The organism is Bifidobacterium sp. POST2/T3 (B1), assembly GCF_058197115.1.
Genome location: NZ_JBVPQK010000002.1, coordinates 1 through 49423, shown reverse-complemented (window position 1 = coordinate 49423; position 49423 = coordinate 1). Strand labels below are relative to the sequence as shown.

General features: G+C 51.6%; 37 protein-coding genes, 1 tRNA gene and 3 pseudogenes. 19 read left to right on the top strand and 22 right to left on the bottom strand.

What is annotated here, in order from left to right; genetic code table 11:
• From AC0AP0_RS00395 to AC0AP0_RS00380, 4 genes and pseudogenes are all read left to right on the top strand, one after another.
• The coding region (locus AC0AP0_RS00395) for an FAD-binding protein (RefSeq protein WP_490428811.1) at positions 1 to 831 on the top strand (831 nt) is incomplete at its 5' end.
• 27 nt (positions 832 to 858) lie between these two features.
• Positions 859 to 1332: pseudogene (locus AC0AP0_RS00390) on the top strand (2Fe-2S iron-sulfur cluster-binding protein); the annotation flags it as partial.
• Between the two features lie 300 nt (positions 1333 to 1632).
• Positions 1633 to 2172: pseudogene (locus tag AC0AP0_RS00385) on the top strand (4Fe-4S dicluster domain-containing protein); the annotation flags it as partial.
• Between the two features lie 73 nt (positions 2173 to 2245).
• Positions 2246 to 2923 carry an O-methyltransferase gene (locus AC0AP0_RS00380; RefSeq protein WP_181414928.1) on the top strand — a complete coding sequence of 226 codons (678 nt, stop codon included), beginning with the start codon at positions 2246 to 2248 and terminating at the stop codon, positions 2921 to 2923.
• 19 nt (positions 2924 to 2942) lie between these two features.
• Here the strand turns inward: AC0AP0_RS00380 and AC0AP0_RS00375 are convergent, their stop codons facing one another.
• Positions 2943 to 3710 (bottom strand): LOG family protein, encoded by a 768-nt coding sequence (locus AC0AP0_RS00375; protein WP_490428810.1) that lies wholly within the window; start codon positions 3708 to 3710, stop codon positions 2943 to 2945.
• 235 nt (positions 3711 to 3945) lie between these two features.
• Positions 3946 to 5298, bottom strand: coding sequence for a 3'-5' exonuclease (locus tag AC0AP0_RS00370; protein ID WP_490428809.1), 1353 nt, complete (start codon positions 5296 to 5298; stop codon positions 3946 to 3948).
• A gap of 936 nt (positions 5299 to 6234) precedes the next feature.
• On the opposite strand from AC0AP0_RS00370, the gene AC0AP0_RS00365 reads away from it, so the two are divergent.
• Positions 6235 to 6705, top strand: a complete 471-nt coding sequence (locus tag AC0AP0_RS00365; protein ID WP_490428808.1) for a hypothetical protein — start codon at positions 6235 to 6237, stop codon at positions 6703 to 6705.
• A 97-nt stretch (positions 6706 to 6802) separates the two neighbouring features.
• Here AC0AP0_RS00365 and AC0AP0_RS00360 read toward each other — a convergent pair whose 3' ends face one another.
• The gene (locus AC0AP0_RS00360) at positions 6803 to 7468 is read right to left on the bottom strand and encodes a helix-turn-helix transcriptional regulator (protein ID WP_490428807.1); all 666 of its coding nucleotides are present in this window, start codon (positions 7466 to 7468) and stop codon (positions 6803 to 6805) included.
• A 613-nt stretch (positions 7469 to 8081) separates the two neighbouring features.
• Here AC0AP0_RS00360 and AC0AP0_RS00355 point away from each other — a divergent pair.
• The gene (locus AC0AP0_RS00355) at positions 8082 to 8366 is read left to right on the top strand and encodes a hypothetical protein (RefSeq protein WP_490428806.1); all 285 of its coding nucleotides are present in this window, start codon (positions 8082 to 8084) and stop codon (positions 8364 to 8366) included.
• 596 nt (positions 8367 to 8962) lie between these two features.
• Here the strand turns inward: AC0AP0_RS00355 and AC0AP0_RS00350 are convergent.
• From AC0AP0_RS00350 to AC0AP0_RS00305, 10 genes are all read right to left on the bottom strand, one after another.
• Positions 8963 to 9949, bottom strand: coding sequence for a nucleotide disphospho-sugar-binding domain-containing protein (locus AC0AP0_RS00350; RefSeq protein ID WP_490428805.1), 987 nt, complete (start codon positions 9947 to 9949; stop codon positions 8963 to 8965).
• Positions 9950 to 10488: 539 nt separating this feature from the next.
• Positions 10489 to 10950: an acyl-CoA thioesterase gene (locus tag AC0AP0_RS00345; protein ID WP_490428804.1), complete on the bottom strand. Its 462-nt coding sequence runs from the start codon at positions 10948 to 10950 to the stop codon at positions 10489 to 10491.
• Positions 10931 to 11614 (bottom strand): hypothetical protein, encoded by a 684-nt coding sequence (locus tag AC0AP0_RS00340; RefSeq protein WP_490428803.1) that lies wholly within the window; start codon positions 11612 to 11614, stop codon positions 10931 to 10933. The genes AC0AP0_RS00345 and AC0AP0_RS00340 overlap by 20 nt, the downstream gene beginning before the upstream one ends.
• Before the next feature lie 19 nt (positions 11615 to 11633).
• On the bottom strand, positions 11634 to 13196 hold the full coding sequence (locus tag AC0AP0_RS00335; RefSeq protein ID WP_490428802.1) for a class I adenylate-forming enzyme family protein: 1563 nt from the start codon (positions 13194 to 13196) through the stop codon (positions 11634 to 11636).
• 16 nt (positions 13197 to 13212) lie between these two features.
• Complete coding sequence (locus AC0AP0_RS00330; protein WP_258334476.1) at positions 13213 to 14166, bottom strand: electron transfer flavoprotein subunit alpha/FixB family protein; 954 nt, start codon at positions 14164 to 14166, stop codon at positions 13213 to 13215.
• Between the two features lie 2 nt (positions 14167 to 14168).
• Complete coding sequence (locus AC0AP0_RS00325; protein WP_110413081.1) at positions 14169 to 14906, bottom strand: electron transfer flavoprotein subunit beta/FixA family protein; 738 nt, start codon at positions 14904 to 14906, stop codon at positions 14169 to 14171.
• Complete coding sequence (locus tag AC0AP0_RS00320; RefSeq protein WP_302328177.1) at positions 14903 to 16171, bottom strand: acyl-CoA dehydrogenase family protein; 1269 nt, start codon at positions 16169 to 16171, stop codon at positions 14903 to 14905. Before AC0AP0_RS00320 ends, AC0AP0_RS00325 begins: the two co-directional genes overlap by 4 nt.
• Positions 16101 to 17339 carry a CaiB/BaiF CoA transferase family protein gene (locus AC0AP0_RS00315; RefSeq protein ID WP_211121112.1) on the bottom strand — a complete coding sequence of 413 codons (1239 nt, stop codon included), beginning with the start codon at positions 17337 to 17339 and terminating at the stop codon, positions 16101 to 16103. The genes AC0AP0_RS00320 and AC0AP0_RS00315 overlap by 71 nt, the downstream gene beginning before the upstream one ends.
• 59 nt (positions 17340 to 17398) lie before the next feature.
• Entirely contained in the window at positions 17399 to 18601 is a 1203-nt protein-coding gene (locus AC0AP0_RS00310; protein ID WP_110413084.1) for an acyl-CoA dehydrogenase family protein, read from the bottom strand.
• Positions 18602 to 18604: 3 nt separating this feature from the next.
• Positions 18605 to 19834, bottom strand: a complete 1230-nt coding sequence (locus tag AC0AP0_RS00305) for an OFA family MFS transporter (protein WP_490428801.1) — start codon at positions 19832 to 19834, stop codon at positions 18605 to 18607.
• A 334-nt stretch (positions 19835 to 20168) separates the two neighbouring features.
• On the opposite strand from AC0AP0_RS00305, the gene AC0AP0_RS00300 reads away from it, so the two are divergent.
• From AC0AP0_RS00300 to AC0AP0_RS00290, 3 genes are all read left to right on the top strand, one after another.
• On the top strand, positions 20169 to 21089 hold the full coding sequence (locus AC0AP0_RS00300) for a LysR family transcriptional regulator (RefSeq protein ID WP_490428800.1): 921 nt from the start codon (positions 20169 to 20171) through the stop codon (positions 21087 to 21089).
• A gap of 108 nt (positions 21090 to 21197) precedes the next feature.
• The gene (locus tag AC0AP0_RS00295) at positions 21198 to 22646 is read left to right on the top strand and encodes an FAD-binding oxidoreductase (protein WP_490428799.1); all 1449 of its coding nucleotides are present in this window, start codon (positions 21198 to 21200) and stop codon (positions 22644 to 22646) included.
• 123 nt (positions 22647 to 22769) lie between these two features.
• Positions 22770 to 24059 carry an MFS transporter gene (locus AC0AP0_RS00290; RefSeq protein WP_490428798.1) on the top strand — a complete coding sequence of 430 codons (1290 nt, stop codon included), beginning with the start codon at positions 22770 to 22772 and terminating at the stop codon, positions 24057 to 24059.
• 716 nt (positions 24060 to 24775) lie between these two features.
• Here AC0AP0_RS00290 and AC0AP0_RS00285 read toward each other — a convergent pair.
• Together AC0AP0_RS00285 and AC0AP0_RS00280 are read right to left on the bottom strand one after the other, a co-directional pair.
• Entirely contained in the window at positions 24776 to 26533 is a 1758-nt protein-coding gene (locus AC0AP0_RS00285; protein WP_490428797.1) for an ABC transporter ATP-binding protein, read from the bottom strand.
• Positions 26534 to 28441 (bottom strand): ABC transporter ATP-binding protein, encoded by a 1908-nt coding sequence (locus AC0AP0_RS00280; protein ID WP_490428796.1) that lies wholly within the window; start codon positions 28439 to 28441, stop codon positions 26534 to 26536. It abuts the gene before it with no gap.
• 287 nt (positions 28442 to 28728) lie between these two features.
• Here AC0AP0_RS00280 and AC0AP0_RS00275 point away from each other — a divergent pair, with 287 nt between their 5' ends.
• The 3 genes from AC0AP0_RS00275 (at position 28729) to AC0AP0_RS00265 (ending at position 33924) form a co-directional block, all read left to right on the top strand.
• Complete coding sequence (locus AC0AP0_RS00275) at positions 28729 to 29703, top strand: helix-turn-helix domain-containing protein (protein ID WP_490428795.1); 975 nt, start codon at positions 28729 to 28731, stop codon at positions 29701 to 29703.
• 2123 nt (positions 29704 to 31826) lie between these two features.
• Entirely contained in the window at positions 31827 to 33290 is a 1464-nt protein-coding gene (locus AC0AP0_RS00270) for a purine-cytosine permease family protein (RefSeq protein WP_490428794.1), read from the top strand.
• A gap of 58 nt (positions 33291 to 33348) precedes the next feature.
• Positions 33349 to 33924 carry a cysteine hydrolase family protein gene (locus AC0AP0_RS00265; RefSeq protein ID WP_254477342.1) on the top strand — a complete coding sequence of 192 codons (576 nt, stop codon included), beginning with the start codon at positions 33349 to 33351 and terminating at the stop codon, positions 33922 to 33924.
• A gap of 635 nt (positions 33925 to 34559) precedes the next feature.
• Here the strand turns inward: AC0AP0_RS00265 and AC0AP0_RS00260 are convergent.
• Positions 34560 to 35795, bottom strand: a complete 1236-nt coding sequence (locus AC0AP0_RS00260) for an MFS transporter (RefSeq protein ID WP_490428793.1) — start codon at positions 35793 to 35795, stop codon at positions 34560 to 34562.
• Between the two features lie 1461 nt (positions 35796 to 37256).
• On the opposite strand from AC0AP0_RS00260, the gene AC0AP0_RS00255 reads away from it, so the two are divergent.
• The 5 genes from AC0AP0_RS00255 (at position 37257) to AC0AP0_RS00235 (ending at position 42941) form a co-directional block, all read left to right on the top strand.
• A complete protein-coding gene (locus AC0AP0_RS00255) occupies positions 37257 to 38396 on the top strand; it encodes an MFS transporter (protein WP_490428791.1) in 1140 nt (379 codons plus the stop codon).
• 448 nt (positions 38397 to 38844) lie between these two features.
• Positions 38845 to 40137, top strand: coding sequence for an MFS transporter (locus AC0AP0_RS00250; protein WP_490428790.1), 1293 nt, complete (start codon positions 38845 to 38847; stop codon positions 40135 to 40137).
• Positions 40138 to 41242: 1105 nt separating this feature from the next.
• On the top strand, positions 41243 to 41983 hold the full coding sequence (locus AC0AP0_RS00245) for a glucose 1-dehydrogenase (RefSeq protein WP_211120834.1): 741 nt from the start codon (positions 41243 to 41245) through the stop codon (positions 41981 to 41983).
• Between the two features lie 158 nt (positions 41984 to 42141).
• Positions 42142 to 42675, top strand: coding sequence for a GntR family transcriptional regulator (locus AC0AP0_RS00240; RefSeq protein WP_490428789.1), 534 nt, complete (start codon positions 42142 to 42144; stop codon positions 42673 to 42675).
• Positions 42663 to 42941 carry a FadR/GntR family transcriptional regulator gene (locus tag AC0AP0_RS00235; protein WP_490428812.1) on the top strand — a complete coding sequence of 93 codons (279 nt, stop codon included), beginning with the start codon at positions 42663 to 42665 and terminating at the stop codon, positions 42939 to 42941. The genes AC0AP0_RS00240 and AC0AP0_RS00235 overlap by 13 nt, the downstream gene beginning before the upstream one ends.
• A gap of 129 nt (positions 42942 to 43070) precedes the next feature.
• Here the strand turns inward: AC0AP0_RS00235 and AC0AP0_RS00230 are convergent, their stop codons facing one another.
• From AC0AP0_RS00230 to AC0AP0_RS00215, 4 genes are all read right to left on the bottom strand, one after another.
• Positions 43071 to 44495 carry a GntP family permease gene (locus AC0AP0_RS00230; protein ID WP_490428788.1) on the bottom strand — a complete coding sequence of 475 codons (1425 nt, stop codon included), beginning with the start codon at positions 44493 to 44495 and terminating at the stop codon, positions 43071 to 43073.
• 105 nt (positions 44496 to 44600) lie between these two features.
• A complete protein-coding gene (locus AC0AP0_RS00225) occupies positions 44601 to 45479 on the bottom strand; it encodes a sugar phosphate isomerase/epimerase family protein (RefSeq protein ID WP_490428787.1) in 879 nt (292 codons plus the stop codon).
• A 6-nt stretch (positions 45480 to 45485) separates the two neighbouring features.
• Positions 45486 to 46649 (bottom strand): Gfo/Idh/MocA family protein, encoded by a 1164-nt coding sequence (locus AC0AP0_RS00220; protein ID WP_490428786.1) that lies wholly within the window; start codon positions 46647 to 46649, stop codon positions 45486 to 45488.
• Positions 46650 to 46775: 126 nt separating this feature from the next.
• Complete coding sequence (locus AC0AP0_RS00215) at positions 46776 to 47315, bottom strand: gluconokinase (protein WP_490428785.1); 540 nt, start codon at positions 47313 to 47315, stop codon at positions 46776 to 46778.
• A 259-nt stretch (positions 47316 to 47574) separates the two neighbouring features.
• Between AC0AP0_RS00215 and AC0AP0_RS00210 the strand changes: the two genes are divergently transcribed.
• Positions 47575 to 47835: a hypothetical protein gene (locus tag AC0AP0_RS00210; protein ID WP_490428813.1), complete on the top strand. Its 261-nt coding sequence runs from the start codon at positions 47575 to 47577 to the stop codon at positions 47833 to 47835.
• A gap of 52 nt (positions 47836 to 47887) precedes the next feature.
• Here AC0AP0_RS00210 and AC0AP0_RS00205 read toward each other — a convergent pair.
• Positions 47888 to 48193, bottom strand: a pseudogene (locus AC0AP0_RS00205) (hypothetical protein); the annotation flags it as partial.
• 684 nt (positions 48194 to 48877) lie between these two features.
• On the opposite strand from AC0AP0_RS00205, the gene AC0AP0_RS00200 reads away from it, so the two are divergent.
• Positions 48878 to 49255 (top strand): tyrosine-type recombinase/integrase, encoded by a 378-nt coding sequence (locus AC0AP0_RS00200; protein ID WP_490428784.1) that lies wholly within the window; start codon positions 48878 to 48880, stop codon positions 49253 to 49255.
• Positions 49256 to 49348: 93 nt separating this feature from the next.
• Here the strand turns inward: AC0AP0_RS00200 and AC0AP0_RS00195 are convergent.
• Positions 49349 to 49422: transfer RNA gene (locus AC0AP0_RS00195), tRNA-Arg, on the bottom strand.
• Between the last annotated feature and the right edge of the window lies 1 nt (position 49423).

The window sequence follows — 49423 nt, the reverse complement described above, 5'->3', positions numbered from 1 at the left end:
CATCGCTACGCCCACCTGGATCCCACTGTGGACATGGTTCCTGTCAAACCCACCGCCCACTACACCATGGGCGGCATACCCATCACAGATCGTGGCCGCGTCTATCGCTGGCAGGATGGCCGCCGTCGAATCGTCGACGGACTATACGCCGCCGGGGAGTGCTCCTGCGTCAGCGTTCACGGAGCCAACCGGCTAGGTGGCAACTCCCTGCTGGACGCCTGCCTCTTCGGGACCAGGACAGGACAGGCCATCGCCGCCGTCATGGCCAATGCCGGCAAGCCAAACGACATGGCCGATGCGTCTGCGCTCACACATGCACTGCAAAAGCGTCAGGCCTTCATGGACGAGTTACTTTCTGGCGCAAGTAAAACCGACCCCTCGGAACCAGCATTGGCTAACGACCTTGACGAAGCATCCGACCCCGATGACAGTGCCAGCCCAAACAACCCTTACGCACTGATGGGTCAACTGGGACGGCTGATGGAGGAGGCCGTTGCCGTCCGATGCAATCAAAGCAGCATAGAAAAGGGTTTGCACAGCCTAGATCAACTGGATGCCGATGCCAAGCAGTTGCGTGCGCACAGTGGCACAGCAGTGCTCAACCAGGAGGTGACCGCCATCATGGAGGTAGACAACCTGCTGATCCTGGCCCGAGCCGTGCTGAATGCCAGCCTGAAGCGTCAGGAATCTCGTGGCGCCCTGTACCGGAGCGATTATCCCCAACGCGATGACGAACGCTACTTAGCTCACACTATGATTGATGCCAAGGAAGTTGTCTCCTGGCAGCCTGTTCATATCGTCGACATGCCTCCCGAGGGCCGTAACTACTGATGTATCCTGAGTCCAATCTGGTCAGACATGCACCTGTTCAAAACCTATCCCGGTCTGGCAGGGATTAGGATGGAGTCCGCACATATCAGTGGGCATCGGGCCACATCCCGAGCAAGGACAGGAGCAACCGTGACATCACAGTCCACCGGCTCAGTCGGGTCAAAGGCATCCGCGTCGGACCGCGATCCCCGTCCGGTGACTTTCCGAATAGCCCGGTTCACCCCACGACCTCAATCAGGACATCCGGTACGAACCAACCCATTCGCCAAAAGTAATCCTTTCGCCACAACAGGCAGCCGAAGGGGTCGAGGCCGTCGTTGGACGCAGGAGTACACCATTCACATTGCCCCACAGCACACGGTCTTGGATGCTCTTCTACAAATCAAGCGAGAGGTGGATCCCACACTGAACTTCCGGTACTCCTGTGGACATGGCATGTGCGGATCGGATGCCGTGCTCATCAATGGCCGTCCGGATCTGCTGTGCACAGCCACCATCGCCAACTGCTTGTCCGCCTCCGAGACCATGCCGAATGCGTACGAAACACCCGGTATTGTTAATGGAAGTCCACGGGTTCAGCAGCCTCCTGCTTTCCGTCGCACCGGCACGGCGACCACCACAACGGCCACACCTTCGTCGGCATTACACTCAGATTCGGGCATAGACTCTAGAACCATAGGCCCTAAAGCCACAGATCCTTCTGGAGCCTCAGACCATACAGAAACCACAAACCATAAAGCCGGCACACACCTTACAAAAACTTCAGACTCTAACAAATCTTCAGTGGTAGAGATCCGTCCCCTCCCGGGCTTCACCCCACTCAGAGACCTGATAGTGGACACCGACACCATGTTTGAGCAGATTCGACGATTCAAGCCTTATCTGCTCCACGACGATTCCTTTGCCGAGAGCAACCACAATCGCTGTGAATCCGATCAGCAGCAAATGCATGATTCTGCCCAGGACCCGTTAGCGAAGGCCACCAGTCAAGCAGCCCAGACTAAGGCAGCCAACGCAGAACCAGCGTCAGAATACCGGCAAACTCCCGAAGAGCTGGCCCGGTATGAACTGCTCAGCACTTGCATCGCCTGCGGACTCTGCCAGGGCGCCTGTCCAATTTATGCGGGTGGTGAGGCCTTCGCCGGCCCGGCAGCCATGATTGCAGCGGCTCGATTCATCAACGATTCCCGTGACAGCCATCGGCAGGAACGACTTGAAGCCATTGACCAAGTGGACGGAATCCAGGCGTGCCAGTCCATACGGGCCTGCACCCGACCCTGTCCCAGAGGCATCGACGTGGGCGAAGAGATGTGGAAGCTAGTCGAAGCTGTCAAAGAGTAGCCAGACTCACGTACATACAGGACAGCAAGAGCTGGCGACAGGCTTGTGCCCTCTAGTCGTTACCATGGTTAGCATGGATAAAACCTCGTACAACAACATCGCCAGAGGATGGGAATTCGCCGAGGCAAGCGTTCTGAACGTCGAATCCGACAAGTTGCAGACCTTGCGAGACAAGGCTTCGGAGGCCGGATTCGCACAGTGTTCCCGGTCCCAAGGCGCCTTTCTGCAGTTTTTGGCTGGCCGGAACGCTCCGGCATCCATCATCCTGGTCGGCAACGGCTCCGTGGTCGAAGCCCTGCGCCTGATGACGGGCCTGCATGGTCATGGCCAGTTCACCGCCGTCGACTCAACAGCCCAAGGCACCTCCTTGGTAAAAAAAATATTCGCGGGCATGGAGAAGGCCCACCCAGGCATGAGGCTACGAGCGGTCAACTCGGCTGCCAGAACCTACTTCCCCAGGCTCAACCCCAGCGACTACGACCTTATCGTCGTCTCAGGCAATGGGGACAACTACCAACAGGTCATGGACCAGGCTCCGCGCCTACTCAAGGACCGAGGACAGCTGATTTTCACGGATGCCTTCAATCTGCTGGAGGACCCAGACAAGGGTGGCATACTCAATCCGGCCAACAGATCCGCCAAAACCACCACCTTACGGACCATCATAGAGGCCATAAGCAAAGACGATGCCTGGGAATCATGTCTGCTGCCCATCGGCACAGGTATGATCATGGCCACCCGTGCCCGCTGACCGCTGCCCGCTATTATTCTCAGCCACGATGGCGCAGGATGACTTCGACAGCCTCATCAGGATCATCAGTGCGGATGACCAGATCGGGGTCCAGCTCAGAAATCATGCCCCGCTGCCTCACCGTGTCCGAAAACCAGTCAAAGAGCCCCTGCCAATAGGCCCTGTCGAAGAGGACAATGGGCATGCTGGGTGCCTTATGGGTTTGGACCAGGGTCAGCACTTCGAACATCTCGTCCAGGGTACCGAACCCACCGGGGCAGACGATGATGCCTGAGGAGTATTTCATGAACATCATCTTGCGTACGAAGAAGTAACGGAAAGTGATGCCCAGATTCACCCAGCGGTTGAGTCCCTGCTCCATGGGCAATTCGATGCCCAGACCGACGGACTTGCCCCCGACCTCAGCAGCGCCCTGGTTGGCCGCCTCCATGATACCAGGCCCTCCCCCGGTGATGACCGCCATACCGGCCTTGGCCAGGTCGCCGCCCATCTTGCGCGCAGCAGCATAGGTGGGATCATCCCTGCCGGTCCGCGCTGAGCCAAAGATGGCGGCTGCCGGACCCAGCTCCGCCAGCGCACCGAACCCGTCAACGAACTCAGCCTGGATGCGTAGCACCCGCCAGGGGTCCATATGCAGCCAGTTCGTATCGCCGCCTGATGAGAGCAGACCAGCGTTGGCATCCGCCTCGGGAATCATGGGCCCGCGCATGATGACCGGACCGCTGTGGTAGGTCCTGCCTAAGTCCGGGCCTTCATCGTCATTGTGATTGTCAACCATATCCGCCATGTACGCATTCCTTCATCGGGCCCCGATCCGAAGGACCCGCTCGATTCTGTTCCGGCTCTCATGATAGCGGCCCCCGCCGCCCGGCTGACAGCAAGGTAGCCATCGGCACTCGACTATTCAGAATGCTGTCTGTCTAGGCAGAGCTCACACGGAATACGAACTATTGAGCCAAGTTTCTTGCTTCCTTGCTTTACGGTTCTGTTCGATAACTATCAAGGCAGATCTGAATATTTGGCTACATCTCAAACTTCATCTGCGCCGAACCAGTCATATCAACTTCCTTCAGTGAAGCTGTTTGCGCGAATTGGCTCAATTCCATCTCGGCATGGGCATAGGGGAATGAGACCCGCAACTGGCAGGTTCCCCTTTTAGTTCTCACGCCGAAATGTGCGTACGATACGCCGCCTTCAGGCGGAACCTGGCGGTAATGGCGTGATGTCTGCAATACGGTGAGACATCCCGCATATTCTCCGTCAAGCCAGACTTGGATTGTCGGCCAACCTTTGTACTTACCTGTTTCAATGAATCCATGCAGCAATCTCACCCAGACCTCGTCACTGGTGGAGAATCGGTTAAACAGATCCTGATGCTTTGCCGCACCCGACACACCAACGGTCTGCCACTTATCTATACCCTCTACGATGCACTGACCATCGGGACGCTGATTGCATGGGCGATGCACACCCCTTCCCTTGAAACGCCGGGACTGCCTAGACTGCTTCAATACCGTAGAAGCACTGGATGAAGAATCTGACGATTTGAAGATAGTAGTGAACCCTCCACCTAGTTCGCTCATATACCGGCGCATCCATTCAAAGCACTCCTGCGTCTGCGCGGCGTCAGACAATGCACGATGCTCCTCGTTCTCTGCGATGCCGAATCTGCGAATAAGATCCTGCAGCCGATGGTGCTTCTCCTGTGGAAACAAAGCTCGGCTCATTTGCAAGGTATCCATGCACACTGGGCCGGGCATGGTATACCCCACTCGTGCACTCTCAGCTTCGAAAAACCTCATATCGAAGCGCAGATTATGACCTACAACAGGGTCGTCGCCGACCCAGGACCAGAACAAAGGCAACACATCGCCGATCTTCGGCTGACCCTCCAGCATGGCATCAGTAATGCCGGTCAATTCGACAATCCTGCTGTCCAAACTCCTGCCGGGATCGACCAAGGTGTCGAAACTGTCGACAATGCTCCGGCCGCGAACCTTCACTGCCCCGATCTCGATGATCTGATCCATCTGTGCACGCAGACCCGTCGTCTCGGTATCAAGCGCCACATAATCCGCAGGCAAGCCGTCATCGTTGTCAGCAGGTTTCATATTATCGTTCAAAGGAACTAGCTCGTCAGCGGGCCGTTTTGCATGTTTTCCTCTCGGACCATGCCTTTTCTTAGCAGTTGGGCTTATATGCTCATTTCCGAGGTCTTGAGTCTTCTGTTTATGCGCCATCGCATACAGCACTACCAACAGAATGATAACCGCAATAATGATTCCTGAGATCACCGGATGCATGATGATCACGCCAAGCACTGCAAGAATGACAATACCCAGCAACGTGCCCTTGTCATTCTTCCTCTTCCTCACGATTGATAAGCTACACCGCAGCCTGGAAACCCATCAACATTATTCGGATTCCCTCTATCAGTGCGTGTAAACATCAGCGGACACCTTTGCAGGGAACGAAGAGCATGACTCATGCAAGGTCCAGTGTGGATATATCGCTTTCTGCATAAGTTCGCTCACTTACAACATGCCATAATCAAGTAACTCGGCAAGACGATACTGAACATCGACCGGCAGTAACTGATGCGTCGCTTATATGTCTTCGCTATGACTGCTGAAAACAAACTTACCTTTGAAACAAATTCTTGAACATTCCCATTGCTTTCCCAGTCCGCTATAACTTCTGCAGCAGAAGATGTGGGGGGAAATATATAATGCGGCGTGACTCTGCATCAAACCTTAAACATACTGAATACAGTACTTTTCGTATATTCTGACCCAGTAAGCAGCAAGCGCACTGAAAACGGGCTTTATGGTAAAATGCGCGTACTTACGGTAAAAAGCCCAGATAGGCTTGACCTTAATGTCACAGCAGACATATGAATCCTGCCACGCAAACACCTCTTTGATAAAAAAGACTCGATCTATCGTCTGATGACTTTCCCATTCAAGCATCTGATCAACAACATCGTCTGCTCTTCAAATAACTGACAGATTGAAAGCACATTGACTCTGCAAAAGTATAAGCACGAATCACGCTTAAACTTTCGAGCAAGGGGACCCTATTCTGCAATTTATCAATCCAATCAAATACCTGTCCAAAGGAGCTATGTACAAAAGCAACGCTAACGATTTATTTCCAAACTTGGAGCTGTTTTCCACAGGATTCGATTAGCATCGTAAACCCGTCATCTCTGTGACCTACAGGGGGGGGGGCTGATATGAATGCCAACTTCTGTCTCGCTTAGGCCTGCATGATATTCTATTGCCGTTCACTGAAGACGAGAGGAAGCACAAATGCGTAAGGGCATCGCGGCTACAGTTGCCGCAATAGTCATGTTGATGGGCTTGTCATCCTGCGAAGGAAATTCTTCAACAAGCTCGGATGCAGGAAAGCAAACGACCAGTTCACAAGGGGAGCCCAAGAAAACGAACAAAGCCCCACAACCGGCCGATCTAACAGGGACATGGAAGCAGACAAACAGTTCCGATAAAGACCACTACCAGCAGGCAACGGTGACCGCTGATAGCATAGAAATAAATTGGGTGAGCCCCGACACCTCCAGCCTATATTGGTCCGGCAGCTTCACCCCACCCACCACCGCCGGCGGCTACTCTTGGACCAGCCAGGGAAACAAGGACAAAATGTCGCAGAGCTTGCTCGCCTCACAGGACGACACCAAAGATTTCAAGTATGAAAACGGTGAAATCACATACAAGGCCAGCGCGATGGGCACCACAACCACCGTTCACCTCAAGAAGCAGTAAAAAAAAAATATCTGTATAGCCCCCCCCCTCAACTTCTACCCAAGAAATGTCATACAAAAGCGTATTTCTGAGGTGCGATCTGCTTTCCCTATGCAAGTCAGGTCATGCCAAAGATATGAAGCAGAGTCCAGACGATACCTGCACCCAGAGAGAATCCAACGGCTGAAGTTACACAGAAATGGATGACCGGCCCCACAATCGGATGGGACTTGAACGCCTGGCTGTAGTATTGATTTCCGGGCATGAGCCACTTTCGTTCAAAGTGGCTTCGTTTACTGCGGTCCACTTCCTCGCCCGACAGAAAGGCCTTGATCTCCCGATAGGTCTGCACATCATTGCGGGCTTTAATCTGCTCAATGTACGCGGCAGCTATGATACCCAAAATGCCCGTTATCAGAACCATGGCGAGCATGGCATACAGAATCACATCTGACTTATTCAACTTCATATAGAGAGCAAACCCGACGATAAGGGTCAAAAACATGAAGACCGTGAGAATTCCACAGACCAAGCCGAGTCGGCGAAGGTTTTTGGTTTCCGAATCAATGCTCTTCTCCATGATGTCGAGGTCTCCTTTGATCAGCTGGTCGATGGTCACATCGAAGAGGTTGGACAGGAGGAGCAGGTTCTGTACGTCCGGGTAGGTACGATCGTTCTCCCAGTTGGATATGGTCTGGCGGGACACGAATATTCTGCCGGCGAGATCGTCCTGGGACATGCCCCGCTCCGAGCGATACCGGCGAATCTGATTGCCCAGTTCCATACCCCTGCCACCCGCTTTCCCTGACCATCGTCCGCTCACCAATGTTGGTTTGATGACTATGCGCTTGCATCATCGTGACCTGCGCAAGTCCGACCCCCTCAAGCTATCAACCCAACCCCTCACCCAGCAAAAATTCCCCTGCCAAAAGTCTTTGACACCCTCATTTTCAAGGGTTATCAGCATAACTCAGCCAGAATGTAGGTTGAAGAAACACCCCCGGACAGGTCATCAGCGCAGCACCAATCACATTCGCCTCCCATTGCCAAGCCCAGATCATGCAATGATGCGATACAAGAATAAGAAGGTATAGCCAGCGGGCGAAGACCCCGGCGAAGACCCCGTCATACACCGTAGAATGCATGAGGCGCATCGGGAGGATTAAGCCAGCGGATGCGCTTTACGCTTGGAAATCAAATCTGGCCACCGCAAAGACGTGAAGGATCCGGTTCATGGATAGTCATAGGCATAAATTTCAAAGGCTGGCTCATGGGAATGGTGGTCATCTTCAAAAGCGACCTTAAGGAGGGCAGCTCGGGTGAGGGCTTATACACCACGCCATCACACCGACATCAGACGATCCGATAAGTGAGCTCAGAACTGCCAGGAGTTGACTATGGAGTGGACGGAAATCAACGGCTACTTCTGTATGGACAGCCAATTGCTCGACACCATGGGGTCCAGAAACCTCGACCGTGGCCTGCCCTGTTTAATTTCACTGACACAGGCTCCTAGGGTCGAAAGATTATTGCAGCAGCACGTTTCACAGTTTGTGCCAGATGCTCGAATGCCTCAGAATACGACGGAGTATCCTCCCTTGAAAGTCGAATTCAGGAAGAAATTGCAGGACACGGATACGCTCCAGGTTGACTTGGCACAGGCAACCGCTCAAGAAAACTAGTTGGTGGCATCCAGGACAGCAACACTGCCCAGCTCGTGATCCCGCCCCAAATACCAAGAAATGCTCATGCATATCCATCCCTTATCTTCACTTACTGCCCTTTGCTCTCAATGCCATCAATCAGCAGGACATCGAGCCGTAGGGCGGGGAGATCCTCTGCCTTCTCAGAGACGGGTGAATACAGGCCAAGCCGCGACAACCGTCCTTCCATGCCAGCCGGGACAGGACATCCGCATCGGATGATGCAGTAGCGCCAACGACCGATCCACGCCGCGGGGAACGGCAGGACGAACAATATCAGAGCCCCCCGCCTGTCGCCAGTAGCCAGCATCAGCCAATAGACTGTATCCAAGATGCTTCAACTACCCGATATGCGCCCATGAAACGCTGCAGGGGAAGATGTCCAAAACTACGAAGCACAGGTATCAAAGCTTGTTGTTTGGCTCCCCCGTCAGTCATTCGCAAGTGTTACAAAGCCAAACCTTTCTCATCATTGGCGTTCTATGATTCGTAGGGCCAATCACGAGAGGTCGTCGGCATGTCGCAATGCCTCACATGATGTGGATGCGCAACAATCCGTTGGAATGCTGGGTTGGTCAGGAGTGGTTGAGGATGTGGTCCAGATCCTTGACTATTTGCTGGTTGCCGCCGGACTTTCGCATGTCCTCGCTGATTCTGTTGACATTGTCAGCGATTTGTTTGTCTGCCAGGATCATCGAGGCTGCACGCCCCAGCGTCTGCCCGTTGATCTTTTTGCGCCTCACCACCGTTCCCGGCCCGAGCTCTGCGATTCTCGCCCCTACCGTCGGCTGATCGTCGGCCATGGGGACCACCACCACAGGCACCTTATAATAGAGGGCTTCGTTGACGCTGTTCATGCCGCCATGCGTTATGAACAGGTCAGCCTTCTCAAGGACGGCCAGTTGATCTACAGACTGGTTGATGAATATGTTATGAGGAACCCGGCCCAATTTCATCTGGTCGAAATTACGGCCTACCGAGAGCACCACTGTGACATCTCTATCTCCGAACGCTGCCACCACAGCCTGGTAAAAGGGCATAAAGGTATTGAAGATCGTGCCCAGCGACGCATAGATGACAGGCCGCCCCCCACCTCTGTTGAGCTCATCGTCCAGACGGGCATCCTTGGCTTGCGCTGCTCTGCCATCCAGAGAGGGGCCGATGAACTTGAATAGCTTGTCCGAAAACGCTTCATTGTCAAGCTGGAAAGACCGGGACGTGTAGACGTACGTAGGTGTCGGATTGTTGTCGACCATCTCCGTGACGAAATCGTCGGATTCAATGCGCCCATGCCGTCGCATCGAAAGCGACATCAGTTTCACAACGGCAGGAAACTTCAGCAGACTGGTCACGTGCAGCCCGCCCGTATCAGACAGCTTGGCAAGAATCGATCGATTGTAAGCAAAAGTGGATGACAGGCGGATGGAGGGCACGCCGTTCTGATCAGCAAGGCACTTGCCCGACAGCAACAGACCTTCATACACGTAAGCATCGTACTGCTTCTCGGCTGCCAAACGCCGGGCTGTCTCTATCGCATAAACCCCGCCACGAAGACTCTGCACCTTGTTCGGCTGCTCAGAATAATCATCATAGGGAACAAACAACGCACCCGAATCTTCTATCTAATTTCGCCATCGTAGATCGAAGACATAGGTGACCGAATAACCGGTCTCCACCAAAAGACACACAGTTCCCAAGGTCGGATTGATATGACCTTGATAGGGCATATTCAGCATGAGAAGGGCACCCCTCGTATGCATGAAGCCATATCACGCCGCCCCGGAACAGCACCCTCCCTTATCCATTACCGTCCCTCCCTTTACTGAACCCGCATCCAAGCCACCACATGACGGACATCACAACATTCAGGAAAGTCCCAGCCTTTTATGCGCACTGTGCCTCTTGAACACACGCCTTTCAATGCTTCTTAATTTAGTCCAATACTGGCAATCCAGAATCTCTAGGGTTGTCCTAATAATCTCAACTCACTCAGATCAGAACTCGCAACAAGCGGTGCATACTGCCTAGGAATATGACAATGCACTAATCCAGATATAAACAGAAAAAGCTGATGGATCATCACCATCCAGTCGGCATATGATCAGGCAGCCGCCACATCGTCCAAGGACAAGCCATAGCGTTTCCTAACAGCTCTGATGAACTTCTCCTGATCGGAGCTGTGCACCTCCAAGGCCGGTACAGGCGAGGGGTTGAAGTTCTCATCCACTGCAATAAAGACAAAGACGCCCTCCCCTACACTGACTGGTTGCCGCCCGAAACCGAGCATCAGTACGTTCACGTAAAAGGTCATGGTATGAGTTCTGGTGGCGATCATAGTAACTTCGAAATCTATCCGATCGCCAACATGAGTCCGTTGCTTAAAGGAGAAGTCCCTGATGGACACAGTCAAAACACGCCCATTCACATACTTTTCAGCCAAAAGACCCAGAGCGGAGTCGCACTCGCGGATCATGGCTCCCCCATGGGTGATTCTCAAATGGTTGAGCATCCTCGGCTCAACGAAAAAATCGCCGATATGCACCTTATAAATGCTCTCGGTCACCGGTCACCTTCTTTCCTCTGCCTCTATCGATACGGTTGTTGTTTTTACTACGGGGCGATAGGGGAAGACTAAAAACACCATGTTGAGCACAGTGCAGGTACAGGACAAATCCGTTCTTGCACTTGAAGACGCACTCCTCACAAGGATCCTTGTCACAGTAAACGTAGGCGTCATCGTCAGCCAAAGCAAAAACATAGCCAGACTTATCTGGTCGCAGATAAGTGATCTGACAGCCTGTGAAAGTGAGCAGCGCGATCCAGTCCAGGTCGTGCTGCTCTCTGTCTATATCGCCTACCTCAACAGTGATTGCATTGGAATTAAATCCACCCACGATGGCATATGAGAACTGATGATCCTGGTCAAGAGGGAGCGCAGAAACCTCTTTATACAAATCCTCGCTTGCTTTGCTAAGGCTCTGGACCACACCAGGCACATCCCCATCCGATGTCTGAACATCTTGGCCGCTTTCTCGGACAAGGTCGTGGAGACCACTGGACCGGGTCGAATCAGCATTTGAGGTTCGATCCAGGTCCATGTCCAAGAAGATTGAGGAGTCGGCCTGTCTGTAAAAGGCCAACCTCTTTCGCATCATGCGGGGTTTACGACGGGCATGCGACCTGGTCGGACTGAAGGTTAACGATCCATGTTCATTGGTCTCGACCATGACAACCTCTTTCATGCCGTCAGGAAAGCAGATACTTCTTGATCTTGCCGGAACTAGTTCTGGGCAGAGACTTGCGCACTTTCAAAACTTCGGGCCAGAACTTCTTGATTACTCCACGCGAGGCCAGATACTCTTTGACCTGTTCCAATTCAAGCGGTCGTTTACCCGTTTTCATGACTATAAATGCACCTATTCGCTCACCCAGACGGGGATCATCAACACCGACCACGGCCGCCTCTGCTATATCTGGGTGCCCCAGCAGATAGCTCTCCACCAGGCCAGTTGAAATATTCTCGCCTCCTCTGATGACCATGTCCTTAAGCCTGTCATCCATGACAAGAGCTCCGTCCGGCGTCATATGCCCCTGGTCCCCAGTGGAGAACCAACCATCGCTGGTGAGAACCTTATGGGTCTCTTTTGGATTTCGGTAATACCCTTGAAAGACCGTGGGCCCTTGTACCAGGATCTGGCCAGACCGGCCCCATTCCCTCACCTGTCTACCTGTCTTGTCGACCAGCCTAATCTTGGTTCCGCATATCGGAAAACCTGCAGTGGTCATCCCCTCATGAGCACGGTAATAGGCCGGCGTTGTACAGGAAAAGGGGGCGCACTCGGTCAAACCATATATGTTGTAAAGGGGAAGTCCTGATTTCCAAGCCATACCCAGCATGTCCTGTGACAGAGGCGCGCCTCCGGAGATGACCCGTTTCAGGGGGTCACCCGGCCTATACCAAGCAAGCAGGTCATAGACGACGGTGGGCACGGTGACCGTGTATGTACAACAGTACCGTCTGGTCAATTCCATCATGGCCTGGCTGCTGTATCGACCAAGAAGCACCATGGATCCACCAGCAAGAAATGTCGATACGATGCCGTGATGGAAGCCTATGGCATGGTAGAAGCCTGAGGCTAGGATCAATCGATCCTTGCCGGTAATTTCGTAGATTTGATTGAACGAAATTTCACTGGCGAGAATATTCTTATTCGAAAGCAGGCACCCTTTGGTGTAGCTGGTCGTGCCCGAAGTGCAGAGAATGGCGGCTGGGCGGTTAGCTGCAGACAGGGAGTCGTAACCAGATTCCGCAGGAGATGCGGACAGAGACAGACGGCGCTGGATGAATAGAGTCTGCTGATTTAGCTGGACCTTCCCGCCACTATAATTGTGAGCCCCATCCCTGCAGGCCATGGCCAGAGGACCTTGATCATGGTCCATAACCAGCAGAGATGGCTTCATCTGCTCGACCAGGTAGCAAGCCTCGTCTGGATTGAGACGGGGACTAAGTGGCATGGTCAGCAATTCCGCCTTGAAACATGCGATGAGCATGATCACATAGGTCAGATTCGTCTCCATCTGCAAGCCCACGACATCGCCACGACGCACATGGCATTGATCAAGAATGGAGATGGCCAAGTCGGCCATTCGGTCAGCCTCGGCATAGGTCAGCTCCCTTTCTTCACTAATCAGGAAAACGGATCCTGGCGTCGAACGGCATCGCCTTCTCCAACGTTCGCCGAGCGAATCCCCCGACAACACAGAGCGGGACACGACCTGATCGGTTTCGGCTGCAGCCTCCATATTCATCTCCAGACCACCTTGATCAGTTCGATTCTTCAGCAGATCCTGGCGCTGCAGTCTTCTCAATAAGTTCTGTGAGCGCCTGACGAGCATCAGCCACCAAGCCATAGTCAGCCAGATCGAAGATGGGCGCCTCGGCATCGGTGTTTATAGCTACCACACACTTGGACTTATCCATCCCGACAGTGTGCTGAATCGTTCCGGAAATCCCGGCGGCCAGATAGAGATCGGGGGCAACAGTCTTCCCTGATTGACCTACCATTGTGGAAGTAGCGAACCACCCGGCATCGACCGCAGCCCTTGATGCGCCAACGGCACCATTCAGCTGCTCCGCCAAACTGTTAACCAGTGCGGCCCCATCCTTATCCTGAAGTCCACGACCGCCAGCTACGACCAATCTGGCTGTGGACAGGTCTGGCCCCTGATTTTGATCAGAGAGCGTGAACTGAGCATCATTGTCATCGACGGTAGCTTCCTTATGAATCACTGGAATTGCTTCGTCTCTCTCTGCAGGAGGTACAGCCGTAAGATCAACAGTGAATACTGCAGGCACATTGCACCGGTAGCCCTGGATCAAAGAGCCCGAATACACTTTTTTATGTACGGTGAGTATTGAAGCTTTCTTTGAAAGATCGATGACATGGGTCACGGCCGGTACTCCCATGATGGCTGCGAGACGGACAGCGATTTGCTGGGAGAATCTGGTGTCATCAAAGAGCACAAGAGCATCAGATTGCTCTTTGATATAGTCAGCCACGGCCTGAGCGGCACCATCGGGATTGGCTGGCCCAAGTGCCTGGCTCTCCAGAACAGTGACCTGGTCAAGTCCCTTGTAGCGGGCATCGCCCTGATCAGGCAGGACCAATGCCTCCAATTTCGAACCCAGATCCGCACGAAGAGCAAAGGAAGTCAAACTCCCAGCTGATTCATCAAGAGAAAGACCGGGTAAGACCAGGAATACGGTATCGAATTGCATGATCACTCCTTCTTCAGTCGAATGCCAACCTGGTCCAAAGCACGGATCAGGTCATCGACAGAGTCCACCATTATGACCTCCTTGCTGGAGGCTGGAACCTCTTCCATCTCCAATTTTTCAAGAGGATCCTTTTGGCTCGATTCCGCTTGGAACTCCTTGATCTGATAACGTTTGGCCGCCATCTTCAAACGAAAACTGGGCAGACGCGGCTTGTTGATGGTGTCGAGGACCGAAACCACTGCTGGAAGCTGAACGGTGCCTTTCACCGCCCCCTTGTCCAGAAGGGACGTGTAGCAAAGACGAGGTCCAACGAACCCTAAAGCATCCACTGCATCCACTAAGGGCCAACCGAGGGCGGCAGCCAGTTGGGCAGGAAGGACACCCTGGCTGTCATCCGTAGCCTGATCCCCGCAAAGAACCAGATCGAATGGCCCTTCCTTGTTGACAGCCTGGGCAAGAATGTCAGCCAGCCCGGCGTTTTCCTGGTCCGTCTTGACCTCAATAGCATCCTGAGCACCTAAGGCCAACGCATCCCTTAGTGCCGTCTCAGAATCCGGACCTACGGAAGCCGCAGTCACGCTACCCTGGTCATCCTGATCCTGAGCCAGCTGAAGACCCGCTTCGAGCGCATACTTGCCATAATGATCCAGAACTACGTCTCCGCTGGTGAGACGACCTTCAGAAAGAGAAGGCTGGGGGCCAGGATCAACCACCCCCTTGACCAATACAAGCACCTTCACCGCCCCACCTCCTTGCCTGCATACTCCTTGTCAAGTTCGTTGGCGATGGTCACACGTTGAATCTGGTTGGTCCCCTCGAAAATCTGAAAGACCTTGCTGTCGCGCATGAGTTTTTCTACGGGATAGGCCTTGGAGACTCCGTACCCACCAAAGACCTGGACCGCATCGGTAACCACGCGTTGCAAAGCGTCGGTCACATAGGTCTTGGTCATCGCCCCTTCCTTGCGCACGAGGTTGCCCTGATCCATCATGGTCATGGTGTTGTGGATCAGCACTTGTGAGGTCTCCAGTGCGATTGCCATATCGGCCAGCATCTCCTGCACGGCCTCGAATCGAATGATGGGCCTCTTGAACTGACTGCGAATACGGGCGTATGAGACAGATTCGTCAAGCGCACGTTGCATGATGCCGGCAGCCAGTGTGGCCACAAACGCCCGAGACAGATTAAGACTGTTCATAGCCACCTTGAAGCCAGCTCCCTCGTCCCCCAGACGGTTGCTTGCCGGCACACGGACATGATCGAAGTTGACAGTGGAGGTGTCAGACAGGCGCAAGCCCATCTTATCTTCATGAGCGCCCACACTGATGCCTTCACGAGAACGCTCGATCATGAAGGCGCTAAGCCCCTTGTTTCCGGTGTCAGCCGTACGGAAGATACCTACATAGACATTGGCGATGCTGCCGTTGGTGATGAATGTCTTTTCGCCAGTGAGAATGTAATCATCCCCATCACGGGTGGCCGTGGATTTGACTGATCCCGCATCCGTGCCTGCATCAGACTCGCTCAGCGCGAAAGCTGCGAAAGCGCCTGGTTCGATGATGTCGGCAAAACGCCGGGCCTGGTCCGCGCTGCCTGCAAGCATGACTGAGCGAAGTGCCACGAAGGTCGAAACCAAGGTGATGGCGTATCCAGCATCATACTCGGCCAGTTTTGAGAAGACCATAGCAGTGGTGGAATAAGGCAAACCTGCACCGCCATATTCCTCGGGTATCTCCAGCATGTGCAGACCCATGTCGAAAGCGGGCTTGAAGAGTTCCACCGGGCATTGCCCCAAGTGGTCGTACTTGCTGACGACCTCTGGGGTCAATGTCTGGTCAGCAAACTCCTGAACCATTCTAATGAATTCACGTTGTTCTTGCGTATACAGTAAAGCCAATGTCCTCTCCTTATTTCCTTCCCTTAATGGATGGGGATCAAATTGGATCGCCGATGTGCCTGGTAGAAGCCGCCGCCCCGTCCAAGAGCATCTGACGGATTTGCTCATCCGTATAGCCGGCTTCGCGCAGTACTGACTCGGTGTCGCTTCCTTGGGCACGCGAAGGTCTGAGCTCGGGCTTGCCTAGTGAGGCGAATTTGACGGGATTGGTCGGGATGAACCGCTCCTGTCCGGAGGGGAAACGCATCTTCCTGACCTCGTCATTGTCCAGAGCCTCATCATCGGTATAGATTTCGGTTGGCAGGTAGCAAGCCTCCAAGGGCAGATCCTCTTTCTTGAAAGCATCAAGCCAATGCTGAAGTGGCCTCTTGCGGAATTCCCCATCCAGAATGCTAATGAACTCCCGGTTGAGTCCCTCGGCATTGATCTTGTCTATATCCCTGTATCTGGGATCATCCAGCAGATCTTCACGCCCCAGCAGAGTCATGACCTTGTTGTAGTCCCTGTTGAATACCGGCACACACATGACAAACCACCGGTTGTCGCTGGTCTGATAACAATTGTTGAACGGGTTGGAAACCTCCATGCGTGTCTTGGGATAGGGATTGCCATACTGGGCTGAAACCATGGCAACGTTCTGCATGAAAATGGCCGCATGATGCAGAGCCACAGTGATCCTGTCGCCCTTTCCGGTTCTGGCCTGTCTGATCAGAGCGGCACAGATGCCGGCTGTCAGACACATAGCTACTTGAAAGTCGCCATAGCCATTGGGCGGATTCATAGGGCTGGTGCCCTTCTCCATAGTGGTGGCCAGAACACCGCCGCGCGCCATATAGCTGGTGGCATCGTAACCTGCCGTGTTCTTGTTGGGCCCGTCCTCCCCATAACCGGAACACTGAGCGTAGACCAGCTTGGGGAATCGATCCTTGAGGGAGTCATAATCAATGCCCAGGTGTTCGAGTGACTTGCTTCTCAGGTTGGTCAGAAAGACATCCGCCCCCTCCAACAGCTTCATGAAAGCCTTCAGGCCATCCTCCTTCCGCAAGTTGAGTGTTACAAAACGCTTGTTGAGGTTGGAGATATCGAAACCCAAATTCTCGTCATCCGCGTAGGGCATGTTGAAGACAGCTCCCTGAGTACGCTCAGCATCGCCTTTGGGAGGCTCCACCTTGATCACGTCAGCACCCCACTCGCCCATGATCCTGGCGACCGTCGGTGCAGCCAGGAATGTGGTCATGTCAACGATGCGGATGCCACTTAAAACCTTGTCAGTCATAAAATTTGCCTTTTCCACATGATCCGCCGACGGTTCATCACCGCCGGCGAAAGCTTGTGTCACTTGATGATGCCGTTGTCTGCTATCAGCTTGCGAGAGGCCGTCAAGCGCTGAACCGTGCGCGGGCCCTCCTCCAGCCACATAGCACGGCAATCACGGTACATGCGTTCTACAGGACCATAGGGGTTGTCCTCGAAGTAACCAATGCCCCCGAAGATTTCGAAGCAGTAGTCAGAGACCAGCTTGACCGTGTCTATGCTGAAGAGCTTGCACATGGCAGCTTTCTCCTCGATGTCCTCCCCCCTGTCATACTGCTCAGCCAGGTCGGTCAGCATGCAACGCAGAGCGAAGATGTGGGTACCCATATCGGCGATCATCTGCTGGATGGCTTGACGCTTGGCCAGGGGCTTACCGAAGGTAACGCGGTCCTTTGCGCGGGCAATGGCCATCTCCAGGAAGCGCTGGCTCATACCGAGATTGGAAACGGCGATGTGAGCGCGAGAGATGGATAGAGATGCTATCGCCACATGGAGGCCATCACCTTCCTCGCCCAGTTGGAATCGCTTGTTGACGCGCATATTGGTGAAGCGCAGCCCGGCATGTCCTGCACCCCTGCAGCCCATCATGTGGGGCATGGGAACAATCTCATATCCCGGTGTGTCAACAGGCACATAGAAAGCAGTAAGGCGCTCGGGACCTGGCTTGTCGGGATCGGTCACAGCAAAGACATAGGCCGCGTCCGAACAGTCGGTATGAGAAATCAAGGTCTTTTCGCCGTTGAGAATGAAGTCATCGCCATCCCTGACGGCAGAGGTATGCAGATCGGCGCCCGTTCCACCAGTTTCCTCAGTCAGGGCAAAGCAGGTGAAGATGCTTTTGTCCTGAAGCTTGGGCATGACCTCGGCCTTGAGCTCGGGCTGCCCGAACTCATTCATGATCCTCCAGTTCAAATCAGCGGCATAATGCAGGTGCATTCTCATGCCGCCGGGTCCACGGGAGAAACGCTCCTGGACTTGGAAGATCTGATGGCAGTTCAGACCGAAACCACCATACTTCAGCGGAAGCGCAAACCTATATAGATCATTGTCAATAGCCAGTCGGAAGAACTCCTTGGGGAAGGTATTGGTAACTTCCACCTCCTTCTGCATTTCATCAAATTCGTTCTCTGCAAGGTGCTGGATCTGCTTCAGATAGAGTTGGAACTCATCATCAGTCATTTTGGTTCCGGGTTGAGTATGCACCAGCTTTTGTGTTGGTTCCATTACTTACTGCTCCTTTTCTTTTGTGCCAATCTTTTTGGCAATCAGAAATACATCAATGACCAGTCCGACCAGGGCCACACAAATAGCCACCATGTAGGCACCGCGATAGGCCTCCACACCTGCCGACTGGTCTATAAAACGCGCTGCGATCTGAGGACCCAGGAGTGCACCAATGGCATAGCCGAAGAACATGATGCCGTAGTTGGTACCGGAGTGGGTTTGGCCAAAGACGCTACTTGTCAGGGTCGGGTAAACCACCAAGACGCCACCGAAGGAGGCTCCCAGCAGAATGAGGAAAATTGCAAAAAACCAAACATTGCGGGCTACGCTCAGGCCACCCAAACCCACCATGGTCAGGATAAGAATCAGAGCCAGGGTCTTGGTCTGACCCAGCTTGTCGGTCAAGCGCCCAGTAATTAGACGGCCGCAGAAGTTGGCCAAAGTATTTATGACAACCATATTGGCTGCCGTTATCGGAGTCATGCTGAGCTGGACCTGGGCAATGGGCGACAAGGAGCCGATCAGCATGATGCCTGCTGTGCAGGAGATGGCGAACAGGGCCAGCATGAGCCAAAAGCGACCGGTCTTGAGCATCTGTCCAGGGGTGTAATCGTTGGACTCTACGATCGCCGTTGTCGCTGTGCCCGTGTTATCCACCTGCTCGGGTGAATCCATAAGCCAACCGACAGCCCAGCAAATGATGAGGTAGGCCAGACCAATAGGAATGAAGCCGTTCATCCCAAACTTGTCACAGAGGACAGCACCGACCTTAGCCAGGACCAGAGGCCCCAATGAAGCGGCAGCGAGCAGGAAGCCGGAAATGGTGCCTCGCTTCTCAGGGAACCACTTCAAAGCAGTCAATAGAGCAGGGTTGTACATGATTCCATTGCCGGCGCCCGCCATCAAACCTACTGTCAGGTAAAGGAGCGGAAGGCTGTGGACAAACGCCGTCAGGCCCCATCCCAGCCCAAAAACGAGTCCTCCCACATACATGAGCTTCTTGGCCCCGAATCTGTCCATGATCCAGCCGGAGGCTACCCCAAAGCAGGCCATGAAGAACTGGTAGAGGGTCAATGTGAAGGCAACCTGCGAGGCGGTGCCATTTACAGCCTTGCGTAGGGGTTCAGCGAAGACGGAAAACGCTGACGACGCGGCACAACAGAAAATAATTAAGAAAGCCGCTGTGAAAACAAACCAACGGTTTCTGTTTTTCCCAGTGACAGCTTCTACCATTTGGCCTCCTTGCCCGATGAGTATCTGTCAATCCGTCTGCACAACTAGGCCTCACGATAGTGACGCAATTCACATATTCCCAATACAAAATAGGAATGATTTAATAGGGCAACAAAGTATAATTAGCAACTTTGCCAACAAGAAACTCACAAAACAGATCATCAAGGTTGCTCTGTATTAAAAATACATATGGACCCATAGCGAGTCATTATTTAATTTGTTGGATTTTTTTTCATACGATGGGAATGAATCGCAAGGAAGAGATCATATTCATACATGACTGCCGGGGCTAGATAAATTCCTCATGTAGCTTGAAGAAAAGAAGGTACGACCAGTGAATCTCCATCAGCTCAGTTACTTTCGAACATTGGTTGAATACAGACAATTCACCATAGCGGCAGAGGAATTGCATATCAGTCAGCCGACACTCAGCAATTCCATCAAATCCATGGAGAAGGAGCTGGGATGCCTGCTGGTCAAGCGATGTGGGCATCAGATAGAACTTACCGAATATGGCAAAATGTTCTACAACACTGCATGCTCCACTCTGACTGTATTCGATCAAGGGGTCAAAGCACTCCATGACAAGGTTCAGAGCGATGCCGACTATGTGAATCTAGCCTGCATTCCCACTTTCATCGGCACCTATCTTCCCCGCGCCATAAAGGCCTTCCAGGAAATGAATGGGGGAATGCCCAAGTTCATACTGGCCAACCAGATCTCCCTGCCCATTCTGGAAGGGCTGGTCTCCGATAAATACAAGATGGGAATCTGCTCCTACGACCCGAGATTCGAAGAACTCAACTTCATTCCTCTCTATGGCGAACGGTTCGTGGTCGCGGTTCCGCCGAGCCACCCCCTGGCTGCGTTCGAGACCATTAATCCCTACATGCTAACCTCATACAACTTAATCACCTACGGGGATGACACCCCTATTGGGCGCGAGATTCGAGAAAGCCTTGCCGATATCTGGGTGGATCTGCGCATAGCCGACACCCTGGATGGGGAGATCACGATAGCAGGCGAAGCCTTGGCCAACGATGCCGTTGCTGTGGTAGCAGACACTATCCTTCTGGATTCCTTCGAGCTGCGACGAATACCACTCAATGTCAGCAAGGACACCCACAAAGTCTATATCGTCTACGATCCGCGCCGTCAGCTTTCCCACTGGTACAAGGAATTCGGGCTCTTCCTGCAGAAGGACTTGGGAAAGGGACTGAACCCAAGACTGAAGATGCTCCGATCCTCCAGCTAACCATCAAGGATCACAGATTACGCCACTGGCCTACACAGTGGCAGGGCAAATCATTCTGCATAAAGCAACGACATGAAAAGACAACATACCCGTGAAAGGAATGAGGTAATGGACAATATCAATCCAACACAGTCTGCTCAGTTCTCGCAGACCAGCATGGACCCAGTGAAGTCGGATCGGATCGAAGGGGCCCTGGAGGAACTGAAAGAACACTTTGGCCCGGATGCACTCAAATCAGGAAGCGAAATCAACTCTGACTACGGGCACGATGAGATGGAAACCGTCTTCCACCTGCCCGATATTCTGATTACGCCGACCTGCACCGAGGATGTCTCCCAGGTCTTGAGAATAGCCGATCGCTACGAGATTCCCGTAGTTGCCAGAGGCGGGGGAACCGGTCTGGTCGGAGGTTCGGTGGCCGTCGAGGGTGGAATCATGATTGACCTGGCCGGCATGAACAAGATCATCGGAATTGACGTGACCAATGCCATGCTGATCACCCAGCCCGGTGTTCTTCTTAAGGATGTAGCGGCCTATGCCAAGGACCACGGTTTCCTCTATGCACCGGACCCTGGTGAAAAAACAGCCACCATCGGCGGGAACATATCTACTAACGCTGGCGGCATGAGAGCAGTAAAATACGGAGTGACCAGGAATTCGGTAGAAGCCATAACCGTGGTAACAGCCTCCGGCGATATCGTCAACTTAGGCGGCATCGTCAGCAAGAACAGCTCTGGTTTCGATCTGAAGGACCTGATCATAGGATCCGAAGGCACCTTGGCAATCGTCACCGAAGCCCGACTCAAGCTCTTCCCACTGCCCAAATTCAGCACCAGCCTGCTCATCCCATTCAACGACTATCATGCAGCTATTTCAAACGTTCCCAGAATTTTAGCCACTGGAATCAGACCCACTGCTCTGGAGTTTTTTGAGGAGGACTCTATTGCCCTCTGGGAGAACTACGCCCACGATTCCTTCCCTGAAAAAGGATTCAAGGCCTACCTTCTCCTGACTTTCGATGGAGCCAGTCAGCAAGCCATCGAGGAGGCCTATGAGGAAACGGCTGAACTCTGCCTGGCCCATGAGGCCGCCGATGTATTCGTTCTGGATGACCAATCTCTCTCTGACCAAGTGTGGCGAGCGCGGGACTCCTTCCTCGAGGCCTTCAAAAATTCCACATCACAAATGGACGAGATTGACGCTGTGGTTCCGGTAGGATCTTTGGCAGACATGGTGGACTTCACGCACTCCTATTCCGAAAATAACGGAATCAGAATAGGCGGGTTCGGGCACGCAGGAAACGGAAACCTTCACCTCTACATATGCCGAGACGACCTGAACGATCGTGATTGGCGAACCAAATTGCGTCTGGCCTTCGACGCTCTGTATGGCAAAGCATACGAGCTTCAAGGAAAGATCTCTGGTGAACACGGGATCGGTTACGCCAAGCGCGACTATCTGGTTGCCACAACCCTGCCTCAGGTTCTCACCATGATGCGTGCTGTGAAGCGGGCCTTGGACCCCAAGAACATTCTCAACCCTCAGAAAGTTATCTGATCGCAACCAGTATCCCACAACATTGCCTGGAAAATTAACGATCCTGGCGAACCGTCCGGGAGCCTGACCGGTCTTAGGTTCCCGGACGCATATTTCATTTTTTTTAGGGAGGAATCCTTAACTATGTCCACTCAAAACCCAGGGTCAGTCATGAAGAAGCCCAAGCAGTCCAAATATGCTTTCCTGATCGTTCTTTCCGGCATTATTTTCACCGGTGTGCCTGGGGCCATGATCTACAGTTGCGCTGGCATCTTCTTCTCACCCGTTTCGGAGTATTTCCATGTTTCCAAGGCAGCCGTGGCTGGATACTTCAGCGCCTTGAACATCACCATGATGGTGGCCCTGCCCATAGCAGGCAAGTTGATGAGCAAGTTCGACCTTCGCATCGTTTTAACATGCTGCGCACTCCTGTCGGGGATGGGATGCCTCTCCATATCTTTCATGTCGGCCGTCTGGCAATTCTACATAGCGGGAGTCGTCATGGGAATCGGTTTGCCGGCCCTCCTTTACCTGGCTGTACCCGCCATGATCAATGCCTGGTTCAAAGTCAAGGTAGGTTTTCTGACGGGGCTCTGCATGGCTTTCACCGGCATCGGCGGGGTCATCTTCAACCAGTTGGGTACTGTACTGATCAGAACAGGGCATGATGGATGGCGCCGTGGATACCTGGTATTCGGACTCATCATATTAGTGGTCACTCTCCCATTCACCATTTTTATCGTCCGTTCCGATCCCTCAGAAAAGGGTTTGGCCCCCTACGGCTCTGAACGGACAGAAGCCGATAATGAACCTGAGCTCCAAACCAAAGGCGTTATGGCGCCGAGGGCTATGAGAACCAGCGCCTTCATCGCCCTGGCAGGTTTCTGCGGCATTATTACCATGAACCAAACCGTCTATCAGTTCCTGCCATCCTATGCTCATTCATTCCAGAACAGTGCACCACAGATTGCCACCCTGACGGGTCTGATAGCATCCTGCTGCATGGCCGGACAGGCCATAGGCAAGGTCTTCTTGGGAGCTGCCAACGACAGAAGCATCATCGGTGGCATGGGGATGGGCATCGGCTGCGGCATTCTGGGTGTGGCGCTGATGGCCTTGATGCCTACGATCGCTCCTGTGCTTTTACTTGGATCCTTTGCCTTCGGATTCGCCTATGCTTTCCCCTCGGTTCAGACGCCACTTCTGGTTCGCGCTGTATTCGGATCCAAGGACTACACCAACATTTACTCCAGAGTTCAGATGGTCGGAGTCCTGGCCTCAGCCTTTGCTGCCCTCTTCTGGGGAACCATAGTGGACATGCCCCACGGGTACGCCATCATGTTTGCACTTAGCGCAGTTTGCATGATCATTACTTTCGTCCTCGGGGCCTGGGCGCTGAAGCAGCGTCCCAAGCTCAAGGCACTCATGGAGTGATCCTGCTCTAATCCAGAAACCCACGTTCTGAGCCTTTGTTGAAGTTTGGTGATTCGATCAGGTTGGTCAGTCAGTGAGGCATCGTGCGTAATGATGACGATTGTGGAACCCGAATCGTAGAATCTTTGACCTGTTCTCAAAATCGAGAGCGACAGAGGGCTCGTCAGCAAGAACACCCTCGGGATTCATGACGACGGCCCGTGCGAAGACGGCTCATGCTTTTCCTCACTAGATCATTCAAGCGGTTTTTGCCACGATAGGCCCGATGTCCAGAGAGCGTCGACCAACTGGTCAGATCTTCCGGAATTTCCCTTGCCGGGTGTCCGTACGTGGAGCAGGAGCAGCTTGACGTTGTCCACTATGCTTAAGGGAGCTGATGAGCGCAGATTCCTGCAGCACGAACCCGATTTTCTGGTTCCTCCATACGGCAGATTCCAGGTCTGACAGCATGCACGCGGATCTGCCTAGCAGCATGTATCGAGCAGGCCGAGGACGTTCAGCAATGCTCTCTTGCCAACACCAGGCTCTCCTATGATGGCGACCTTCTCGCCCTCTGCAACCGTCAGCGAGCAATGTTCAAAAAGAGTGACTCTTGCGCAAACTGGTAGCACGGGATTGGAGATAGTCAATGTAAGTGAGACAGGTAGATAATACGTAAACACTGTCCCTTCCCGCACCAACCAGGCAACATCGAAGAATCGATTCAATCCCTCTCCCTATAAGGACCAGTCTGCGCTCTCCCCCTGCAAGCGAACCATCCGCGCGAACTTACCATTTGCAGCCATAAGCTCCTGCGGAGAACCCTGCTCGACCACACGCCCATGGTCAAGAACGACAATCTTGTCAGCCTGCTCGACGGTGCGCATCCGGTGGGCGATGACCATGACGGTCTTCCCCACCAGCAGTTGTGACAGGGCTTCCTGCACCTGCGTCTCGTTCTCTACATCCAGGGAGGCGGTAGCCTCGTCAAGCAAGACAATCGGTGCATTCTTGAGGATGGCTCTGGCAATGGAGATTCGTTGCCGCTCGCCCCCGGAAAGTCTGGAGCCGTTTTCACCGATCATCGTCTGGTACCCCAGTGGCAGGCGTGAGACGAACTGGTCACAGTTGGCGGCCCTGGCCGCAGCCAACACATCCTCGTCACTGGCACCGCTCCGCCCCATCCGTATATTGCCCATGACTGTGTCATCAAAGAGCATCACGTCCTGGAAAACCACGGCATAGTCGCGCAGAAGAACCTCCGGATCCACTTGGCTCACATCCACTCCTCCTACGGTGATGGAGCCTGCAGCAGCATCCCAGAAGCGAGCCGCCAGCCGAGCACAGGTCGATTTCCCGGAACCCGAAGGGCCGACCAGGGCCGTGATCTCCCCCTCCCTGGCAGTGAAACCGACATCTTTGAGAACAGGATCACCTGCCGTTTTACCCGCAAGCGCGGGATAGGAAAAGGCAACGTGGTCGAAGACGATATCGTGCCTATCGGGGCGGAATTCCCCACTCCCCTCGGCCACAGGTTCATCGGTGATCGAGCGAATCCGCCGGGCCGAACTCTGGGACTGGAAGAGCTCCGAAACCAGCATAAGCGCCTGGTCAAAGGGGGAATAGATCCGTGAAACCATCAGGAGGAAGAGGAACATGACCATAAAATCGATCCTGCCCTCAATGATCAATCCGGCAGCCACCAGGAAGGTCGTTGCCACACCCAACCTCAAAACCACCATGGCGGAGTTCAATATGAGGCCATTGGTCATCTCGGTTCGGACCGTGGTGGCTTCGGTGTCATCGATGATCGAGAAGAGCCTGTCCAGATACCTGTCTTCTTGGTTAGTGGCGTGAATCTCCCGAACACAGTCGAGCGCCTCCTGAATGCCATCACTGACTCTAATTTGAGCCTGCCTCGTGCGCCGTGACGAAGCTTCAACGAATCGTCGAGTGGCAAAGATGATAGCGAAGGCCACCGGCACACTCCAGAAGGCAGCCAGGTCAAGAGCCCAATTGATAGGCAGAAGCGACAGGAATATCAGGACGGATGAGACGACCGCACCGTAGAGCTGGCTCAAGGCATGGGCATAGGCATGTTCCATGGTGGCCACGTCACCCAGAATGGTATCGGTCAGATCAGCTAGGTCACGCCGCCCAAAAAAGGAGAGCGGCAGTTTGCGCAGTCTCTCGGCCAGGTCGATCCGCTGCTTTCCGGTCTGGCTGAAGACCGCGCCATAGGAATAACTGTATTGAAACCAGGAGGAGCCGAAGAGAATCAAGGCAAAAGCCAGGAGACCAGCCAGGTAGGGCAAGATCTCCGGCAGGGGCGCCCCTGCTGTCAGGTGCTCAACAAAAACCTTCATGACCAGCAGAAGGAAGCCCGTTCCCGCCATGATGATCAGATTGGTCAGCGTGGTCCACAGCGTTCCCAGAACCACGATCTTCATGCCTTGGTCGGACAGGGCATACTTCTTCTTGAATGAGGCGAACACTTATGCCTCACCTCCTTCCCTCTTAGTGGCGGAATCACCGGTCGACATGTACGCAACAAATGGATCCGTACCGGGAACGGTGCGATCCTCAACCACAGTGAAGCCTGCGGGGTTTTGATCCGCTTTGTCGGCAGCCTTCGAAGAGTTGTCGACCTTCCAGGAGACCGCCCGCTCGTAATCAGACCAGAGACGGGCATAGGTACCCTGCGCATCAAGAAGCTGGCGATGAGTGCCCTGCTCAACCAGGCGGCCCCCATCCAGCACCAGAATTTGATCGGCATGCGCCACAGTCGACAGACGGTGGGCAATCATAAGAACGGTTCGCCGCCGACCCCCTTCATCCTGGGTCAGCTTGGTCAGCGCCTTCTGTATCAGGACCTCGTTCTCGGGATCGGCAAAAGCGGTCGCCTCATCCAGGACCACAATGGGAGACTCCTTGAGGATCGCCCTGGCCAGGGCCACACGCTGGACCTCTCCCCCGGAAAGATAGGTTCCCCCGGAGCCGAGCATGGTATCCAGCCCCTGGGGGAGCTTGTCCACGATGTCCGTGCACTGAGCCGCTCTCAATGCATCCAGGACCTGCTCGGCAGTCGCTTCCGGTCTGGCTGCGCGGACGTTTTCGAGCAGGGTCGCGGAAAAGAGCCTGTTTGTTTGGAAGACAAAGGCGACCTGCCCCATCAGATCGTGGGAATCGATGGACCTGACATCAATGCCGCCCACAGCGACCCTGCCAGAGTTCACATCCCAAAAGCGCGGCACCAGGCTGGCACAGGTCGATTTTCCTCCTCCCGAGGGACCGACCAGGGCCACCATTCCACCCTCCGGCACCTTGAAGTCAATCCGGTCCAGTGCTGGACGATTGGCACCCGGATAGGTATATGACGCCTGATCCAGAGTCACATCCGCCGACTTCGGGTGTTTCGGTTGGGCAGCTACCGTCAGGGGATCAATACTGAGCACGCCGGTAATTCTGTTTAAGGCATCGTCAGCCTTGCTGAAGGACTCACTGGAGAACTGCAGACGAGTCATGGCTGTGGGAACCATGCCCGAGAAGACGGCATAGAAGGCGAAATCGGTCAGGAAAGAGGTAAAGTCACTCTGCCCTGGAGCCAGCAGGATAGCTACAGGAATAATGAAAACCACAGTCCCGTTCAGGGCCGTCATCTGAATGGTCTGGGGCAGGTGGCAGATTTGCATGGCATAGTTCCTGGCTATTCGGCTGTAATGCTCGATGGCCTCGTGGAAGGCCTTGAAGGAATAAACCGTCTGCTGGAAGACCTTGACCACCGGAATGCCACGGACATATTCGGTTCCCGTCTTGGACATTCGCACCAGGGCATCCTGGTATTCCTTCATAAAGGACTGTCCCTGATCGTTCATCATGACACGGATGCAGACCAGGGCAATCAGGGTGGGGAAGAGGCAGGCCAGGCCCATACGCCAGTCGAAAATCAGCATCAGTATCGGCATACCCAGAATCATGGCGAAGGAGCCGGCTGCATCAGGGAGTATATGGGCAAGCAGATTCTCGGTATCGCCCGCCGAGCCATCAATGGTGCGACGCAACTCCCCTGAAGCATGGAGGTCGAAATAACCCAGAGGCAGGCTCATCAGGTGGCTTATGGCCTCTTTACGCATGTTGGAGGCACTCCGAAAAGCTGCCAGATGCGCCATCAACAGTCCTGCACAGTACAGAATGACGGAAGCCGCCGCAAACCCCAATCCGGCCCATCCGTATATGGCGATTCCCGTGGCCTGGGACCACTTCGGCGCTACGGCGAGGAGGTCTTTTACCGCCAGCCATATGCAGATATAGGGTCCAAGGCCGGCAATCGTGGAGAGGGCGGACAGACCACAGCCGAGATAGGAAAACACCTTACGAGGGCCAGCGAAATCAAGCAGCCGCATTAATGAACTACGCCCATGCGACCTCTCCTGTCCAGGCCAGCCTCCACCACCCTGAGCTTTACTTTCTATAGGATCCGGTTTGCTTCCCGAATCCACCTGGTCTGTGGTCATCCCTTTCCTCCTGATTTTCATCCAAAGCCTTGTCGTTCGTTGCCATCGAACGTAATCTGAGAAGCCAACGGCTGGAAGACCGTCACAGAGCAACGGATGAATCCATAAAAGGTGCGAACGAAAACGAAAGTCTATCGAGAACGCTGCAAGGCCGGCAGCATGAAACCAGGTGCGCAATGACAGACCACGAGATACGCTCCGAATCCCGCGAGATTCAGACCCTGTACCGTCCCCAGGTGGAACAACTCGGCATGGAGCTCCATCACCGGTCGGGTGGACTGGAAGGGCAGGTCGATGGCGACATTTGCCGGGGAAGATTCCAAGCCAATCCGGCAGGTCCTTATTGCCTGGTCATATGGCACGACATCACCTTCCTGCGCGAGATGGATTTCAGTGAGTACGCCATAACCGACTACGCCTGCCTGACCCTGGATGAAAGCCCGGCATCCAACGCCGCTCCTTACGAATTGCAGCCGTGTACGATGCAGGAGGGCAATATGGCCTCCCTGGTCCAGCGGGCAGGATCAGTCACCAACCGTATGCCGGCAGGCTCCCGCTCACGGACCCGGAGCATCTGCATCCTACCCGACTATTTCATGGAGCTGGAAAACCAATGGCCTGGCCAGATCAAGGGACTCTTTGACGCCTTCTGCCAACCCTGGCCACCCGGTATTGCCCTGGCCGCTTTAACCGCCATGTCAAAGTTGTCCCCCGGAAGGCCGGGCCAGACGGAGTTCCTCATCAAAGCACACATCGACCTCCTCATGGCAATGTTGGCCCAGGCTTCCTCTGCACCTGAACAGAGCCACGAACCGTCGCTCGACCACGACCTAGTCCAGCAGGTCAAAACTCACATCCAATCCCATCTTGGCGGCGACCTCTCCATCGATCAGATAGCCCAATCCCTGTATGTGGGACGCACACGTTTATGCCTCGCCTTCAGACGTCAGACCGGTACAAGTCTGGCCAGGTACATCAGAGAGCAAAGAATGGACCGGGCCCGCCACCTTCTCTCGTCAACCACGGAGGACATTGCCTGGATTGGCAGGCAGGTCGGATATACGCATCTCAGTTCATTCAGCGCGGCTTTCACCAGAGAAACCGGGATCGCTCCAATCTCTTGGCGCAAGCAAAGCAAGCGTATCGAATAAGCTCGCTGCAATTTATACGTCCGCAATTGCGAAAGTCAAGTAGACGGTCACAGAACCGAGGACTATGACCTTATGAACGTTCCCCTAGCTGAGATCCTTGTCAGATTTTGGCGTCCTGGCAGAGGAGCCGTATGAAGCGATGGTGATGTTTCCGTCCTGACAGAAGGGAACCAGCTCACGTTGCTCCTCACATATAGATCAGGTCCATATGGCTCTGCATCGAAACTAAGGAGCCTATCCGCGGCTTGCCGCCACGTGTCGTTATTTCTAGAACTTTCAGGCGTAGATGGCGCTTGCTCCCGGGTAATGTACTTTTCCCGCTTTCACCAGATTGTGCAGAGCATCCATTTCTCTTCGATGATGCGAGGTATTCCCAGCGGTGACTGATATAGAAGTCTACGTAGACTATTCCCAAACGTTCCAGGCTATAGTCGATTTGCTGCATGATAGGCTAACGTGAATGCACGCGCTAGTTGGAGTGATTCGACGGGGAGGAAGAAGACTTTGGTGGCAACGGCGATTCCGTCCTACTTCGCTACTTCTTCAGGCCCTGGCCCAGGTATCGTCCAGAATTCCTATACGGATAAGCATTGGCAATGTCAAAAAGCTGGATGGGTCTTCGAGTAACAAAATATGCTTCTTAGCGTTAATCTACGATAACCGAAAGCAGCTCCTGTCAGGCTTTCGCGCTTTTCAAGATAAGCGCACGACCGGAGAAGCTTGACCAAAATTTGGTCCGCTCTACTTCATCGACAGTGGCTCTTAGGTTGAAGGATCATCGCAGCAACAGGCTTCACCTTCTGTGCTAGACGCCCGAGTGCCACGAAATACGACCAAGTGGCCGCAAGTTGCAGGATACAGAGACTATAGGAGCAACGTGGACTGCGGGTAGACCTTCTAGAAAACCGATTATGGCTTCGGGGAAAACCTCACCATCCAAGCCAAAGGAACGTCCCATTTCAAGAAGACCCTCAATATCCACCCTTTGGCAACATCGTAGGCTCCGCTCTCAATCCTCTCAGCCAACAAAGTGTCGAGAGTCTGTACAGGAAGTCCTTCGGCATCCAGAATCGACTGGATGCATGCCGGACCGCAACAGTTGTCCTCCCACTCCACCCGCGGCAAGGTCGTTCCATCGGGCAAGACGAGGTCCTGGAGCAAAGCATGTTGCGGATATCGATGAGACTCTATAAAGGTACCGGGTATGGTCACTTTGCACCCCTTCGTTGAGTTTCATCTTTTCCATACAGGATTTACGGAAAATGTGGCGCGCCAGCATCAGGCAACAACGAGCACACTTTCCAGAAGTTCCTCTTCACTAAACCGGAACCAACATGCAAATAAACCTGTACAATACTGAAGACATGACATGGATGTCCAAACCGGTCGACAGTGGTCGCCGGTCCCAATCTCAGAGCGTGGCGGGCCATTTCGCCAAGCGGATCGAAGCGGGTGAACCGCTGAACGGTGATCGACCCTCCTTGAAACTTCAACTTGCTCAAAAGTCGGGCATAACACCAGCCATCATTTGGTGCACCGTAGCGCCCAGGCGCTGCTCAGATTTCTTCGGTCTCACCCGAGCCCGAGACAGCTCACAACGATTTTCGATGCCTCACCAGTGTTTGGCCAGGCAGAAGATACGGCTGTGCAGGCCCTGGTGGGCTACTCCTCCATCTGGTCCTCCAACCATGGTGAGGTACCTATCATCGCGTAGAAAGTTGGTATGGAATAACCGGCTAATACAGGCGAAACAGAAGACGGCGGCACAGTTGCCTTCCCGCAACTATGCCAAACCCTTGACTCGACTCTGATTGTGCAGATCGGTCCTTACGGTTTCCAGCTCTGTCTGGGCAGCTAGGTCCGAGACATCCTTGGACCCCCCCCCCATCCCTCTGGATACCAAAAGGCAGGCGACTGCCATACATAGGTTGCTCTGCACTAAACCATCCAAGTGCTGCCCCGACCCGAAACAAACTCTTACGCCAAACCGGCCGCATCCTTGTCTGTGACAAAAGCCGATCCGGCCACCCGCTCGCACCACAGAAAATCCAAGACTTTACCAACACCAACATGGCGTTCGTCCAAAATCCGTCAACGAGCGCCACAAGATATGAGGAATCAACATGAATGAGCACAGTGCATCCAAAGAAGGAACCGGCAAAGGCTCAGTCCTGAGCGTTGAGGCCCAAGGCATCGACACCATTGCCGAGTCTGAGCGTAAGGGCAAGCCATCAAGTCTCTTCTGGCCATGGTTCTCCGCCAATATCTCAGTGCTGGCCATGTCCTATGGCGCCTGGGCGCTAGGATTCGGCATCTCCTTCTGGCAGTCTACATTTACCACCATCGCAGGTGTCGTCATCTCATTCCTGCTTGTTGGCATCATCTCCATCGCAGGCAAGCGCGGCAACGCCCCAACCATGGTCCTCACCCGGGCAATTGTCGGCGTGGAGGGCGCCAAAGTACCGGCCGCCATGTCTTGGATAGCCACACTAGGGTGGGAGATATCCCTAACGACCACGGCCGTACTGGCAGCGTCTTCGACCATCGAAAAACTCGGCTGGGGATCAGGCGCAAGCCCCAAAATCATCTCTACCTTGATAATCATCGGGCTGGTTGTCGTTGCCGGCATTTACGGCTACGACCTGATCATGCGCCTCCAACAGATCATCACCATCGTCACCGCGATCGTAATTGCAGGTTTCTTCATCATCGGCTGGGGCAATATCGACTTCTTCGCCATCTCCTCCGCCCACTCCGGTTCCTTGCCAGCCATGCTGGGCTGCTGCTTCTTCGTGATGACAGGCTTTGGCCTGGGATGGGTCAACATCGCAGCGGACTACTCGCGATACCTGCCCCACAGCGCCTCCAACACAGGAATCGTTGTCTGGACCACCTTCAGCGCCTCCATCGCCAACATCTTCCTTATCGTCTACGGCCTGCTTCTGGCTGTCTCCAACAAAGGCCTGGCCGAAAACGTAGGCAACGACCCCATCGGAGCCATGGCCAGCATATTGCCTACCTGGTATCTGGTTCCATTCACCATTGTTGCGGTGCTGGGGTTGATAGCTGGGGCCATCATGGACAACTACTCCAATGGACTGGCCCTGCTCTCCTTCGGCATCAAGCTCCCGCGGACACTCGCAGCGGCCATCACCGCCGTGCTGACCGTAATCGGAGTAGTCTATGTAACCTTCTTCTCCTCCACATTCATCGGCCCCTTCCAAGGCTTCCTGATTACGCTCGGCGTACCCATGGCCGCCTGGGCGGGCATGTTCGTAGCCGACATTCTGCTTCGCCGGAAGGACTATGACACCACCGACCTCTATCAATCCGAGGGACGATATGGTTCCTGGAACATCACCGCTTTTGCCATCCTTACCATCGCCACCTTCCTTGGCTGGGGGCTGGTCGTGAACTCCTCCGCCAACTGGCTCAACTGGCAAGGATACCTACTGGGCCCCATCGGAGGTAAGTACGGGACCTGGGCGGCAGCAAACCTGGGTGTCATCATAGCCCTGGCTGTCGGATTCCTCGGAACGATTTTCTTCCAGAAGGGCGATATCCGTCGTCAGGAGAGCATCAACTGAAATCGCAAGGAGCGCAGAGGGATGCGCTCCACGCTCCACAACAGGAAAGGAAATTATCATGATCAACGATGATGAATGGCTAGTGGTGATTGACCGCCAGGAGGTATTCGCCCACAACGAGTGGTCCCGTTGGGCCTGCTCCGACGGCACCTACTATCAGACCAACAAGAACTACATCCGTCTCGCCAAGGCATACGGCGACCGCGTTGCTTACACCAGATACATTGCGCCGCAGCCGCCAAAAGGCGTATGGGTGGAATATATGAACGAATGGCCGGAATTCCAGGTCCCCTCCGACGATCCCATGTATGACCTCACACCAGAGACCGCCGAGCTCGCCAAGGGGCATCCAATTGTCTCGCTCAGCACTTTCGGCAAGTGGGGGCCGGAATTGCAGGCGGCAATAAAGGGATCCCAGAAGATAGCCCTGTGCGGTGTCGCCACCGATGCCTGTGTGTTGCAGACCGCCTTGGCGGCTGCAGACCAAGGTATCGCCGTTCGATTGGCAGCAGATGCCTGCGCTGGATCCACACCGGAAAACCACAAGCTGGCAATCGATACGATGGCCCTGTTCACACCACTCATCACCATCACCGACACCGGTTCACTGCTAGTGAGCCACAAAGCAGACTAGTCATCATTATTTCAATATATATTTAACTGGAAGGTGGTTCTTCTCTCACAAACCGAAGAACCACCTACAGCATAAATCAATGATACATTGAGTACTTTGAGCGTCTGCTGATCACCTGATTACACGTTACCTATAGTATTTAACTGTCACACGTATCGTTAAGTGAATTGCCGATCAACCAAATGGCAGAAGGTAAAATACAACAGACCCCCAGCGAAGTGCGCCCGTTAGTGCATAAATAACATACACAGACATCAAGAGAATGTATGAAAAATATAAGAGCTATACGAGGTGTACACACAGTAATACAACGCGTCAAAAGCAATGGCTTACTCACTGCTCCACTGGCATACGTAAGAAGCTAACGAACCCCAAATCCATGCGCCAAAATTGCACTCAAGAAGCTGGCTATCAATGAAGTCCCGGTCAAAGCAGTAGTCAACGACGCACGCAAAGCAGCCCCTGAGCTGCATTTGTTTTAGAAAACTGTCGCTTTGTAGGTCGATGCACTATAGCATGCCCTGAAAACTCCGTGGAAATTGGATCGATAGCTTTATCAAAGCATCCCGCCCCTATCTCAGATATAACTATTCTCTTTAACGATAAAGTCCTCATGGATATCTTTCACGGTGAAACTAATCGTTATGCACCCTCACAAAAGTCATCAACAGTATACCTACTATTGAGACTACGAAAAGTTCAACCGCTGATATTCCGATACCTAATCTTGAACCTATCTTATTGGCAACAAATCCGCCAAGTAAATAGCCTATAGAATTCACACCGATTAGAACTGCCTTGTATATACTCGTGACCCTACCAAGATATTCTTGCCCAACTTCATTCTGTCGATTCGTGATTATACTGATATTGAGAATCGACTCATTAATCGCAATGCATGCAATAGAAGAAACTAAAATTACTAAATTCGTGCTTAATGCAAATACTGTCCGAAATAGAGATCCAGCAATAATCGACAGTACCAAAAGTTTACCAAACTCGATTTTTTTATTTAACCAATTTACTACGACTGTTCCAATTAGGGCACTGACTGCTGCGATGGACAAAATCAAACCAATTTGGTCAGAAGAAAGACCTATTTGTTGACGTAAGACGATCAGACTATCGTTCTGAAAGTTAGCCGATGCTATATTAACCAAGGCGGCAAGCACAAGAGGGTACAGAACAGCGCGAATTTTAGCAGTGTATCGCACCCCATCCTTTATATCTGTGAATACTGCATTTATACTGTACTTAACAGAGGATAACCTTGCAGAAGGGTCGCTCTGGGATACCAGAATTATATTATTCACCAGCAATAGGCTAATTAAATAGAAAACCGCGCAAATTGCAGTCAGCAAACTGTGAGGAAGATATTTATACAGCACTCCCCCTAGTATGGGTAAAGCGAAATTGACACCATACTGTATTCCGTAAACCGTACTGTTTAATTTCGAAAAATCCTCTTTTTTGACTAAGAATGAAACAAAAGTAATTTCCGACACTGTACTTAAAATATTCATAACACTTACTGCAAGCGAAACTATGTAAATGACAAAAATCATAAATGCTAACGGTATTTTCAACGCCAATGCGAGAGCAAGAACCGAATAACTCAGCAACCTGATCAAATCACTAAAGACAATGATCTTCTTTACATCTAATCTATCTATTATCGCACCTATCGGAAGACCCAAGATAAGGAACGGTATTGTTTCGATTGCAGAGATAAATGACAGATGTATTCCGCTACCTGTTATATCCAGTACCATGAGAGGTAACGCAAACATCATTAAAGAACTCCCAAAGTTATCTGTAACTACTGAGGAAAGATATAATCTGTTGTTCCTATTCTTTAATAAATTGTCCATGAAAATATCCGAGGCCTTTATCTCCGATTAGTATTACTTTATATGAGTGAACGTCTCGTTCTAGAGCGACAGCATCCATACAAATTACGACTATTTAATCTAAATCTACTAGTTTCTCCACCATTAGCTCGTCCATAGTGTTATTCGATACAGTCAAATAGTAGCAATTGTATATGTCATAATTTATTTAAAATCTTGATCAACCACGGGAGATAAACGGATATAAATGACTAACAAAATCATTATTACCCTCTTGTATCGAACCAATTCTGCAAGTAGGGCATGACCGGGGAATGAGTGAGGGTTCCCCGTCAGTTGCTGCCCCCCCCCCGCAAGCGTGGTACCGGGCGACAGGGGGGGGGGGGCATTTTTGCTCAAAAGAATTGATGGTTTGGGTCTGCCGAATATGTTTTGTATAGAATTCCAAGGTGTCACCTAAAGTTGATAGATTAATTGAATCTCTGGGTTGAGATCTGGATAGTTGCTCTAAATGATCAACTTACGTTAACGATTTTTTACCTCAGATTAGAGACAATCGTCATATGCTGTCTATCGGTAATCCTTATCTGCTTCAGAAAAAATTAAACTGTCTATTTACCCGAGCAAAGCAAAAGTCTCTCTCGTTCTCCTGGATTTTGCACAAACGAACAGCTGACGTATGAAGAAGTAAAATTGTTAAAATACTATAGTTCAACAACTACTAATCTATAGTTTTGAATTTGCCAGCAATAATAGGACCACTTCGGAGCACAAAGGTAACGGCCTTATCAGAAAAATGATAAATAATTTGCATATCATTTTTCGAAGATTGCAGACATCAAACTTTTATCCAATACAGGATTGTTATTAACAATCCCACGGTCAATCCCTTGACCGTACCAGGCTGACCCTGCTGCCACAGGTCTGTGACCTTGCTGAAAAACCTTCAGGAATATCGGAGATCCGCGCATCGGTTCGAACATATTCGGTTCTCAACTCCTATGAACATCTCATCGTCTGCGTGCCATCGTTCAGAGAGCACCAATCTGACAAACCATTAAGAACCATCACGAACACTTACAGTGAAGACCAAATCCATTCAATGACATGCTTCATCCGGCTTCAGATAAGAAGAACAATGATCAAGATTCCGGAGAACATCACGTCGAACCGGAACCCGCCTAAGGTCTCAAATACAAAAGTCTTAGCCAGCTACGATCCTGCCATATCTGCATCATGCCCTGCTTCGAATATTGCCTCAGCATTAGTGAACCACCTATTCCTATGACGCATCCCAAGCGTAGCTCTTTGTCACTAGAGCTTGAAGCCATCTTGATGCGAATCAACTGGATTGAACGACATTGTATTAGGCGAAGGATCAACGCTCCGTATTTACCACACAGTGTAGGGTTTATACGAAGGCGAATATAGAAAACCTGATTGAAATTGCAGACTCATTCGTAGGTCCAATCGTGAGCGTTTTTGGATACACGCACGATACGGAAAAGTGACCGGATAAATTATATTCTCCATCAGCCCAAGATAGAGAATTATAATAAAATAAGAACGAGTTCAACTGCAAGATTGGCAGTGAAAGGGTCTAAAGGTCTTTCCACGATAGCATGTGGCCAAATTGCTTCTGCCCTTACTTTTTATACTCCTGTAAGTGCTGTCCTTCTTACTTCCAGAGGCCTAGACGACTCAGAGATTTTCACACTGGAAAGCGTGCTTCTCCTCTCAATATTGTTAGTCGAGATGCCCTCTGGTGTTTGGCGGATAAAGTTGATAGAAAGCGCCGATTATATTGGGTTTGCGCTTAGTGCTGTTTCAAATATAGTCTATGCTCTAGGCCAGGGCTTTGCTTGGTATGCGGTGTTCTACAACATGAGTGGTTTCAGCATTGCGCTAATCTCAAGCATATTAGAAGCATATGTTTACGAATCTCTTAATAAGGATGCAGACAAGCTTGCAATAGGGGTCTTCGGCTTCTGTGAATCACTGGAACTCATAAGTGGCGTGCTTGCCTCATTGTGCGGATCCTACCTCGCTCACCTAAATATTTCGTTTCCCGCACATGCAACCGCTATTGTCCCGTTCATCGGGTTCTTGTTCATGCTTAGACTGCCTTCTATTCCTGTGAGCAATCGCAAACACAGTACAAGCAAGAGGTCATTTCTGCAGGATTTGATGAAGGGAGCAAACGTATTGATAAGAAGGCCTGTTCTCGCTTTCGTTAGCATCACATCTAACGCTTCGTTCGTGCTTTTCAACGCTGTATATGCGTTAAATCAACCCTTATATGAACATACGAATTTGTCTATGTCATACTGGGGCTTCCTGTCATCCACTGCTCTTATTTTAGCCGCAGTTTATAGCTACCTTTCTGACAAGCTTGAGGTATACCTGGGAAGATCAAAAGCTCTCTTTTTAGCCTTTACTATAGGGGCAGCTGGTTTCGCGCTCATGGCAGTTCCTTCACCAATCGTTGTAGCGATCGGATTCCTGCTTGTCGTAGTGGGTATGAATGGAAGGGGGCCCATAACTTCGGCAGTTGCGAATAGTCTGATTCCGTCTGATCAGCGCTCCACTGTTCTTAATATTCCGAGCTCGCTAGGTGCTTGATTGGCATGGTCTGCAACTCGATCATAGGTTGGAGTGCGGATCGAAATACCGCAATCACTACTATTGGAATCGCCGGGATTTTAGTTCTGATTGCGAACAAATATATGAAGAATACCTAATGGCTGTACGCATATCGAGCAGTAGCACCAACATGGGAAATCTGATATATAAATGCCGCAAAGATGCAGCATATCGTTTTCAAGAAGACAAGATTTGATTAAGAAGTCCCCGAAGCACTTGAACCTAAACTCGTGGAGCATAAAATACGGTACTGAGCCGAAGCGCGGATTTTACTAGACCCAAATCGGCCATTTTGAAATCAGAGATAAACAAATCACGGAAGGCATAATATTATTTATTAAGGAATTTGAATTCCACACGATGAAATCCTTGAAGGTTAACAACATTCTGCTGACTGAGCCATAAGTAGACGAAGGATGTATGCCACATGTTAAGTAAAGCAGCGACAACCTTCATAGCCCTCAAAGACGTTTTGAGACACAAACCATTGGTTACATTATCGCTTGGTGCTTTCTTTACCAGTCTTGTCGGTGGAATCGTTAATCTCTTACTGACCATTCATGTATACGATATTTCGGGATCGTCGCCACTAGCGGTCAGTGCCCTTTTTTTAGTTACCTTTATGCCAAATTTAATCGTAGCTCCGCTGTTTTCTGGTATAGCTGACAAATATAATCGCAGAATTGTTTTAGCAGTGGGCGGAACGCTACGAGCTCTTTGTTGTTTGTTGCTCGCATTTAACCATAACATTGCTGTTTCATTTATTCTTGCTTTTGTTATAACAAGTATAGCTGCGGTTATGAAGCCAGCGCGATATGCAAAAGCTGCTGAACTAGTTTCAGATTCAAAACTGTCAGTTCTCAATTCTGTTTTATCTTTCATGATCAATGCTGCAGGTATCGCCTCAGGCGCCCTTGCAGGTTTGCTCACCAATTTCAACAGTATCGCTGCATTTGCGGTTGCTGCTTTTGGTAGCTTAATTGCTGCTTCACTTGACGGTTGCTATTCACATGAGGAGCATAATTCGAAGCGAACTGTCGATTCACACAATGGTTTTCGGGAAAGTCATAGTATTTCCTTCTGGGTTAAGTTAAAAAGGATAATTTCTTCAACCAACATTCGATTAAAAAACGTTTTAGGCCTTATCAAAAAGCAACGACTTCTTGCTGCCCTGTCCATTGTTGTTCTTGCACTTTGGTTCGGCCTCGGACTACAAGAAACTTTACTCGTCGTTTTTACCCGTACGGTGTTACATGCTCCAAACTCTGTTTACGGGTATTTGAATACGATTGGATCCATTGGGGCACTTATTGGAGCAGCACTAGCTGCACCTTTTTCCTCAAATACCCGATCAGCAATAAATAGTTTGCCAATGTCCCTCATCGCTTCTGGAATAGCCTTCTGCGCGTTTGCATTGAGCGGTCAATCTCTGATTTTCGCTTTCTGCAGCTTTTTTGTATTTTCTTTATTCTACACAATTGCCAATGTAATTGAAGAATTACTTGAGCAAGTTCTCTCCCCCAATGAATATAGAGCTTCTGTGATGTCCACTATAGGCGCGGTAGGTACGGTCGGATATCTAATCGGAGGATCTCTAACCGGCTGGCTATCAGACTTAGTCGGTCCTACGAATACCGCAATTCTAGCGGCAGCTAGTCTAATAGGCGCGGGAATTTTTGCGGGATTGACTATGATTCAACATCGAGTAGAAAAGGTTTAGCCTTATGCTGCCTGGTGAGAAACAGCATTTAGTCGATAATCATAATTCAGTTTTAAAACCGTGGGATCAATATAATGTCCACCAAGGTACTTGCATCCATTTAGAAGTTCATTTGGATTGAAGCTGGACTGCAAAAGTAGGAAAATATAGATTTCTCTCCAGTGAGAATCATTCAGATTGGTTCGACTCAGAAGAAGAGATAGTTTCTTATATCAATATGAGGGTTCTACAGATATTCTAACTGGTTATATTTTGCTATATAAGTAGGTCATGTTTCGAAACTATATTGGGTGGTTCCAGACGGAATTTAGTTCTCATCTCCTGTGTCATTCATGTCATTGCTCGAAAAACAGGCTGGAACAATAAGCGTTAGCTCACTACTAAGGTTTTTGCTCAGAGGCCCATACTTATTTGAGCTGAATCACTGTACTGTGATTGTGGCGAGCTTAAGGATTTTCCCGAGTTTAACGAAAACGATAGAGTTTTACTAGATATTGGTCTTGATTTCTTTTCAAATTACCTGAAGACAGCCAGTATCAATAATTTGTGATGTCCACGCTTCTCGTTATTAGATTTCGAAGTATTTGAATAACTTATTATGCAATGATTATTTCTATTTGTTTCTCAAAACAGCGGATACGCATCTGCTGAACTGACAGAAAAGTTGGATTTTGTATATCGTAATTTTGACACATTCCCCTCTGGACTAGATTTGCAGACTACCCATCCCCTCGATAAAGGGCTCATACCTGGGCTATAAGCACGCCTGCGCAACGTTGCACAGATGGGATTCTGGGGGGGGGGGGGGGGATTTATAGTTGGGAGTTACTGTCGTTCCTATCGTTTACCTTCTTACAGATGTGAGTAACACAACCTTGGCGTCGGCCAAGGAGCCAACAGGACCTCACATGGAGACTTGACAACTATAGCGGATTCTTCCTATATCTGCCATATGGGCGCTCATCTGTCAGGCCCCAATCCGACAGGCTCGCTTGATCCAGCTCAAGCTTGCATGATAGAGGAGCCACCCAGCTATCGACCACATGACTAGCATAGATATGGAGCGGGTGTGCAAGGCGCACACATATGAACAAGAAGGTCAACCATGGCACGACTGGACGGTAAAGTGGCAATTATTACTGGAGGAGCCAAGGGCTTCGGTCTGTCAACTGCACAACTGTTCGTGCAGGAGGGAGCCAAGGTGGTCATCACCGATCTGGATGAGCAAGGTGGTCAGAAGGCCCTAGACACCATAGGCAGGGACAAGGCAGCTTTCGTAGCCCAAGATGTCGCAAAGGAGGACAGCTGGGAGCCTGTCTTCAGTGCCGCACGCGACAAGTTTGGCGAAGCCAATGTACTGGTCAACAATGCGGGCATCCTCTTCTTTGACGACGCTGAGCATATTGAAATGGACGAATGGCATAAAATTCTATCTGTGGATTTGGATGGGGTCATGCTGGGCGTCAAACATGCTATTGCGCACATGAAGGAGCATGGCGGCTCCATCATTAATATGTGCTCTATTGCAGGATTGATTGGCATAGCCAATCTGTACGCATACAACGCCGCCAAAGGCGCGGTACGGCTGCTGACCAAGTCGGCCGCCCTCTATTGCGCTCAGCAGGGATACCCAATCCGGGTCAACTCCATTCATCCCGGATACGCCCACACTCCCATGGTCGATGCCTATCCCCAGATGCGCAGCGATCTAGAGAAGCTGCACCCCATGGGTCGACTGGGTTCAGCCCGCGAAATAGCCAATATGGCCCTATACCTCGCCAGTGATGATTCTTCCTTCTCAACTGGATCCGAGTTCGTTGTTGATGGCGGGTATACGGCGCAATAACAAGTACACTCTGCTCCAGAGTAATCTGAGCAGCGGCCGCCCAGATTATGATGAAACGCTGGACGGCCGGGCACCTATTACAGCACACCTTTCCTGCGCTTATCCAAATTCCCAGAAGGAACTCTCTTCGGCCATATGATATTGATGATCTGTAAATTATGAGCACTACCAGCAGTCTTGAAACGTCACCGACAAGAACGGGAAGCGGCAAAACACTGAGTGCTTCGCAAAAGTCCCGCAGCAGAGCATCCGGCCACTGTGACACCGAAAAATCCGCCAGGCCCAATGCTGCTCATATTGCGGAGCTGCTTGCCATTGACATTATCGAGGGACGCTGGCCGCCTACAACGATCATTACCCTGGCAGACATACAGCAACGTTTTTCGGTCTCCCGAACTATAGCCAGAGAGACAGCACAAACGTCGCAATCCGTGCAAGCTGTGAATATTAGAAAAAGGGTGGGGCTCATTGCCAAGAGCCTTGATCAAAGGAATTCATTGGACACGCAAGTCATGTGTCGGGAATTACATTCCTCTCATCGTAAGGAACAGCTGCTTTCCCTAACTGAACTACGCTTGGCAGTGGAACCGATAGCTGCAGAAGATGCCGCACGAAGGGCTCCGACTGAAGTTCGTGCCTTGATGCCGGTTCTAGCAATGAAAATGCACAAAGACGGGAAATCCGGAAATTAGAGGAATTTCACCAGCTCGATATCCGATTTCACGATGAAATCCTCAAATACAGCGGCAATGAATTGTTCGCCTCGCTTTCACCGCTGGTCAACACCATGCTCTCCAGCAGGGTCGAACTAGGCATGTACCCAGCCAAGCCCAGACCGGAAGCCTTGAAGGCACATGATCAGGTGGCAGAAGCGATATGGAAGGGAGAACCTGACCTTGCCAGAGAGGCCATGACTCGTATCGTCGACGAAGTACGGACCACAACTGAACAGGCCTGAACCTTGAAACTCTGCAAATGAATGAAGAAGCTGCAATTAATGGCATAAACAGGTGCAGGCACCTGTTTATGCAGGTTAGCCCGCACCTGATAATGACCCGTTGGGTATTCGAGATTCCAGAATGTCTAATCAGACCCAGCCCAGGGCGCTAGCTCCGCAAAGCACAGCGAAACCGATGATTCCCCCCAAGGCATTCAGTGTGGTCAGATATTTGAGACCCTGTTTGGTGTTGAGATTGAACAGCGAAGTCATCATCCAGAAGCCGCTGCAATTGACGTGCCAGAATACCATGGAGCCGCAGCCGATAGCAAGAGTTGCGACGACCGGAGACAATCCCAAAGCGCCCATCATAGGGTTGACCAGTGATGCAGAGATCATGACTGCAATGGTCATCGAACCTGTGGCTCCCATCATCACTGCCGCCAGCACAAAGGGAATGATGACCGCAGGAACGCTGAGATTGACAATCATGGCGCCTAGTTGCTTGACCATGGCATTATCTTGAAGGATCCCGCCCAAGGCTCCTCCCATGCCAATCATGATCAATGGGTCGATGGCGGTCTTCATGGCACGACCCACCCAGCTGTTCATAGTGATCTCCAAGGCAGAAGACTTGTCGGACAAGGATGCATCGCTTTTGCGAGCGCTGGCGAGCACCTTGTTCTTGCGCCCGACAACCAGCAAAGCAACCAGGACGACCCCTACGAAAAGGGCAAATGTGGTGTTGCCTAGGGAATTGAAAACTGCATATGCTGTGCTGCCTTTCTTCACGCCAAGGGTTCCCAAGGATCCGGCAGCTATCAGAACCAGCGGCACAATCAGAGGCATGAAAGACCAGAAGGTCGAAGGAGCGCCTTCTTCCTTGATGTAGAGCTGATCGAGCGGGGCGTTTTCCGGCGCCTCCTCATAGCCAGCCGCGAATTCAGGATTTGGCGCGATGTATTCTCTGCCCAAGAAGGGTCTGCTGATGAGATAAGAGGCAACGAAAGCGATGAAACTGATGATGATGCCCCATACCATCACCTTGCCGATGTTGGCCTTGAACATGATGCTCACTGCTAGAATCCCCGGATGTGTCGGAACAAGTCCGTGGGTCAGTGTCAATCCCAAACAGACCAGAGGCGCAATCAACGCCATAGTGATCTTCTTGCGCTTGGCTATGATGGCAGAAATCGGCGCGGTCAGGACCTCGGAAATATTTCCAAACACTGCCAACGTCATTACGAAAGCAGCCGAGGATGGCGCAAGCTCAAGATGCTTGCCTCGGAAGATTCGTATGAAGAAATTAGTAATTTTTGTGGCTGCACCAGTGTCCTGGATACCCATGGCGATAATGGCGCCGAAGATGATGACAATGGCGATGCCCGCCAGAGTGGATCCGAAGTATTTATTGATCTTGTCCATGGTGTCGCCAAGAGAGCCGCCGAGCACCAAACCCAGTATTACGGCTATGACGAACAGGGAAATGACCGGATGAATCTTCAGCTTGATGGTGGTGTAGACAAGCAGTGCGACTGCTAGCACCAAAACTATAAGAAAAATTGTCGGTGTCAACGGTGTACCTCCTGGTATGTTGACGTTCTTGTCCCCTCTAAAGATGCGGTCAGCAATCGACGGCATAGTCGCATTTCCTGCTCACCGCATCGTTAGCTGGTATTGCTAGAAGACGATACCTGCCTTCTGCATCATTGATCGAGTGGACTGATAGGCATTATCCACCACCCACTGCGGCGAACGACTCCAATACTCGGGCCGGAATGTCTCGATGGATACATTGCCCTGGTAATCGAGGCGTTGAAGCACACGAAGGAAGTCCATCAGATCTATATTTCCTTCTCCGCAGAAGACCCTGTTGGATTGCATCAATCCTTGCATGGGAGAATCATCCGCGTCATTGATGTGCACGTCGAAGATCTTCTCTGGATTCACCAACTCCATTACAGAAAAATCCTGAAGATGATGATAAAGATAAAGGTTGCATGCATCAAAGCAAAGACCGACATTGCTCATATCGACTGCTTTGACAATGTCCCAAGCCCGTTCTACCGTCCTAACGGCGCTGTATTCGTGTCCAACCAATTCCAGGCACAGATTCACCTTGAATGGCGCAGCCATCTGCCCTAGGGTCATCAGAATTCGAACGCAGTTGGAGAATACCTCTGGCCACGGCTCATCATAAGGGCCTTCAAGGTCCGGCTTTCTATGCAGAGGCACCACCACGATCAGATATCTGGAACCGATATGCTGGGCTGCACGACAGGCCAGATTGAAATCGTTCATGGCGGTTTCTCGCTCGACTGGATCATCGTCTTGCGCGAATAGCTTCTCATACAAATAGAGGGCATTCATTGCATGAGGCTTCAGGTGGCTCGTAGCGAAGAAATCTGATAGCTCATCAAGGTCGTGATCCTTCATGTAGTTCCTGAGCATGTCCAAACGGATTTCAATGGAATCAAAACCTGCTCGTTCGCATAATTTCAAATCGGTTGATAAATCAGAACAATCTCTAGAAGTTGCTTCGTTAAATCCAAGTTTCATAACCGATCACCGATCCTGACTGGTATGCAGGGGAAACTTGATGACAGCATCGTCCTTGGTGCTCTGGTAGATGGCAGTAAACAGCTCGACCGTTCGGCGTCCTTCATATCCATCGACTAAAGGCGTGCCGTCTTCGATGACAGCCTTCAGGAAGTCCTCGACCTGCAGCTGATGATAATAGTGCATCGAATCCACGCTATTGAAGAAGTCGCTGTCCTCTTTTTTCCAAGATTCCAATTTATCGGCCTCGTCTTCAACGGTCCATAAATCGTTGTACGGGGGTTCAGTGATCGTTGACATTCCAGCGATGAACATTGCTCCCCCATCGGTCTGCACGCCGACCCCTGCGCCGTTGTCGCCATACACGTGCACCTTGCCGTACAACGCGGGATTTTGGGAATTGCTGACTACAACATTTCCTAAAGCGCCATTTTTGAACTTGATCAAGGCGACGGCTGTGTCCTCTACCTCAATATAAGGGTGATTGAAATTGCGCCAAACGCCATAGACCTCATCAACCTCACCCATGTACCAAAGCAGCAGATCAAGTTGGTGCGGAGCTTGGTTCACCAGAACACCGCCACCTTCGCCATCCCAAGTTCCCCGCCATGGATCACTGTCGTAGTATGGCTTGTCTCTCCATCCAAGCATACGAACCGCGCCAAGCACTGGTTTGCCGATCTTCCCTGCATCAATCGCCTGCTTAATGCGCATACATGGTCTATAGAATCTACGCTGCGAAATTACTCCGACTTTCTTGTGCTCCTGTTCAGCCACAGCCAACATGGCATCACAATCCTCCAAAGACGAAGCCATCGGTTTTTCAACGAGAATATGCGCACCGGCCTTCATAGCTTCAATCGCCGGCGCCGCATGGGCCGGATGGGGTGTACAGATGCTGACAACATCTATATGCTCTTTGCTGATCATCGCCCGAATGTCATCGTAAGCGTGAACCTTGTACGGTTCAGCGAATTTCTGGGCTCTTTGAAGATTGCGATCGTACACTGCCACGAATTGCGAATCAGGCAGGTTTACGAAGGCCTTAGCGTGAAAGTCGGCGACTTTGCCGCAACCGATGATAGCTGTTCTTAATGTAGTCATTATTGACTCCCTTGTCAGAGTATATTGCCAATACTTTTTATGGACATCATCCATGTATTTCACCATGTCTGCATCATTTTGATTACTTTGTTTTCCTTTCTGTAGAGATGTCGTATTATTTGAACTTCATTTACTTGGCAGTAGCCACCCCCGGAGGGCGCCATAAATGAGGTCGCGTTCACATCACAAGTTTCAATGTTTCCGATCTGCATCAGTTCCTTCTGATACACGACGGTATTCATCAATGACATCAACGACGTGGTCTGCAACCTCTTCCGCTGTACCGTCAATTGATACAGTGCTGCCCGTTTCATCAGCCTCCAACGGTTCTAGGTCAGCAAACTGACTGGGCAGCAAGGATGCAGGCATGTAATGGCCAGTCCGTTTGGCGAGCCTGTCGGCAATCAGCTGCAAAGATCCTGACAAATGCACAAAAAGCACCGGAACGTCATTTCGAAGAATGTCACGATAGGCACGCTTAAGAGCCGAACAGGAGACCACAGTTGATTTTCCTTGAGTATCGCAACGAATCATCCACCGGTTGATGGCCCTCAACCAAGGCCAACGATCCTCATCTGTGAGTGGAATGCCACGACTCATTTTCTCAATGTTGGCTTGAGAATGAAAATCATCACCTTCTGCCATGACAAAGCCCAATCGATTGCTCACAGCCTCACCTGTCGTGGTCTTACCACAACCTGCAACACCCATGATGACGACGTGTACAACCATTCTTCTCCTTGCGACCTTGCAATTGCCTTTCATAATTAAGAGAATACATATGTCATACGAATATGTCAAAAAAGCGATTATATAGAATACACATAGCATTTAAATATATGAAATCATCACATTTGTGAGGCAATAAATTCATGCAGGCAGTCAGAAGACCGGTATAAATGATAGGATCAAGCTACTTTGGATAAAAATCTTCTCGTTGCTCAATGTGCTTTTACTCTTATCTGGTCGAACGAACTTCATCAGCTCCTAAATGCAGGATCAACACTTCTCTGTCTCTTTTGCGGAAATGGTTGATATGATAAGCAGGCACAAGGGTTTCCTGGTGGGGATGCTAGTCCTATCTTTTTTCGCACGGATTGCTGGGTTGAGTTGGTCAGGTTTGGTTGAGGATGTGGTCCAGATCTTTGACTATTTGCTCGTTGCCGCCGGACTTTCGCATGTCCTCGCTGATACTGTTTACATTGTCGGCAATTTGTTTGTCTACCAGAATCTTCGAGGCGGCACGCCCTAGTGTCTGCCCGTTGATCTTTTTTTCGGCTCACGACCGTTCCCAGCCCGAGCTCAGCGACTCTCGCCCCTACCATCGGCTGATCATCGGCCATGGGAACGACCACCATGGGCATCGTGTAGCAAAGAGCCTCGTTCACGCTGTTCATGCCGTCATGCGTGATGAACAGGTTAGCCCTCTCAAGGACCGCCAGCTGGTCTACAGACTGGTGGATGAATATATTCTCAGGAATCCGCCCCAACTTTGCCTGGTCGAAATCACGGCCAACCAGCAGCACCACCGTGACATCTCTGTCCCGAACGCTTCCACCACCGCCTGATAAAAGGCATGAAGGTATTGAATATCTTGCCCAAAGATGCATATCCCCAAGCTGGATGATGCCTAATCATACAGGGATGCAGTCGAAGGGGATCTGAGAAGCGGCAAGTACGTACCGGACACACTCAGAAGAATTACTTTCAGGGAGGCAGCCAAGGACTAGCTGAGTTCGAAGCATAACCTGAAGGCATCAAGCATCAATCGATATTGTCGGCGAACAGAAGAAGTATATGCTTCCACGATGCAGCAACGTGCAGTGAACGCCGTAACGGAGACGGACATAAACACCTGGATCGAGGATCTCAACAAAGGCGAAGTCCCTTGCGAGTTCAGTACCACCCACAAACCCCAAGCCACTGTCACCCAACAGCATTCCCAGCACAGCGGAAGTTACTTTCGGCAGCGTGCTACGGTATACGGTAGCTTCTAAACACCGGTGGCTTACCATCGACCCACTGTCAGGAATCACACTCCCTCGCAAACAGGTCACAGTCGAACAGATATATCTGACCTATGCGAAAGTAGAAAACCTGGCAGAGGAAGCAGACAAGATTGATCCAGCCATATCAAGTACTTTAGTTCGATTCCTCGCATATGTGGGTCCGCGGATCGGCGAGGCAACAGCGCTGAGAGTCTCAGATATGGACTTTGAGAAGCGGCGGGCCAGTGTCCTACGAACCTGGAAGGAAGATGACAAAGGCAAACCGGTCCTAGGATCTTCGAAAACTTGGGAACGCAGGCGTGTTGCGATTTCCAGTTTCTTCGTCTTCCCCCTCAAAAGCTCTGTTCAGGGCAACCATCTGAAGCCTTCGTTTTCCGCCCCAAACGCGGAGAGCACATCAACATAAAGAACTGGTATAACCGCATCTGGGTGCAAGCGGTCGTCGGGAGCGGACTTGAGCTACCTGGGCTCACGATACATAGTCTCCGCCACACTTTTGCATCTCTATCCATCGCTGCAGGTGCTGGCGTGAAAACGGTCCAGAACGCCTTGGGTCATGCGGATGCCAGCATAACTCTGAATGTGTATGCGTCGCTCTGGCCTGACCGTCTGGATGAAGTGGCCGAGATCATGGAACAACAGCGAGACAGGCAACTGAACTAAAGCACTTTCGCTTATCGTGTCTAATCGTGTCTGAAGGAGAATGATCCGGATATTAAATAACCCCTGGAAGCTAATGTTTCCAAGGGCTCTCGGTGCGCCAGACAGGATTCGAACCTGCAACCTGCTGATCCGTAGTCAGCTGCTCTAATCCGTTGGGCTACTGGCGCA

Bases quoted from the DNA above. Each gene is read 5' to 3' on its own strand.
- AC0AP0_RS00380 (WP_181414928.1), top strand. From the start codon at position 2,246: ATGGATAAAACCTCGTACAACAACATCGCCAGAGGATGGGAATTCGCC.
- AC0AP0_RS00240 (WP_490428789.1), top strand. From the start codon at position 42,142: ATGAGCACTACCAGCAGTCTTGAAACGTCACCGACAAGAACGGGAAGC.
- AC0AP0_RS00320 (WP_302328177.1), bottom strand. From the start codon at position 16,171: ATGAGCAAATCCGTCAGATGCTCTTGGACGGGGCGGCGGCTTCTACCA.
- AC0AP0_RS00260 (WP_490428793.1), bottom strand. From the start codon at position 35,795: ATGGACAATTTATTAAAGAATAGGAACAACAGATTATATCTTTCCTCA.
- AC0AP0_RS00250 (WP_490428790.1), top strand. From the start codon at position 38,845: ATGTTAAGTAAAGCAGCGACAACCTTCATAGCCCTCAAAGACGTTTTG.
- AC0AP0_RS00210 (WP_490428813.1), top strand. From the start codon at position 47,575: ATGCAGGATCAACACTTCTCTGTCTCTTTTGCGGAAATGGTTGATATG.
- AC0AP0_RS00295 (WP_490428799.1), top strand. From the start codon at position 21,198: ATGGACAATATCAATCCAACACAGTCTGCTCAGTTCTCGCAGACCAGC.
- AC0AP0_RS00340 (WP_490428803.1), bottom strand. From the start codon at position 11,614: ATGGTCGAGACCAATGAACATGGATCGTTAACCTTCAGTCCGACCAGG.
- AC0AP0_RS00365 (WP_490428808.1), top strand. From the start codon at position 6,235: ATGCGTAAGGGCATCGCGGCTACAGTTGCCGCAATAGTCATGTTGATG.
- AC0AP0_RS00280 (WP_490428796.1), bottom strand. From the start codon at position 28,441: ATGCGGCTGCTTGATTTCGCTGGCCCTCGTAAGGTGTTTTCCTATCTC.
- AC0AP0_RS00225 (WP_490428787.1), bottom strand. From the start codon at position 45,479: ATGAAACTTGGATTTAACGAAGCAACTTCTAGAGATTGTTCTGATTTA.
- AC0AP0_RS00265 (WP_254477342.1), top strand. From the start codon at position 33,349: ATGATCAACGATGATGAATGGCTAGTGGTGATTGACCGCCAGGAGGTA.
- AC0AP0_RS00375 (WP_490428810.1), bottom strand. From the start codon at position 3,710: ATGGCGGATATGGTTGACAATCACAATGACGATGAAGGCCCGGACTTA.
- AC0AP0_RS00220 (WP_490428786.1), bottom strand. From the start codon at position 46,649: ATGGTGAAATACATGGATGATGTCCATAAAAAGTATTGGCAATATACT.
- AC0AP0_RS00315 (WP_211121112.1), bottom strand. From the start codon at position 17,339: ATGACTGACAAGGTTTTAAGTGGCATCCGCATCGTTGACATGACCACA.
- AC0AP0_RS00335 (WP_490428802.1), bottom strand. From the start codon at position 13,196: ATGAATATGGAGGCTGCAGCCGAAACCGATCAGGTCGTGTCCCGCTCT.
- AC0AP0_RS00245 (WP_211120834.1), top strand. From the start codon at position 41,243: ATGGCACGACTGGACGGTAAAGTGGCAATTATTACTGGAGGAGCCAAG.
- AC0AP0_RS00270 (WP_490428794.1), top strand. From the start codon at position 31,827: ATGAATGAGCACAGTGCATCCAAAGAAGGAACCGGCAAAGGCTCAGTC.
- AC0AP0_RS00360 (WP_490428807.1), bottom strand. From the start codon at position 7,468: ATGGAACTGGGCAATCAGATTCGCCGGTATCGCTCGGAGCGGGGCATG.
- AC0AP0_RS00305 (WP_490428801.1), bottom strand. From the start codon at position 19,834: ATGGTAGAAGCTGTCACTGGGAAAAACAGAAACCGTTGGTTTGTTTTC.
- AC0AP0_RS00330 (WP_258334476.1), bottom strand. From the start codon at position 14,166: ATGCAATTCGATACCGTATTCCTGGTCTTACCCGGTCTTTCTCTTGAT.
- AC0AP0_RS00215 (WP_490428785.1), bottom strand. From the start codon at position 47,315: ATGGTTGTACACGTCGTCATCATGGGTGTTGCAGGTTGTGGTAAGACC.
- AC0AP0_RS00355 (WP_490428806.1), top strand. From the start codon at position 8,082: ATGGAGTGGACGGAAATCAACGGCTACTTCTGTATGGACAGCCAATTG.
- AC0AP0_RS00310 (WP_110413084.1), bottom strand. From the start codon at position 18,601: ATGGAACCAACACAAAAGCTGGTGCATACTCAACCCGGAACCAAAATG.
- AC0AP0_RS00290 (WP_490428798.1), top strand. From the start codon at position 22,770: ATGTCCACTCAAAACCCAGGGTCAGTCATGAAGAAGCCCAAGCAGTCC.
- AC0AP0_RS00275 (WP_490428795.1), top strand. From the start codon at position 28,729: ATGACAGACCACGAGATACGCTCCGAATCCCGCGAGATTCAGACCCTG.